The sequence below is a fragment of the Allobosea rubneri genome, assembly GCF_032464875.1.
GTDB classification, from domain to species: domain Bacteria; phylum Pseudomonadota; class Alphaproteobacteria; order Rhizobiales; family Beijerinckiaceae; genus Allobosea; species Allobosea rubneri.
In genome coordinates, this window is record NZ_JAWDID010000007.1 from 1 (window position 1) to 52,740 (window position 52,740).

Sequence of the window (52,740 nt, forward strand, 5' to 3'; positions counted from 1 at the left end):
CCTTCGAGCGCGGCGCGCAGTGCCGCTTCGAGCTTGCGCGCACCGTCCGCTTCCGCGAAGAGGTCGACGGCGACCTCGCCATCGAGGCGCGCCAGGGTCGTCGGCCAGGGCGTTGCGGCGCGCAGGCGCGCCAGCAGCGCGTCGTCGAGCAGGGCCTGACCGTGGGCGGAAACGAGCGTGGCGACGAGCGACATGGGATCCGGAGCTGAAGTGACGTTCAGGGCGGTGCTCATCGCAGGTCCGACGGCAAGCGGCAAGTCGGCACTGGCTGCCGCTCTGGCGCAGCGCTTCGGCGGCGTCGTGATCAATGCCGATTCGATGCAGGTCTATCGCGATCTCTCGGTGATCACCGCCCGGCCGACGCCGGAGGAGATGGGGGATGTCCCGCACCACCTCTACGGCCATGTCGACGGCGCCACCAACCATTCGGTCGCGGCTTATGCGGCCGAGGCGAGCGCGCTGCTCGACGTGTTGGCGAGGCAAGGGCAAATCCCGGTGCTGGTCGGCGGCACCGGCCTCTATTTCAAGGCGCTGACGGAAGGGCTCTCCGCCATTCCGCCGGTTCCCGAGGCGGTCCGCTCCAGCTTCCGCGCCCATGCGGCCGAGCGCACGACCGGCGAACTGCACGCCGAGCTCTCCGAGCAGGATCCGGAGATGGCAGCAAAGCTGCGCCCCAGCGATCGGCTGCGGGTGATGCGGGCGCTGGAAGTGCTGGCCGCGACCGGCCGTTCGCTCTCAAGCTTCCAGGGCGAGCGTCAGCCCGGGCCGCTCGCGGGGGAGAGGCTGCTGCAGATATTCCTCGCTCCGGAGCGCGAGTTGGTGCGCGAGCGGATCGACCGGCGTTTCGACGCGATGATGGCGGCTGGCGCGCTGGAAGAGGTCGCAGCGCTGCGGGAGAGGCGGCTCGATCCGCTGTTGCCGGTGATGCGGGCGCATGGCGTGCCCGGGCTGATCGCCCATCTCGACGGCGCGCTCTCGCTCGAAGAGGCCGTAGCGCGCGGCAAGGCCGATACGCGCGCCTATGCCAAGCGCCAGGTCACCTGGTTTCGCCACCAGATGGCGGGCTGGCATGCCGTCGCACCCGAGGCCGGGCTTGCCTTCGCCCTCGCCGAACTCGAACAGGTGGGCTGAGCGGAGCAGTCAGGCCGCGGCGGCGATCTCGTCCCCGGCGCTGCGGATGCAGTTCCGGCCCTCGTTCTTGGCCCGGTAGAGCTGCTTGTCGGCGCGGGCGACGAAGGCGTTGAAGTCCTCGTCGTGATGGCGCGTCGCGATGCCGATGCTGGCGGTGACCTGAAGGTCGAGCGTCTCCGAAACCGGTAGATGGGTCCGGCGCAGGGAGGCATGCAGTCTCTCGGCGATGCGGTGTGCCTCATCCGCGCCGGTGTGCGGCAGCAGCACGGCGAATTCCTCGCCGCCGAGACGGCCGACGAGGTCCTGGCCGGGGCGCATCTGGCCGAGCAGGAGATCGGCGAAGGCGCGGATCACGGCGTCGCCGGCAGCATGTCCATGGCTGTCGTTGACCTGCTTGAAGTGGTCGAGATCGATGATGAACAGTGAGGTTTCATCGCCGGAGGCAGCTGCGGATGCGATTTCGGCATTCGCCTTCTCGGTCAGCGAGCGGCGATTGAGCAGCGTCGTCAGCGGATCGGTCTCGGCAAGGCGGCGCAGCTCCTGCTCGCGCTCCTCGCGCTGGCCGAGTTCGTGCGAGAGGGCGCGCCGCGTCGCGCGCTCCTTGCCGATCTCGAGCGCCAGCGTCGCGGCCCGGCTCTGCAGGGTGAGGTTGGCGAGCTTCAGTTCGGAAATGTCGGTGAGGGTCATCACCAGCCCGTCGCCGAGCGGGGCGAGGGCGATCTGCAGCCAGATCTCGCGCCCTTCGATTGTATGGCAGGTCTCGAGCATGTCGCCGCGACGCAGCTCCATGACATAGAGGCAACGGCGCCAGACCGTGTCGTCGGCGAGGAAGGGCAGGGCCCGGCGTCCCTCGGAATCGACCAGCGTGTCTTCGGCATGTCCCGCCATCGCCGCCGCTCGGCGGTTGGCGGTGATGATCACCGTGCGGTCGATATTGCCTTCCTCGTCGCGCACGGCCCGCAGCGCGACGATGCCGGCCGGCGAGGTGTCGAGAACGGTCTTCAGCAGCTCCTCGTGGAAATGCATGGGCTTGCTGAAGACGATGAGGCGGCGCTCGCCGTCGGCGCTGGTCGTCGGCAGCACCAGGCGTTCCCAGAGACTGACACGGACCGTCTTGACGGCACGGTGGATGGAGTAGAGCGGCTTGCCGCTCGCCAGCACCTGATCATAGCAGGTGATGGTGAAGCGGGAGACGTTCGGCGACATGCCCGAGACGCGTGCGCCGGTCCGATCTCCGCCGACATTGCGGGCGATGTCGCGGCCGAAATGTTCGTAGACGTAGTCCCCTTCTGCCGGCGCCATGATCATGATGTCGCGACTGCAGAAGGAGAGCAGCTCGGTGCTGAAATCCTCGAAGGGCGCACCGCCGGGGTTTCCCCGTGCGCTGCGTTCGAAGCGGCGCAGCAGGTCGGCGACTTCGGGAGCGTAGGCTCTCTCGGCGATGTTGTGGGTGTGGACTTCCTGATACATCGCGCCCGAGTTCCGTCTCCCGGTTCGGTAGCAGGCGGGTCTTGAGAAAGTGTTCCTTTTCGGCAACAAAAGTGCCGGGAAATTACCCTCCGGCGCAAGATTAGGAGCCGCGACCCGCTTGACCGACTGGCAGCGCTCGGCTAGCGTCCGCCAAATTCGTTCACTGCAAGGGCGCGACATGCGCAAGCTCATTCTCGTAAAGGTGCGCTGGTAGGGGCCGGTTTAACAAACCGGGTGTCCCCGACGCCAGCGCACGCCCAGGCCCCTCCGAGGGCCTTTTTTATTGCCTTTTTCCAGCCGAACCCGACAAGACAGACCTCCGCAGGAGACCGTTATGAGCGAGATGATGACCGGCGCCGAAATGGTCGTTCGCGCCCTCCAGGATCAGGGCGTCGAACATCTCTTCGGCTATCCCGGCGGCGCCGTGCTGCCGATCTATGACGCGCTCTTCCAGCAGGAGAAGGTCAAGCACGTGCTCGTCCGGCACGAGCAGGGCGCGGTCCATGCCGCCGAGGGCTATGCCCGCTCCGCCGCCGGCAAGGTCGGCTGCGTCCTCGTCACCTCGGGGCCGGGCGCGACCAATGCCGTCACCGGCCTGACCGATGCGCTGCTCGACTCGATCCCGCTCGTCGTCATCACCGGCCAGGTCCCGACGCATCTGATCGGCTCCGACGCCTTCCAGGAATGCGACACGGTCGGCATCACGCGCTCCTGCACCAAGCACAACTACCTGGTGAAGAGCATCGCCGACCTGCCGCGCGTCCTGCATGAGGCCTTCTATGTCGCCGCCAACGGCCGGCCCGGCCCGGTCGTGATCGACATCCCGAAGGACATCCAGTTCGCGACCGGCGCCTATAGCCGCCCGCGCGACAACCAGCACAAGACCTACCGTCCGACGGTGAAGGGCGACCTCAACAAGATCAAGGCCGCTGTCGAGCTGATCGCCAAGGCCAGGAAGCCGGTGTTCTACACCGGCGGCGGCGTGATCAATTCCGGCCCGCACGCCTCGGCGCTGCTGCGCGAGCTGGCGCGGCTGACCGGCTATCCGGTGACCTCGACGCTGATGGGGCTGGGCGCCTTCCCGGCGGCCGATCGGCAATGGCTCGGCATGCTCGGCATGCACGGCACCTACGAGGCGAACCTCGCCATGCATGACTGCGACGTCATGATCAACATCGGCGCGCGCTTCGACGACCGCATCACCGGCCGGCTCGACGCGTTCTCGCCGCATTCGAAGAAGATCCACATCGACATCGATCCGTCCTCGATCAACAAGAACGTCAAGGTCGACATCGGCATCGTCGGCGATTGCGCGCATGTGCTCGAGGATATGGTCCGGATCTGGCGCGAGACCTCGCCGCAGATCGACAAGACCGCGCTCACCGCCTGGTGGACCCAGATCGACGGCTGGCGGGCGCGGAACAGCCTCGGCTACAAGCAGTCCGGCTCGGTGATCAAGCCGCAATACGCGATCGAGCGGCTCTACGAGCTGACCAAGGACCGCAACACCTACGTCACCACCGAGGTCGGCCAGCACCAGATGTGGGCCGCTCAGTATTTCCGCTTCCAGGAGCCGAACCGCTGGATGACCTCCGGCGGGCTCGGCACCATGGGCTACGGCCTGCCGGCGGCGATCGGCGTGCAGATGAAGAATCCGGGCGCGCTGGTGATCGACATCGCCGGCGAGGCCTCGATCCTGATGAACATGCAGGAGATGTCGACGGCGGTGCAGTACCGGCTGCCGGTCAAGATCTTCATCCTGAACAACGAGTACATGGGCATGGTGCGCCAGTGGCAGGAGCTGCTGCATGGCGGGCGCTATTCCGAGAGTTACTCGGCCTCGCTGCCGGACTTCGTCAAGCTGGCTGAGGCCTATGGCGGCAAGGGTATCCGCTGCTCCGACCCGGCCGAGCTCGACGCCGCGATCATGCAGATGATCGAGACGCCAGGCCCGGTGATCTTCGACTGCCTGGTGGCGAAGGAAGAGAACTGCTTCCCGATGATCCCGTCGGGCAAGGCGCATAACGAGATGATCCTGCCCGATTTCGAGGGCGATACCGGCGAGATCATCGACGCCAAGGGCAAGCAGCTCGTTTGATCGGGCGGCATCATGCCCGGGCCTGACCCGGGCATCCCAGGCAGAGCGAGGCGCCGGTCGGCACCTCCTCATCAGGAGTGTCTCGGACCTGCCAATCGCAGCGCCCGAGAATGACGGCCTCGGCACAGGGGGGAGCAGATGGCGACCATCGGCCTGATCGGCGGGATGAGCTGGGAATCGACGGCGGTCTATTACCGGCTGCTGAACGAGGGCGTGCGCATGCGCCAGGGCGGGCTGCACTCGGCCGATGTCCTGATGCATTCGGTCGATTTTTCGCCGATCGCCGAGATGCAGGCGGCTGGAGACTGGGCGGCTGCCGGCGCGGCGATGGCCAACAGTGCCCGGCGCCTGGAAAGCGGCGGTGCCTCCTGCCTCGTGCTGGCGACCAACACCATGCACAAGCTCGCCGACCATATCACCCAGGCGACGAACCTGCCCTTCCTGCATCTCGCCGACGTCACCGCCAAGGCGATCCGCAGGACGCAGAGCCGCCGGCCGCTGCTGCTGGCGACGCGCTTCACGATGGAACAGCGCTTCTATCGCGACCGGCTCGCCGCCTTCGGCGTCGAGGCCCTGGTGCCGGACGAGGCCGAGCGGACGGACGTCCATCGCATCATCTATGAGGAGCTCTGCCGCGGCCGGATCGAGCCCGCTTCCAAGGCGCGCTATCTCGAGATCGTCGGCCGGGCGATCCGTGAGGAGGGCGCCGACGGCGTCATCCTGGGCTGCACCGAGATCACGCTGCTTCTCTCGCAGTCCGATTTCGAGATCCCGGTCTTCGACACCACGGCGCTGCATGTCGAGGCCGCCCTCGACTTCGTTGGCGACATGGCCGAGCAGGTCGCGGCATGAAGCTGGTCATCGCCAACAAGACCTACTCGTCATGGTCGCTGCGGCCCTGGCTGCTGCTGACCGAGCTCGGCATCCCCTTCGAGGAGGTGCTGATCCCGTTCGGCCAGACCTTCGACGACCCCGAATGGAAGCGGGCGATCTCCGCCTTCACGCCGACCGGCAAGGTGCCGGCCCTGCTCGACGGCGAGATCCAGGTCTGGGAATCGCTGGCGATCATGGACCGCATCGCCGATCTCAGGCCGGACCTGCCGGTCTGGCCGCGCGAGCCGGCGGCGCGCGCCATGGCGCGCTCTATCGCGGCCGAGATGCATGCGGGCTTTTCCGCGCTACGCGGCGCCTGCCCGATGAATATCGCGCGCCAGTTCCATCCGCGCGATCGCGGCGCCAAGGTCGCCGCCGATGTTGCGCGCATCACGGCGATCTGGCGCGAGGCGCGGGCGCGGTTCGGCGAAAGCGGGCCGTTCCTGTTCGGCGCCTTCGGCGCGGCTGACGCGATGTTCGCGCCGGTCGGAGCGCGCTTCACCGGCTACGGCATCGCGCTCGACCCGGTCAGCGCCACCTATGTCGAGGCGGTACAGGCGACGCGGGGCTATCAATCCTGGCGCATGGCCGCGCTCGCCGAACCCTGGATCATCGACGAGGACGAGGTCGACGAGCCGGTCCTCGAGGAATTCCGCCCCCATCTCAGCCGCAGCAAGGCCTAACGATGAACACGACGCATTATCCGACCGCCCCGACCGCCCAGCCGATCGCGCGCCACACGCTGGCGGTGATCGTCGACAACGAACCTGGCGTTCTCGCCCGCATCGCCGGGCTATTCTCCGGCCGCGGCTACAACATCGAGAGCCTCACGGTTTCCGAGACCGAGCACGAGAAGCACATCTCGCGCATCACCGTGGTGACCTCCGGTACCGCCAATGTCATCGACCAGATCAAGGCGCACCTCGACCGGCTGGTGCCGGTGCACCGCGTCGTCGACCTGACCTTGCAGGGCGAGGCCATCGAGCGCGAGCTCTGCCTGCTCAAGGTGGTCGGCAAGGGCGACCATCGTGTCGAGGCGATGCGGCTCGCCGCCGCCTTCGGCGCGCGTACGCTCGATGCGACGCTGACCTCCTTCGTCTTCGAGCTCACCGGCTCGACCGAGGAGATCGAGCGCTTCATCAAGCTGATGACCGTGGTCGGCCTGACCGAGGTCTCGCGTACCGGCATCGCCGCGATGAGCCGCGGCCCGGACGCGATGTGAGGTCGGTCCGCGCGATGAAGGAGCCCTGCATGATTGATGGTCCCCCTGGCCTTCTGGCCTTCGCAGCCGGGAGGGCCGGCGCGTGATGCTCGGTCTGGAACAGTTCGCGCTCGGCCTCGGCATCCTCGGCCTCGCCTGCTTCACCTGGCCGATCCTGCAGCGGCTTTCGGGCCGGGCCCAGCCCGAGCCTCTCGGCAGCGGCAGGAGCCTGCGCTCGCCGCTGTGGTGGGCCGGTTTCGGCCTGACCGTCATCGCGATCTTCCTGCAGCGGATCGCGGCGCAGCAGGGCGGCGGCTGAGCCGCGGTCGCTTGCACTTGCTCGCGCGCGGCGATTGGCGGCAAATGCGCCGCATGATCCCTCGCATGTGAGCAGGCGATGTCGATCCATCTCGAAATCCGCAGCTATCGCGGCGCCGACCGCCATAGCCACGATTACAGCCAGATCCTGCTGCCGATGCAGGGCGCCATGCGGCTCGATGTCGAAGGGCATCGCAGCGTCGTCTCGCGCAACTGCGTCGCCGTCATTCCGCGCGACCATCAGCATGATTTCGAGCCGAGCGTCGATTGCAGCATGCTCATCCTCGATGTCGAGACGGACGCCTTCGTAGGCGAGGCGGCGCCGGCCGTGCTGCGCGATCCCGTGCCGTCGCTGACGCGGGTCGAGCCCTGGCTGTGGCGGATGTTCCGTCAGCTCGGCGCCGAGGTTGAGGCCGGTGCCTGCCGGGCGAGCGATGCCGCCGGCCTGGCGCTGGCGGGGCTGCAATTGATCGAGCCGCAGGCTCTGCCCCGCCCATTGTCGCGCGCGGAAGGCCGCGTGCTCGATGTCGCTGGCGCGTCGCGGCCTGGAAGCGTCTCCGAGATGGCGAGGGCGGCAGGCCTCGGCCAGAGCCGCTTCCACGAGCTCTTCCGGGCGACGACGGGGCAGTCGCCGAAGCAATCCCAGCTAAGCCGGCTGTTCGACGAGGCCGCCGATCGGTTGGTCACGACCTCGCTGCCGATCTGCGAGATCGCCTACGCGATCGGCTACCAGAATGCCTCGTCCTTCAACCGGCAGTTCAGGCGGCGCTTCGGACTGACGCCATCGGAGTTCAGGGCCGCGAGCCGGGGCTGACGAACTGTTTGCAACCTCAGCCCTCATCCTGAGGAGCAGGTTGGGCTGCGTCTCGAAGGATGTTCCAGCTGTTTCAGGAACCTCCTGGAGCATCCTTCGAGACGGCCGCTGCACGGCCTCCTCAGGATGAGGGCTCAGAGGCGGACGGCTTCGCTACGAGAAGCGCAGTTTCGGTCAAGCCGTTCGGAGCTTTGCCTCATCATGGCGGTTCGGGCCCTGGCTATGGTCGGCGCGACCCCGAGCCATGAGGACGACCCGCGATGAAACTCACCGATTTCAAGGTCCTGACCTTCGACTGCTACGGCACGCTGATCGACTGGGAGACCGGGATCTGGAACGCGCTGCAGCCACTGATCAGCGCTGGCCGGCTCGATCTCGACCGCGAGGAGGCGCTCGCCCGCTTCGGCCGGATCGAGAGTGAAATCGAGGAAGCCGCGCCGTCGCTGCGTTATTCGACGCTGCTCGCCGCCGTCCATGCCCGCCTGGCCAAAGACCTGGGCGTTCACATCCATGCCGACCTGAACGAGCGCTTCGGCGGTTCTGTGCCGGACTGGCCGGCCTTCCCGGATTCAGCCGAGGCGCTGGCCTATCTCAAGCGGCACTTCAGGCTGGTGATCCTCTCCAATGTCGATCGCGCGAGCTTTGCGGCGAGCAACCGCAAGCTCGGCGTCGCCTTCGATGCGATCTACACCGCCGAGGATATCGGCTCCTACAAGCCCGATCCGCGCAACTTCGTCCATCTGCTCAGGCATCTGGAAGCCGATCTCGGCCTCCAGGCCGGGGCGGTTCTGCACACTGCGCAGAGTCTCTTCCACGACCATGTCCCGGCGGAGCGGGCCGGGCTTGCGCGGGCCTGGATCGACCGGCGCTTCGGCATGGCGGGCAGCGGCGCGACGCAAGATCCCGCGACGCGGCCGCATGTCGATTTCCATTTCAAGAGCCTTGCCGAGCTGGCGCAGGCGCATCGCGCCTCGATGGGCGGCTGAGCTTTAGCCGCTGAAGCCGCCATCGTCGAGGAAGCGCCGCTCCTCGGCCGAGCTCTGCCGGCCGAGGACGGGATTACGGTGCGGGAAACGGCCGAAGTCGCGGATGATGTCGCGGTGAACCACGGCGTAATGCACGCCTTCCGGGTCGTCGGCCGCCTCGCAGAGCGCGACGCAGCGCTGCTGGTCGGCGAGATCCTCGGAATGCATCAACGGCATGTAGATGAAGCGCCGCTCCGGGTTCTCGAAAGCCTGGTCGAAACCGCGCGCAATGGCGCGCTCGGCGACGGCTAGCGCCAGCGGGTCGGTGGCAAAGGCCTGCGGCGAGCCGCGATAGAGATTGCGCGGGAACTGGTCGAGCAGGAGCAGCAGTGCATAGACGCCGTCCGGCGTCTCTTCCCAGTCGCTCAGCTCGCCGCGGGCGGCGGCTTCGACCGCGGCGAGGAAGCGCCGGCGGATATCCGCATCGAAAGCGTCGTCCTTGGCGAACCATTTCTCCGGCCCGGCCTCGCGCCAGAAATCGAGAATCGCGGTGGCTGCGGGCGGGGTCATGGGCAAGGCTCCGTCGGGTTTCGGCAATGCGTTCGGCTCAAGACTATATAGGCCCTGCGGCGCCGCGGGGGAGGCCGGGCGTCGCCGCAGCTTTCCGCTTGCACGGCCGCGGGCCCTGCGATAGATCACGGAACCGTAACGTACGGTACTGTTCCGATTCATGACCAATCCCGCCACCGAAAGCCAGGCAGAGGCGCTGACACCGCGACAGCTCGCGGTGCTCGATGCCGTGCTCGGACTGATGGTGGAGAAGGGCGATCAGCTGACCATGGCGGCCGTGGCGCGGCGGGCGAGCTGCTCCAAGGAGACGCTCTACAAGTGGTTCGGAGACCGGGACGGGCTCCTGACCGCGACCGTGCAGTGGCAGGCCTCGAAGGTCCGCGCGGGCAATTACGACCGCCAGAAGCTCGATGCGCTGTCCTTGCGCGACAGCCTGATCCGCTTCGCCGTGAACTGGCTCGAGGTGATCTCGAGCCCGACCTCGATCGCGCTCAACCGCCTCGCCATCAGCCATGCCGCCACCCATGAGAGCAATCTCGGCGGCATCGTGCTCGCCAATGGACGCTTCGCCATCGGCGAGCGGCTGCGGCCGCTGCTCGAGGACGGGCGCGAGGCCGGGCTGCTCGACTTCGACGATGCCGAGACGGCGTTCCGGACCTTTTTCGGCCTGGTCGGCCGCGACGTGCAGATCCGCCTACTGCTCGGCGATGCGCTGAAGCTCAGCGCTGCCGAGATCGAGCGCGACGCCGCCCGCGCCGCCGACCAGTTCCTCGCACTTCACGGGCGGGCGAAACCCGCACCGAAAGCCTGAAACCAAGAGATCAACCCAAGGAAGGACGCATCCAATGCGCGTTTATTACGATCGTGACGCCGACATCAACCTGATCAAGGGCAAGAAGGTCTGCATCGTCGGCTACGGCAGCCAGGGCCATGCGCACGCGCTCAACCTGCGCGATTCCGGCGTCAAGGAGATCATCATCGCGCTGAAGGCCGGCTCGGCCACCCGCAAGAAGGCCGAAGAGGCCGGCTTCAAGGTCATGACCCCGTCCGAGGCCGCCAAGGTCTCCGACATCATGATGATGCTGACCCCCGACGAACTGCAGGGCGACATCTATCGCGACGAGCTGCACGCCAACATGAAGGAGGGCGCTGCCCTTCTGTTCGCGCACGGCCTCAACGTCCACTTCAACCTGATCGAGCCGCGCAAGGACCTCGACGTGCTGATGGTCGCCCCGAAGGGCCCCGGCCACACCGTCCGTTCCGAGTATCAGCGCGGCGGCGGCGTGCCGACCCTGATCGCGATCCACCAGGACGCGACCGGCAACGCCCATGACCTCGGCCTCTCCTACGCCTCGGCCAATGGCGGCGGTCGCGCCGGCATCATCGAGACGACCTTCAAGGAAGAGTGCGAGACCGACCTGTTCGGCGAGCAGGTCGTGCTCTGCGGCGGCCTGGTCGAGCTGATCAAGGCCGGCTACGAGACCCTGACCGAGGCCGGCTATGCGCCCGAGATGGCCTATTTCGAGTGCCTGCACGAAGTGAAGCTGATCGTCGACCTCATCTACGAGGGCGGCATCGCCAACATGAACTACTCGATCTCGAACACCGCCGAGTACGGCGAGTACGTCACCGGCCCGCGGATCATCACCGCCGAGACCAAGGCCGAGATGAAGCGCGTGCTCGCCGACATCCAGTCGGGCAAGTTCACCCGCGACTGGATGCTGGAGAACAAGGTCAACCAGACCTCGTTCAAGGCGACCCGCGCCCGCTATGCCGCTCACCCGATTGAGGAAGTCGGCGCCAAGCTCCGCGACATGATGCCGTGGATCAAGGCCAAGGCCCTGGTCGACAAGACCAAGAACTGATCCGGTCCTGGGCTGCGGGCTCGCCGCGGCCGGGCTCCGGCTTATCGAAAGTCAGGAACGGGCGCCGCAAGGCGCCCGTTCCGCGTTTGCAAGAACAGCTGAGGTTGGCTGCCTGGAACCGGACCGCTTCATGGACGTTGATGCTGCAGTCACGAACAGCAGGAGCGTCCGATGAACGACCGGAAGACGCTGAACCAGCGGGGCGCCAGGCACGGCCACCGGCATCATCATGCGAGCAGGGGCACGTCCCACGCCGCCCACCCGATCTCACGCCAGGAGCGGATGTTCTTCGCTCTGCTTGGCGGCTGCCTCGGGCTCACCCTGATCGCCAGCGCGATGCTGCAGCTGGTGGCGGGCTGAGCACGTCAGAACCGGTCGCGACCTTCGGGCCGGCGACAAGGGAGATGGCTATGGAACAGGATGTGAGGGAGCGCGAAGCGCGGATTCCGACGGAAGGCGGCCAGCCGATTCCGCCGATGCGGGCGGACAAGCACACCGATGCCGACCCTGCGGTCGAAACGGCCGTCGAGGCGCGGCAGGGCTTTCTCGACAGGCCTGTGCTGATGGTGCTGATCGGCGGGCTGGTGCTGGCGGTCATCGCCTGGATCGGCGTCGAGATCATCGCCTACTGAGCAGCGACCGCGACGCGGCTCGCACAAGGGACAACGGGAATACAAGGAACGAGACGGCTTTTGAGCGGAGGGGAGGCAACCATGGAACCGGTTAGAACCCTGCATGAATCTCATCTCGATGAGGCGCATGGCGTTCAGTTTGGTCTTTCGCATCTGGCGCTGGGCGGCTCTTTCGCGCTGCTCCTGTTGATCGTGATCGGCTTGCTGTAGTCATCCGGGGCCTCGTTCCGCGCCGCGCCGGGGCGTTGCGTATCGCCGGCGCGACGTGGGAGACACTTCGCGCTTCTGAAGATCCACACAGCTCGGACGCAAATCGGCTTCCCCGGCCGTAGCCGCGGCACCTCGGCGCCGCCTTTCCGAAGGCCCGATCCACAAGGATAGGCTTCCGGCATTCGCGCAAACGCTGCTGACAACAGCTGTCATTGGGCGCTGGAGTTTCTGACAGCAGCTGACAGTGCGAGGGTGTCCTCTTCCGTCATCACTTCTGATGACGGAGAACGATCATGCTCAGCTTCATCATCGGACCGGCCCGGCACGTTCTCGCCACGGGCGGTTCGCTTGGCCGCGTCCCGGGCGGCATCTTTGGCGGTGTCGGTCGCTGGCTGCGGGCACGACGCGACTATCACCGGCTCTGCGATATGAGTGAGCGCGACCTGCGCGATCTCGGCCTGCGCGATTGCAGCGAGCGCGATAGGATCGCTGCTCCGTTCTTCGGTGATCCGACCGGGATCATCGCCATGCGTTGCGAGGAGCGGCGTGGCCTGGCGGGCGGAGAAAGCCTGGACGAGGCCCTGCGCAGCCAGAGTTCCGATGCGCCGGCGCAGCTCGAGGAGAGAACCGGCAACGTGACAAGCAGCCGGGTGGTCTTTCTCAGGGCGGTCGAATGAGCGCTGCCTAAGGAGCGACCGGTTGTAAGTGGCACTTCCGCGGCCTGCGGTCGAAAACTCGACGAGAAATCGTCGGAGATTCCGGCCCGCGCCCGGGAGAGATAGCCGCAGCAAAGAAAGGAAGCCGGCCGCAGGCGCGGCCGGCTTCCTGACGCGAGATCAGAAGGTGATCTTGTCCTTGATGTCGGCCTCGACATTGGCCGGCAGGACGTTGCGCTTCACCAGGTCGTCGAAGTTCTTGAACTTCGCCTTGGCGCGCTCCTCGATGATCTTCTTGGAGCGGGCCTCGCCGATGCCCTTGAGCGTGTCGAGCTCGGTGGCGCTGGCGGTGTTGATGTTGACCTTCTTGGCCTGGGCCTGCGTCGCGGCGGGGGCTGCGGGTTTTGCGGTGGGAGAGGCCGGCATGGCGGGCGTCGTCGCCGGTGCTGCCGGCTTGGCCGGGGTCGCAGTCTGCGCGAAGGCCGGGCCGGCTGCGAGGGCAAGCGCGGCGAGGCCGATGGCGAAACGGGACATGGTCATGGCGTGGACTCCTGTTAAGTCCTGCCCGGAGGAGCTGAGCTGCGCGGATGCCGGGCCGTCCGTGCCGCCGCGTCGGTTGCGGACCGGGCGGGCCGGTCTCGACGCGATGGCAGGACTTTCGGCCCGCGAGCCTGAACGCGATCTGAGACGTCCGTTCAGCTGGCGTTGTGTTTCGGAGCTGCCCCAAACCGGGAGCGCTGCGCCTATTTGCCGGTGAACTTCATCATCATTTCGGTCGCCTGGCCGGCGCCATAGATCAGACCGAAGCCCCAGGCGAAGGAGGCGCCGAAATTCGCGAGCTGGAAGGCCCAGAACGGCATCTTCACGATGCCGGCGACCAGTGCGATCACCGCCCTGATCGGCCCGAAGAAGTGGCCAACAATGATGCCGAGGAAGCCCCATTTCTCGAAGAAGTCGTGACCCCTGCGCAGCAGGTCGGGATTGTCGCGCAGCGGCCAGTAATCGTCGACGCGCGGGCCGAGCACGAGGCCGGCCCAATAGGACAGCCAGAAGCCGAACGCCGCGCCAAGCGAGGCAGCGATCGAGAGCGGGACGAGATTCAAGCCCGACGCGCCGGCAATCGCACCGAAGGCGGTGAAGAAGACCGTGGCCGGCACCAGCCAGGACAGGATCGCGACGCATTCGGCGAAAGCGACGAAGAAGACGATCGGCAGCGCCCATTGCTGGTTTGTCCGCATGAACTCGACGAGAGCCTGAATCCATAGGTCGAGTTGCGCGGTCACCGGCCGGTCTCCTTCAAGGGCGTGCAGCGATACAGCAGAAGCTTGGGCGTTCGGCTACCCGGCCTGCGTTAAAAAAAGGTCCGCAAGGCTCGCATATCGTACGGGTTGCCTTCGTCGGATGATCGCCTACTCTTCCGCGAACGGAAAAATCGACCGGGAATCCGGTGCTTGCGGAGCGCGGCGCCATGCCCGGCGGGGGAAACGAGACTGATGCAGCCTAAAGACGGCCCGCCGGAGACGGCGGGCGAGGGGAGCGCCGCTCCCGCACCGGCCGTCCGCCTGGCGGGGCTGGACATCACCTTCCACCTGCAGGGCGGCACGCGATACCAGGCGGTCAAGGCGATCGATCTCAGCGTCGCCACCGGCGAATTCGTCTCGGTGGTCGGGCCGACCGGCTGCGGCAAGTCGACCCTGCTCAACGCTGCCGCCGGCCTGCTCACGCCCTCGGCCGGCAAGGTCGACATCTTCGGCAAGCCGCTCTCCGGGCTCAACCGCCGCGCCGGCTATCTCTTCCAGCAGGACGCGCTGATGCCGTGGAAGACGGCGCTCGACAACGTCAAGGTGGCGCTGGAGCCGATGGGCGTCTCCGATGCCGAGGCCGACAAGCGGGCCCGCGACTGGCTGGCGCGCGTCGGCCTGCGCGCCTTCACCGAGCGCTATCCGCACATGCTGTCGGGCGGCCAGCGCAAGCGCGTCGCGCTGGCGCAGATGCTGATCCGCGATCCCGAGATTCTGCTGATGGACGAGCCCTTCGGGCCGCTCGACGCGCAGACCCGCCAGATCATGGGCAATCTCCTGCTCGATCTCTGGTCGAAGGATCGCAAGGCACTGATCTTCGTCACCCATGATCTGGAGGAGGCGATCGCGCTGTCCGACCGGGTGGTGGTGATGTCGGCCGGTCCGGCCGCCGGCATCGTCGCCGACTACAAGGTGCCGCTGCCGCGGCCGCGCGACATCGCCGAAATCAGGCTGGAGAAGGCCTTCCACGAAATCCATCGCGACATCTGGTCGTCGCTTCGGGTCGAGGTGCAGAAGGCCTACGCCATGGGCGAGGGCAAGGAACTGGTCGGGGAGGGGAGCCCGTGAACCGGCTCAAGCTGCTTTTGCTGCAAATCCTGGTGATGGTCGTCGCGTTGGCGATCTGGCACGTCATCAGCAACTATCCGATCTTCGGCGACGTCAAGACGATCCGCTTCTTCTTCTCGACGCCGATCGACGTGCTGGCGCGGACCTGGAAGCAGCTCACCGGCACCGAGATCTACTGGCATCTGGGGATAACCCTGACCGAGACGGTGCTCGCCTTCGTCATCGGCTCGGCGGCCGGCATCTTCTTCGGCTTCGCCTTCGCCCGGAACGCGCTGCTGGCGGCGGTGTTCGACCCGTACATCAAGGCGGCGAACGCCCTGCCGCGCGTCGTGCTGGCGCCGATCTTCGCGCTCTGGTTCGGGCTCGGCATCTGGTCGAAGGTGGCGCTCGGCTTCACACTGGTCTTCTTCATCGTCTTCTTCAACGTCTACCAGGGCGTGAAGGAGGTTTCGCCGACCGTGCTGGCCAATGCCCGCATGCTCGGGATGAACGAGCGCCAGCTCTTCCGCCATGTCTACTGGCCTTCGGCGCTGACCTGGATGTTCTCCTCCCTGCATACCTCGGTCGGCTTCGCGCTGGTCGGCGCGGTGGTCGGCGAGTATCTCGGTTCCTCGGCCGGGCTCGGCTACAAGATTCACGAGGCCGAGAGCGTCTTCGACGTCACCGGCGTATTCTCGGGCATGCTGATCCTGGCGCTGTTCGTGATCCTGATCGACTCGCTGGTGACCATGGTCGAGAACCGCCTCTTGGTCTGGCGGCCCGGGCAAAGTTCGACGACGACGTGAGCGGCGGACAGGTGACCGCGCGGACGGCCGCATGGGCGGTCCTGCTCGCTTTGGCCGGTCCGGGCGGGGCAGCAAGCGCTGCCGCCGAGACCAAGGCCGTGCTGCAGGTCGATGTCGAAGGCCGGGCCGGAATGAACCGGCATCGACTGGTTCTCACCAGTCGATCGGCCGATGGGCGCGATCTGATGCTGTTGTTCTCCTGCCGCGTCGCTGAGGCCGGGACCTTCGGCGTCGCCCTCGATCTCGGCGCGGGCGCGATCTGGAGCATCGAGGGCGAGAATGTCGCGATGTCCCGGGATCGCGCGGCCGACATCAGCCGACGGATGGATGCGAGCGGCGAATATCTCACGCTCGGTGGGCGGGCCGCGATCGCGGCCTTCGGGCCGCTGCTCCAATCGCCCTGGATCGGCTTCGTCGTCCGCGAACGCTACACCGCTTCCTTTGACCTTGCCGCCGTCGGCGCCCATGTCCGGCGCTTCCGCGAACTGTGCCCGACATGACGCGGAGCGCAGACCGCTTGCCGCAAGCCGTTGATACCGCCTATCGTTCAGCCCGAAGCCGCCTCAGAAGCGCTCAAAGACAACCCGGAGGAATCCCATGAGCTTTTCCCGCCGCACGGCGCTCGCCGCGCTCGCCTTCACCACCGCGCTCGGCTTTTCCGCCCATGCGCTCGCCCAGAACGCCGAGAAACCCAAGCTGACCCTCGGCGTCGGCGGCAAGCAGCTGCTCTACTATCTCCCGCTCACCGTCGCGGAGAAGAAGGGCTTCTTCAAGGATGAAGGCCTCGACGTCGAGATCAACGATTTCGGCGGCGGCGCGAAGTCGCTGCAGGCCTTGGTCGGCGGTTCGGTCGACGTCGTCACCGGTGCCTATGAGCACACCATCCGCATGCAGGCCAAGGGCCAGGACATCCGCGCGGTGATCGAGCTCGGGCGCTTCCCGGCGATCACCATCGCGGTGCGCAAGGACCTCGCCGACAAGGTCAAGACGGCGGCGGACTTCAAGGGGCTGAAGATCGGCGTCACCGCGCCGGGCTCGTCGACCGCGCTGACCGCGCAATACGCCATGGTCAAGGCCGGGCTGAAGGCGACGGATGCGCCGATCATCGGCGTCGGCGCCGGGGCGAGCGCCGTCGCGGCGATCAAGCAGAAGCAGGTCGACCTGATCTCGCATCTCGACCCGGTGACCTCGAAGCTCGAGGCCGATGGCGATGTCGTGGCGCTGATCGACACGCGCACCGAAGCCGGCACCAAGGCGCTGTTCGGCGGCGCGAACCCGGCGGCTGTACTCTATCTCAAGAACGATTTCGCCGAGAAGAACCCGGTGACCACGCAGAAGCTGGTCAACGCGCTGATGAAGTCGCTGAAATGGCTGGAGACGGCCAAGCCCGAGGATGTCGCCGATCTCGTTCCGGCGGAGTACCATCTCGGCGACAAGCCGCTCTATCTGCGCGCGGTGAAGAACTCGCAGGAGAGCTATTCGCGCACCGGTATTTCGACGCCGGACGCGATGAAGAGCATGTATGATTCGCTGAAGCTGCTCGATCCCGAGCTGGCGACCTCGAATGTCGACCTGAGCAAGACCTTCATCGATACCTTCGCCAAGAAGGCGGGCGCCGGCTCCTAGCCCGGACAGCATCACGACCGGCGGCGAGGGGAAAGCCGCTTGCCGCCGGTCGCGCGATGCTTTCAATAGGGAGCAATATCTCCCTTCGGCGACGATGGTCGCCATCCCAGGTGACATTTGAACAATAGCAGACGGTTTCTCGATGGCGGCGGCGCGATGGCGGCGGCCATCGCAGCTCATGACTGGGCGACGACACTTGGGCCGCCCGAGGATTGGCCCGCCGCATTGCGGGTCGCGGTCGGGATGATGGTCAATTCGCATTTTCCGAAATGCATCGTCTGGGGCCCCGAACTCATCACCATCCATAACGACGCCTTCAGACCGATCCTCGGCGACAAGCCACCGGCGCTCGGCAAGCCGTTCAGCGAGGTCTGGGCCGAGGTCTGGCAGGAGATCGGCCCGCTGGTCGAAAAGGCCTATGCGGGCGAAGCGACCTTCATCGAGGATTTTCCCCTCGTCATCGACCGCTATGGCTATCCCGAGCGCGCCTGGTTCACCTTCTGCTACAGTCCGATCCGCGACGAGAATGGCGCCGTCCTCGGGATGATCGACACCGTCGTCGAAACCACGGCCAAGATGCAGTCGGAGCGCAACTCCCGCCTGCTCAACGCCGAGCTGGCGCACCGGATGAAGAACGTTCTGGCGATGATCGGTGCGATCGCCAACCAGACCTTCCGCTCGGCCGGCTCGCTCGACGAGGCGCAGGTGACCTTCGGCGAGCGGGTGGCCGCGCTCGGCGAGGCGCATACGATCCTGACTCAATCGAGCTGGAGCGGGGCGCCGATCCGCGCGGTGATCGAAGGCGCCCTGGCCCCGCATCGCATCGCCGAAGGGCGCATCGTGATCAGCGGCCCGGCACTGGAACTCGGCGCGAAGCAGTCCTTGACGCTGGCGCTCGCGATCAACGAGCTCGCGACCAATGCGATAAAATACGGTGCGCTATCCTGCGAGGGCGGCCAGGTCGCCATCGGCTGGGGAATTGGTGCGCCGGACAGCGAGGAGCGCTTCGTCTTCGGCTGGGACGAAAGCGGCGGTCCGCCGGCGAGCGCGCCAACCCGAAAGGGGTTCGGCTCGCGCCTGCTCGAGCGGGTGGTGGCGCAAGACTTCCAGGGCAAGGTCACGCTGGACTATCGGAACGTCGGCCTGCGCTATGAGCTGGAAACGGCGATGGCTGCCATCGCCAATGCCGAGCCGGTTCATTCGAGCTGAGGGGCCGGGCCGGCGCCTGCCCGCGCAAATGGAATATGGACTCTCCCCGACAGTCCGGTCAAAGTGGCGCCCTGACGTAAGGGGAGCCGACATGATCGAGCGCGCCGCCGTCGCCGACCTCATCCGGAGTGCCTACGCCGCCCGCCATCGTGGCGATCTCGATGGGCTGATGAGCCATTTCCACGAAGAGTGCAGCTATCGCCTCGCGGGCGGCCCGGAAGCCTGCGAGGTCTTCGTGCAGCCCGACGGGCGCGCCGCGGTACGCGAGCAGATGGCCGGGCTGATCGCGACCTATGTCTTCAGCAATATCGAGGAACTGGCGCTGATGGTCGAGGGCGACAGGGCGACGTTGCACTGGCGCGCCGATGTCGTCTGCCTGCCGACAGGCCGGACCGGCTCCTTCGAGATCATGGACCTCATCACCGTCGCCGACGGCAAGGTGGCGAGCGTGACGCAGTTCACCGACACCGCCGGCGTCGCCCGCCTGTCGGTCTAGGAACGCGCCGGCTTGGGCTATCGTCGCTTTCGATTTGCCGAGCCGGGCCGTGAGCGGGTAGATCATGCCCTCCCGCCGCGAGCCCCGTGCCCATGAACATCCTCTCGATCCAGTCCCATGTCGCCTATGGCCATGTCGGCAATGCGTCGGCCGTGTTCCCGATGCAGCGCCTCGGCGTCGAGGTCTGGCCGATCCATACTGTGCAGTTCTCGAACCATACCGGCTATGGCGACTGGAAAGGCCGGGTCTTCGATGGCGGCATGATCGACGAGGTGATGGAGGGCATTGCCGAGCGCGGCGTGCTGCCGGCCTGCGACGGGGTGCTGTCGGGCTATATGGGCTCGGCCGATATCGGCCATGCGATCCTTTCGGCGGTAGATCGCGTGCGGGTTGCCAATCCCAAGGCGATGTACTGCTGTGATCCGGTGATCGGCGATGTCGGGCGCGGCATCTTCGTGCGTCCTGGTATTCCCGAATTCATGCGCGAGCAGGCGGTGCCCGCCGCCGACATCGTGACGCCGAACCAGTTCGAGCTGGAATTGCTGACCGATGTCGAGGTCAGGACCATCGGCGACGCCCATCGCGCCGTCGAGGCGCTGCGCGATGCCGGCCCGAAGGTCGTACTGGTCACCTCGCTGATCACCGACGAGACGCCGGACGACGCGATCGACCTGATGGCCGCCGACGGGCAGGGCACGTTCCGGGTGCGCACGCCGAAGATCGACATCAGCGTCAATGGCGCCGGCGATGCGATCGCCGCGCTGTTCTACGTGCACTATCTGCGCGACGGCTCGGCAGCGAGCGCGCTCGCCAAGGCTTCGTCCTCGATCTACGGGCTGCTCAAGCGCACCAAGGATGCCGGCTCACGCGAGATCCTGACCGTCGCGGCGCAGGACGAGTTCGTCACCCCCTCGCATCAGTTCGTGCCCGAGGCGGTCTGAAAGCATGCGGCTGCGCCTCGGCACCTTCAACGTCGAGAACCTGCTGACGCGCCATCGTTTCGAGCCGGGCGGGCGCACCGAGACGGCGGCGGCGATGTCGCTGTTCCACTTCCCACGCGCCGATGAGCGGGACGCGGTCGAGCGCTCGCTGGCGGTGGCGCTGGAGGATGACAAGCGCCAGATGACGGCTCTCGCCATTGCCGAGGCCAATGCCGACATCTGGATGCTGCAGGAGGTCGACTCGCTCGCCAGCCTGCAGGCCTTCTTCGCCAATTACGTCCACCGCATCGCCGATCATCGCTATGGCCATTTCACGCTGATCGACGGCAATGATCGCCGCAGCATCGATATCGGCTTCGCTGCCCGGCGCGACCTGGTGGCGCCGCAGCAGGTCACGGTGCGCTCGCATCGGGAAATGAGCTTCGCCGAGGCGGAGGCCTTCTCGCCGGAGGTCGCCGCCTTCGGCATCGGCCCGCGCGACAAGGTTTTTGCGCGCGACTGCCTTTCGGTGACGCTCACTTTCGGCGACCGGGAGCTGACGCTGTTCGGCTGCCATTTCAAGTCGATGAACAATGGCCGCGACGATGGCAGGCAGGCGACGCTGCCGATCCGGCGCGCCGAAGCATTGGCGGTGAGACGCATCATCGAGGCCCGGTTCGGCAGTGGCTGGCGCGAGGCGAACTGGGCGATCCTCGGCGATCTCAACGCCTATCGCATCGGGCTCGGCCCCCTGGCGGAGCCGACGGACGAGGGGGAAAGCGGGATCGAGCCCCTGCTCGACGATTTCGCCGTCGATCCGATGCTGGCACTGCCGCCGCACGAACGCTGGACACATTTCCGGCGCTACTGGTCGGAAACGCACCAGAAGCTGCTCGAAAGCCACATGCCGCTCGACCATATCCTGCTCTCGCCGGCACTGGCGGCGGCGAATCCCGAGCCGGCGATCCAGCTGATCCGGCGCGGTCTGCCCTACCGCGTGCCGCTCGATCCGCGTGAGGCGGACCGTTCGATGGGCAAGCTCGCCCTGACCAATGATCGCTATCCACGCGTCGGCTGGGACCGGCCGAAGGCCTCGGATCATTGCCCGCTGACTATCGAACTCACGATTCCGAAGCCGCAAGGAAGGTCATGATGCAGCGCCGCTTCGTCACGCTCGACGTCTTCGCCGCGCGTCCCCATGCCGGCAATCCGCTGGCAGTGGTGCTCGACAGCGAAGGGCTCGATGCAGCGGCGATGCAGGCGATCGCCCGCGAGTTCAACCTCTCCGAGACGGTCTTCGTCCTGCCGCCGACCGATCCCGCGCACCGGGCTGCCATCCGCATCTTCACGCCCGAAAGGGAGCTGCCCTTCGCCGGCCATCCCACTGTCGGGACCGCGGTGCTGCTCGCCTTGCGCGATGCGGCCGAGGGGCGGTCCGCGGAGCTGCTCGTGCTGGAGGAGGAGGTCGGCGTCGTGCCCTGCGCCGTCCGCCGTAATACGGCGCGGGCAGGCCACGCGACCTTCACCCTGCCGCGCCTGCCGAATGAGGTCGAGCCGGCGGCTTCCTGGCCCCTGCTCGCCGGGGCGCTCGGGCTCGACCGCCGCGACATCGGCTTCGACAGGCATGTGCCGAGCGTGTTCTCGGCCGGGCTCGGCTTCACGCTGGTGCCGGTGGCGTCGCGCAAGGCCCTTGCCGGCATCCGGCTCGACACCAGCCTCTGGTCGCAGGCGATGCGGCCGGCGGGACAAGAGAACGCCTTCGTCTACTGCCGCGAGACGGTCGAGGCGGGCCACCATTTCCATGCGCGGATGTTCGCGCCCGGCATGGGCGTCGTCGAGGATCCCGCCACCGGCTCGGCCGTTGCCGCCTTCGCCGGGGCGGTGATGCGCTTCGAGAAGCCAGGCGATGGCGAACATCGCCTGGTGATCGAGCAGGGCTACGAGATCGGTCGGCCCTCGCAGATCGAGCTTGGGTTGCGGATCGCTGATGGCGTGCTCGTCTCGGCCACGATTGGCGGGGCGGCAGTGATGATGAGCGAGGGACAACTGCTGTGAGGAGGTTCGGGCGGTGAATGGCGTCGAGGATGGCAGCATTGTCGCGCTCCGGCGCGTCGAAGCCCGGGTGGAACCCTATGACTGGAGCTTCGCGACCGAGCGCGCCGATGAGGTCGCCGAGTACTGGGCGAAGGTCAGCGCAGGCAAGCCGACCATGTTCAACGGCCGCATCCTGCTGCAGCACCGGGCGGCGATCGAGGATGGCGTCTTCCAGGCCGGCTACTTCGGCGCCGACTACGCGGCTTTCCTGGCCTGGCTCGGTCTCGGCCTGCCGGCGCCGGCTATCCGCAACGGATTCGCCATGGCGGCGCTGCGAGCAGCCGATGGCGCCTTCCTGCTTGGCAGGATGGGCGGGCACACTGCCAATGCCGGCAGGGTCTACTTCGCCGCGGGTACCCCGGACCATGAGGATGTCCTGCCCGATGGCAGCGTCGACCTCGCCGGCAGCGCTACCCGCGAGCTCTGCGAGGAGACCGGCCTCTCGCTCGATGAAGTCGTCGTGGAGCAGAGCTGGGACGCAGTGATCGTGCCCGGCCGCGTCGCCTTCATGCGCCCGGTCCGGATCGACCTGCCGGCCGAGGCGGCGCGCGCTCTGATGCTGGAGCGCATCGCGGCGCAGCAGGAGCCCGAGCTTTCCGATATCGTGATCGTCCGCAATCTTGCCGAGTGCGCCGGTTTCGACATGCCCCCCTTCATGATCGCCTACCTCGCCCATATCTTCGGGCGACAATCCTGATCCTTCCCAGGAAAATGTCGTTGGAACGGCGCCGCGTCTCCCATCGGGGCGAAAGGCACCCGTTCGACTGACGCAGCAACGCTGAAAGGCCAGTTCATGACCGCATCCGAAGCCCTGAACCTGCCTGCCGGCAATCCCTTCGGGCAGCTCTGGGAGACGCCGTTCGGCCTGCCGCCATTCGCCGCGATCCGCCCCGAGCATATCCACGAGGCCTATCCGGCGGCGCTGGACAAACACCGGGCCGAGATCGAGGCGATCAAGGCCGACAAGGCGGCGCCCGATTTCGCCAATACGATCGAGGCGCTGGAGCGTTCGGCCCGTGGCATGAGCCGCCTCGGCGGCGTCTTCTATAACCTCGCAGGGGCCGACACGAACGACGCCTTGCAGGCGATCGAGCGCGAGATCTCGCCGGTTATGTCGCGCCATTGGTCGGCGATCATGATGGATGAAGGCCTATTCGCGCGGGTCGACGCGGTCTTCCGTCAGCGTGAGAGCCTGCGCCTCGACGCCGAGCAGATGCGCCTGCTGGAGCGCACGCATCGCGGCTTCGTCCGCGCCGGCGCGGAGCTCGGGGCGGAGGACAAGGCGCGGCTCGCGGCGATCAACGAGCGGCTCGCCGGCCTCGGCACCAGCTTCGGCCAGAACCTGCTCAAGGACGAGGCGAGCTACGCGCTGGTGCTGGAGAACGAGGCCGATCTCGCCGGCCTGCCGCCCTTCGTCGTCGCCGCCATGGCGCGCGCGGCAGCCGATCGCGGCCAGGATGGCAAGCATGCGGTGACGTTGTCGCGCTCGATCATCGAGCCCTTCCTGACCTTCTCGACGCGGCGCGACCTGCGCGAGGAGAGCTTCCTGGCCTGGAGCAAGCGCGGCGAGAATGGCGGCGAGACCGACAACCGCGCCATCGTCGCCGAGATGGTCAAGCTGCGGGCCGAGAAGGCGAAACTGCTCGGCTTCCCGACCTTCGCGCATTTCAAACTCGACGATTCCATGGCGAAGACGCCGGCCAATGTCCGCGAACTTCTGGAACTGGTCTGGAAGCCGGCCAAGGCGCGCGCGGCGCAGGAAGCCGCCGATCTTGCCGCTTTGGCCCAGGCCGAGGGCGAGAACGGACCGATCCGTCCGTCCGACTGGCGCCATTATTCCGAGAAGGTCCGTCAGAAGACCTATGCGCTCGATGAAGCCGTGCTGAAGCCCTATCTCCAGCTCGACCGCGTTATCGCCGCCGCCTTCGACACGGCGGGCAAGCTGTTCGGGCTCGCCTTCGCTGAGAAGCCGGAACTCGCCGGCTATCACCCCGATGTCCGCATCTGGGAGGTGACGGAGGCTGCATCCGGCCGGCACATCGGCCTCTTCCTCGGCGACTATTTCGCCCGGCCCTCGAAGCGGTCCGGTGCCTGGATGAGCGCCTATCGCGGCCAGCGCAATCTCGATGGCGAGGTCCGGCCGGTCATCGTCAATGTCTGCAATTTCGCCAAGCCTGCCGAGGGCAAGCCGGCACTGCTGTCGATCGACGATGCGCGCACGCTGTTCCACGAATTCGGACACGCCCTTCACGGCCTGCTCTCGGACGTGAAGTACGGTTCGCTCGCCGGCACCTCGGTCTCGCGCGACTTCGTCGAGCTGCCCTCGCAGCTCTACGAGCACTGGTTCCTGACCAAGGAGGTGATGCAGCGCTTCTGCCTGCATGCCGAAACCGGTGAGCCGATTCCGGAGGCACTGATCGAGAAGATCAAGAAGGCGCAGACCTTCAACCAGGGCTTCGCCACGGTCGAATACACCTCATCGGCGCTGGTCGATCTCGCCTTCCATTCGCTGGAAGCAACGGCAGAGGTCGATCCGCTCGCCTTCGAGGCGGCCGAGCTCGCCCGGATCGGCATGCCCGCCGAGATCACCATGCGCCACCGCACCCCGCATTTCAGCCACGTCTTCTCGGGCGACGGCTATTCTGCGGGCTATTACAGCTATCTCTGGTCGGAGGTGATGGACGCCGACGCCTTCAACGCCTTCATCGAAGCGGGCGACGTCTTTGCGCCGGAGCTGGCGCAGAAGCTGCGGCGCTACATCTATTCGGCCGGCGATACGCGCGACCCGGCCGAGGCCTATACGCTGTTCAGGGGGCGCCTGCCGACGCCGGACGCGCTGCTCGAGAAGCGAGGGCTGGCGGCGTAGCGGGGCTCGGGTCGTAATGGTCGGGCTTGTCCCGACCATCCACGTCCTTCTTGATGCAATGCGACGGTCAAACGCGGATGCTCGCCACAAGGGCGAGCATGACGGTGGTGTCTTTCACGGATAGCCGAACTTCGACTTCGTCGCGCGCAGCTGGGACAGGGCGCCGGTCTCGTTGCCGCCGGAGCAGGTGGCGCGGGCCTTCTCGATCTCGGCGCTGACGCGGACATGGACGTTGCGGGTGGTGTGGCCGGTCTGGACGTCGTTGTCGACCACCGCCTGGAAGCGCTCGATCTCGCCGCCGCAACCGCTGCCGGTCGGCATGCGGAACGTGTTCGGGGTCACGCCGGTCGGCGCCTGCTCGGGCGAGGGGGCGGGCGGCGGCCCGGCGGTCTGGCAGGCGGCGAGCGCGAGGCAAAGGGCGGTTGCGAGAAGTCCAGCGCGCATGGTCGGCTCCGAAGCGGTATCGCGGAGAGCATGACCGATTCCGGCCCGGCAGCCAATCGCACGGCGCCCGCTGGACACAGTCTCGTCACCAGTTTGCCGGATGCTGCCGCCATGACCATCGAAGCTCAGCTCGAACTCGCCGTCTTCGCCGACTATTTCCAGTTCTACGTCGAGGACGAGGCGGCGAATGAGGATTTCGGCCCGCTCTGGACGGACGAGGCCGTCGAGCGCCTGATCGCCGTGGGCGATTGCAGCGTCGGCATCGGTACAGTCCGCAACATGGCGGTGCCCGTCGCCGTTTCGCTCCATGGCGAGGAGCCGGAGGACGATTTCCACGAATGGGATCTCGTCAATGAATGCTCCTTCACGGTCCGCTCGGGCCGGATCGCCATTCTCGGCTGCACGGACGCCCTGCCGGATGCGGCGCGGCTTTCGCTTCCGCCCGGCCCCTACAGGCTGCGGGTTTCCTATGTCGGCCTCGACAGCCCCTGCGAGGACGGTCTGGAGGGAGACGACTTCTACCGCCTGCAGCTCTGGCCCGCGCCGCTGGCCGGGCTGCGGACCTTGAAGGAAAAGGCTTCCGCGACCCGCTGATTGCGTCTGCACTCCTGCCTTGCGCAGGCGCAGCCAAATCGGTTACACAGCCTCATTCGAAGAGGAACGCCTGTGGCCGCATCTGCCACCCATGCCCTGACGCTGAACCGCGCGATCGCGCGGGCCGCCGGCATGCGCACTCCTCTCGCTCTTGGTCAGCTTCTTCTCCTTACCAGCCCCTGAGGGCCGACCGGGCATGCATGCCTGGGCGCTCAGGGGAGTGACGAGAACCGAAACCCAGACCCTCCGCGCCAGCGAAATCGAATAGCGGCGCGTTCCGAGCCAAGGAACAGCAGCATGACCGTCTCCAGCAAATCCGCCTCGTCCAAGGACCGGGTCCTGATCTTCGACACCACCCTGCGCGACGGCGAGCAATGCCCGGGCGCGACCATGACCTTCGAGGAGAAGCTCGAGATCGCCGATTTCCTCGACGCCATGGGCGTCGACATCATCGAGGCGGGCTTCCCGATCGCCTCGGACGGCGATTTCGAGGCGGTTTCCGAGATCGCGAGGCGGATCAAGCGCGCGACCGTGGCCGGGCTCGCCCGCGCCATCAGCGCCGACATCGCGCGTGCCGGCGAGGCGGTTCGCCATGCTGTGAAGCCGCGCATTCATACCTTCGTCTCGACCTCGCCGATCCATCTGCAGCACCAGATGCGCAAGACCGAGGACGAGGTGCTGGAGATCATCACCAAGACCGTCGCCCAAGCGCGCAACCTGGTCGAGGACGTCGAGTGGTCGGCGATGGACGCGACCCGCACACCGATCGACTATCTCTGCCGGACGGTCGAGACCGCGATCAAGGCCGGCGCGACCACGATCAACCTGCCCGACACGGTCGGCTATGCGACGCCGGACGAGTACCGCGCCATGTTCCGCCAGATCCGCGAGCGCGTACCGAACGCCGACAAGGCGATCTTCTCGGTGCATTGCCATAACGATCTCGGCCTGGCGGTGGCCAACTCGCTGGCCGGCATCGAGGGCGGGGCGCGGCAGGTGGAATGCACCATCAACGGCATCGGCGAGCGCGCCGGCAATGCTGCGCTGGAAGAGGTGGTGATGGCGCTGCGCGTGCGCGGCGACGTGCTGCCCTATGACAGTGGCATCGACGCCAGCATGCTGACCCGCGCCTCCAAGGCGGTCTCGACCGCCTGTTCCTTCCCGGTGCAGTACAACAAGGCGATCGTCGGCCGGAATGCCTTCGCCCATGAGAGCGGCATCCACCAGGACGGCATGCTGAAGCACCAGCAGACCTACGAGATCATGACGCCGGAATCGGTCGGCGTGACCAAGACCTCACTGGTGATGGGCAAGCATTCGGGTCGCGCCGCCTTCCGCTCCAAGCTGAAGGAGATGGGCTACGATCTCGGCGACAACCAGATGGAAGACGCCTTCACCCGGTTCAAGGCGCTGGCCGACCGCAAGAAGCACGTCTACGACGAGGATATCGAGGCGCTGGTCGACGAGAACATCGCTACCGCCCATGACCGGGTGAAGCTGGTCTCGCTGACGGTGATCGCCGGCACGCGCGGTCCGCAGCGGGCGATGATGAAGCTCGATGTGGAGGGGCGCATCGTGGCCGAGGAGGCGGAGGGCAACGGCCCGATCGACGCCGTCTTCAACGCGATCAAGGCGATCGTCCCGCATGAGGCGCGGCTGGAGCTCTATGACGTCCACGCCGTCACCGAAGGCACCGATGCACAGGCCGAGGTCTCGGTGCGCCTGTCGCAGAACGGCGCCTCCGTGACCGGTCGTGGCGCCGATCCGGACACGCTGGTCTCGTCCGCCAAGGCCTATCTGGTGGCGCTCAACAAGCTGATCGCGCGCGGCGCGCGGATGCACGCGCAGGCTGCGGCCGAGTAGGTCGGTCCGGCATATTGCTGCTTTCCAGGCCGGTGTGCCGCGCTGTGACCAGCGCGGCACACCGGCCTGTTTTTTGACGGCGGCGTGGAACAAAAACTGGATTCGCGAAACAGATGCCGCTCTCATGATGCGGGGGGCCATCGCGAGACCTAGTTTCATGAAGTCGCGTCGCCTTGTCGTTCTGGGCGCGCTGGTCGCTTTCCAGGCCACGCCCGCCTTGGCTCATACGTCACTGCCGCCGGTCTCGCCGGCCGAGCAGACGGAGGAGCTGGCGCAAATCTGCATGGGCGAGATCGAGACGCCGCGCGGCGAGCGCAAGGCGGCCTGTGACGAAGCCCTGCGTGTCGAGCTGAACCGCGGCGACCGTGCGGATCTGCTCGCCAGCCGTGGTTGGCTCGCGCAAGGCGCGGGCGCTTCCCATGCCGCGCTGCGCGATTTCGACACCGCCCTCAGGATAAACCAAGGCCATCTCGCGGCTCTGCGCGGGCGTGCCGCGGTGCTCTCCGAACTCGGCCGTCATCGCGAGGCGGAAGCGGTGCTCGCCGCCGGGCTTGCTGCCGGCAACGCGCCCGCGAGCCTGCTGGTCGACCGGGCCAGTCTGCGCGAGCGGCGCGGCGATCTCGCGGGGGCACGGGCGGACCTCGATCAAGGCCTGCGGCTGGATCCGTCGAGCGCCTGGGCGCGCGTGGCGCGGGCCAGGCTGCTGCAAGGCCTCGGCGAGCATGATCTCGCTTTGGCCGACTTCGACGTGGCGATCGAGCTGGAGCCCGCCATCGCCTCGCACCATTATCGGCGCGGCATGTCGCTGTCGGCGCTGAAGCGTCCCGCCGAGGCGGTCGGCGCTTTCGAGCGCGCCCTGCGTCTCGAGCCGGCAGTGCCGCAAAGCTGGGTGGAGCGCGGGCGGGCCTTCGAGGCTCTCGGGGAGCTGGAACCGGCGCTGGCGAACTATGAGCGTGCGCTGCGGCTCGATCCGCGCAACGAAGCCGCCCTGTCGCGGCGCGCTCTGGTGCTGCAACGGAGCAGCCGACCGCTCCAGGCGATCAAGGCCTATGACGTCCTGATCGCGACCCATCCGGATACCATCTTCGCCTTCAACAACCGCGCCTTGCTGCTGATCGAGCAGGGCCGGCAGGCGGAGGGCTTGCGGGACCTCGACCAGCTGCTGGCGCTGGCGCCGCACGATGGCAACGGCCTGCGCAACCGTGCTCATCTCCTGCTCTCCCTTGGCCGGAACGACGAGGCGCTGCGTGATCTCGACCGCGCCGGGCCTGGCCGGGACGCGCCGGCCTGGCACGGCATGCGCGGCGATGCCCTGCTCGCGCTCGGCCGGGCGGCGCCGGCCCGGAAGGCTTACGAGCTGGCGCTCCAGGAGCGCCCGGACGATCTGGCGACGCGCTTTGGCCTGGCGATGGCCGAGGAGATGCTCGGCGAGAAGCTGGCTGCGCTGGCGGCCTATGGCGACGTGCTCGACCGCGAACCCGCTCATGCCGGAGCTATCGAGCGGCGCGAGGCCCTGCTGCCGGTGCTCGGCCGCTCCATCGAGGCCTGGCCGATGCGGCTTACCGCCTTCGTCCATACGGCGAGGACTCAGCTGGGGCACGAGCGAGCGGCCTTCTGGCAGGCGTATCACGCGGCCCGCCCGCAGCCGGCTGCGCCGGCGCGCGACGAACTGGCCGAGCTCGACGCTGCGCTTGCGGTCGACGGCCTCGACGTGACGCGGCTGGTGCGGCGCGCGCATTTCGGCATCGGCTTGCCGCAGCGCAAGGTTCAGGCGCGGCAGGATATCGCGACGGCGCTGGCGATCGAGCCGGATCACCCGGCGGCTCTGGTGCTGCGGGCGCGGCTGCATTTCCGAGATGGCATCTTCTCGGAGGCGCTGGCCGATAGCGAGGCTGCGCTGCGGCGCGCGCCGCGCTTCGTCGAGGCGCTGTTCCAGCGTGCCCGCGCGCTGGAGGCGCGCGGACAGGCTAGCGCGGCGCTTGGCGCCTATGACGAGGTGCTCGCGGTTGCGCCGAGCAACCACGCCGCCCTGCTCAATCGCGGCCAGCTCCTGCAACGCTCCCGGCAGTACCAGCGCGCGCTCTCGGATTTCGATGCGGCGCTCGCGATCGATCGCGACGATGCCGATGGCTGGCTGTCGCGCGCGGCCGTCCGCCTTGCCTTGGGCGAGCCGGAGGCGGCGATCCCCGATTACCGGGCGGCCTTGACGCTGGCCCCGCACCGCATCGACGCGGCGCTCGGCTTGACCCAGGCGCTGGTCAGCGCGCAGCAGCCGAGCCTCGCAATCGACGAGCTCGGCCGGCTGATCAAGCGCTACCCCGAGCAGGCCGGCTTCTGGAACATGCGCTGCCTGATCCGCGCGGTCAGCGGGCAGGTGTCAGGGGCGCTGCCGGATTGCGAGGAGGCCCTGCGGCTCGCGCCGGATCAGAGCGGGGTGCTGCATACACGCGCGCTGGTCCAGCTCAAGCGCGGCGATCTCGATGGCGCGATCGCCGATTACGACCGGGCGCTCTCGCTCGATGCCCGGCTCGGGCAGGCCTGGTACGGCCGGGCGATCGCTCATCAGCGCCGCGGTGATGCGGCCGAGGCGGCGTCCGATTTCGCCCGGGCGCGCGATCTCGACGGCAGTGCCGGCGAGCGCTACCGCGCCTATGGCGTGACGCCCTGAGCGGTTGTTGCGGGCCTCAGACTGGCCAGCCCCGATCCGGCTTGATCGTCGCCAGCACGAAGGAGGAGCGCATGTCGGCGATGCCCGGCAGCGTCAGCAGGCGCTGCATGGCGAATTCGCCATAGGCCTCGATGTCGTCAGCGACGATGTGGACGAGCAGGTCGCATTCGCCGGTCATCGCCTGGCAGGAGATCACCTCGTCGAAGGCCTTGAGCTTCTCGATCAGGCGGGTGCGCCAGTCCGGATCGGACTGGGCGAGCTTGACGAAGGCATAGGCCTCGACGCCATGGCCGAGCTGCCGTCGGTCGATCAGCGCGCGATAGCCGGAAATGACGCCATCCTCCTCCAGTGCCTTGAGACGGCGAAGGCAGGGCGAAGGCGCCATGCCGATCTCCTCGGCAAGCGCGGCATTGGTCAGGCGGCCATTGCGTTGCAGAGCGCGCAGGATGCGCCGGTCGGTTTCGTCGAGGCGAGACGGTGCCTTGCTCGTTCCTGTCATGATCGGACCCGTTGCTGCGCTTCCCGGTCATATTGTTCTGCCGGCGTCGCCAGGGCGCAAGAGAAAGTCAGGACATGACCCGGTGCCGGGCGCAGCATGGTTCGAGCATTGGGAGGTGCGCCATGACAACCGACCCGCTCAGCCGTTCAGGCTTGAAGCCGGACGAGGTTCCGGCCGATTTCGTCGTCGACCAGAGATACCAGCACTACACCGCAGCCGACCATGACACCTGGTCGAGGCTGCATCGGCGCCAGTTCGAGCTGCTGCGCGGGCGCGTCTGCGACGAGTTCTTCGCCGGGCTCTCGGCGCTCGGCATCGCGGCCGACGGCATCCCCGACTTCCGGCAGATCAATCGCGTGCTGAAGGCGGCGACCGGCTGGGAGGTGGTGGCCGTGCCGGGGCTGGTGCCGGACCGGGTGTTCTTCACCCATCTCGCGCAGCGCCGTTTCCCGGCCGGTTTCTGGATCAGACGGCCGGAGGAGTTCGACTATATCGAGGAGCCCGATGTCTTCCATGACGTCTTCGGCCATGTGCCGCTGCTGATGAACCGGTCCTACGCCGATTTCGTCGCGGCCTATGGCGCGGCCGGGCTTCGCTATGCCGATCCGGAGGATCTTGCACGGCTGGCCCGGCTCTACTGGTACAGCGTCGAGTTCGGTCTGATCGAGACGGGGGCGGGCCTGCGCATCTTCGGTGCCGGCATCGCCTCCTCGCCCGGCGAGACGGTGTTTTCGCTGGAGAGCGCCGAGCCGAACCGTATCCGTCTAGACCCGGTCCGGGTGATGCGGACGCGCTACAAGATCGACGATTTCCAGCAGACCTATTTCGTGCTGCCGGGCTTCGAGGCGATGCCGGATCTCGCCGCCGGACCGCTGGAGGCGGCGATGGCGCAGGCGCGGGCGTTGCCGGAACTCGCCGCCGATGCCCGGATCGCCGAGGACAGGCCCGTTGCGGTCGGGGCTGCCGCTCACAGGCCCGCCGCCTGAGCGATTTGGCCGTTCCTTAACCATTATGCAAGCAGCGTGGGCCTCGGAAACGAGCCCGCGCAATGGCAGACGAGACGCAAAGAGATTCCCTGTTCGCCCCTGCTGCGCCGAGTTCGCGCCTGGCGATCTTCGGTATCGACGAAGCGACGCTGAAGCTGGCAAGGGAACTCGCCCCGACGCTCGCTGTGACGATCGATGCGGCGATGGTGCTGCACTTCGAGCGGCTTTCCGGACATCCGACCATGGGGGCGGCTTCGCGGACCTACGGGCCGAGCCTGTGCACTAAGATGGCGCAGCATGCCCGCTCCCTGTTCGAGGCGACGTTCGACGATGCCTATGCGGGATCGCTGCGGCGAGCCGTGCAGTCCGAGACGGCCTCGCCCTTCGGCGCGCGCACCCATGCCGTGCTGGCGATGACCGCGATGCGCTCGCTTTTTCCCGAGGTCGCCAGGCGGCATCGCTTCTCCTCCCGGCAGACGGCGCGCGACTGCATCAAGCTCGCGGAGTTCCTGATCGTCGACCTCGTCAATGCGCTCGGTGACATCCATGCGATGCGGGCCGAACAGACGACCCGCTATGTCACCGACATTGCGGCCCTCGCCGACGATTTCCGCCAGCAGGTCGAACAGGTCTCGAGCGAGACGGAGGAGGCTGCGGCCACGCTGAGCCGGGTTGCCGCCAGTTCGGCGGCAGCTTCGCGCCGTGCGGGCGAGACCACTGACGCCAGCCGGCAAAGCTGGTTCCAGGTGCGCGAGCGCGCCGCGCAGACGGTCGCCTCGATCGGGCAATTGCGCCAGTCGATCGGCGAGATCGACAGGCGGACGCAGGAGAGTGCCGAGATCGCGGCCGGCACGGTCATGGCGGCGGGAGAAGCGCGCGGGACGATCGAGAGCCTGGCCGCTCTCGTATCAGAAGTCGGCTCGGTCGTTGGTCTGATCTCGGAGATTGCGGCGCAGACCAATCTGCTCGCGCTCAACGCCACCATCGAGGCGGCGCGCGCCGGCGAGGCCGGCCGCGGCTTCGCCGTGGTGGCCAGCGAGGTGAAATCGCTCTCCGCCCAGACCAGCGGAGCGACGGAGGCGATCGGCAGCCGGATCGAGGCGATCCGGCAGGCGACAGCGCGCTGTGTCGATGCCATGGCGCGGATCGACCAGTCGGTCTCCGGCATGTCGGCGAACATGTCCGCGGTCGCCGGCGCGGTGACGGAGCAATTTGCGGTCAGCGATGGCATCGCCCGGGATGCGCAGGCCACCACGGATGAGATCGAGGCGGCCTTGGCGCTGGCGGCCGAGGCGCTCAGTGCCATGGAGCGCGTCGGCGCTTCCGTCGGCGAGATGAACACGCGCTCGGCCGCCGTCGGCACCGTTGCGGGAGGCCTCGCCGAGAACCTCAACCGCTTCGTGAAATCGGTTTCCGACCGGCTCACCGCCTGATCTACCGTTTTGCGGTGGACGGCGCGCCGCGCTCGCTTGGCGCAGGCCCGATTCTTGCCACTATTGCCTCCCGGTGCGCGCAGGCGCGATGGCTGGGAGCGGGCGAGATGGCTGGCTATTTTCCGAACTGGACTTTGAAGACCTCCGGCGACGTGATGCCGGACGAGCGGCTGCCGGCCGGGCAGACCGTGATCGCCGGCCTGCAGCACGTCGTCGCCATGTTCGGCTCGACCGTGCTGGCGCCGATCCTGATGGGGTTTGATCCGAACGTCGCGATCTTCTTCTCCGGCGTCGCGACCCTGCTGTTCTTCGTGATCACCGGCGGGCGGCTTCCGAGCTATCTCGGCTCGTCCTTCGCCTTCATCGGGGTCGTCATCGCCGCCACTGGCTATTCCGGCTCCGGCCCGAACCTCAACCTTCCCGTGGCGCTCGGCGGCATCATCGCCTGCGGCGCGGTCTATGCGCTGATCGGCCTGATCGTGCAGGGCGTCGGCACGCGCTGGATCGAGAAGCTGCTGCCGCCGGTCGTCACCGGCGCGGTGGTGGCCGCGATCGGTCTCAACCTGACCGCCGTCGCGATGAACATGATCTCGGCGAGTCCCTACACCAAATGGATCGCGCTGTTCACGGTCATCGCGGTGGCGCTGGTGGCGGTCTATGGCCGTGGGCTCGCGCAGCGCCTGCCGGTGCTGATCGGCGGCCTTGCGGCCTATGTCCTCTACGCCGCGACGGCGTCGAGCTTCGGCGCCCCGCCGGTCGATTTCGGCAAGGTTGCCGCAGCTGCCTGGTTCGGCCTGCCGAACTTCGTCGCCCCGGTCTTCGAGGCGAAGGCGATCGCGCTGATCGTCCCGGTCGCGATCATTCTGGTCGCGGAGAATCTCGGGCACATCAAGGGTATCTCGGTGATGACCGGGCGCAATCTCGACAACCTGATCGGCCGCGGCTTCTTCGCCGACGGCGTCGGCACCATGATCGCGGGCTCGGGCGGCGGCACCGGCGTCACCACCTATGCCGAGAACATGGGCGTGATGGCGGTGACGCGGGTCTATTCGACGCTGGTCTTCGTCGCCGCCGGCGTGATCGCCCTGCTGCTCGGCTTCTCGCCGAAATTCGGCGCGGTGATCGGTACGATCCCGGTCGCGGTGCTCGGCGGCCTTGCCGTCGTCGTGTTCGGCCTGATCGCCGCCACAGCCGGCCGGATCTGGGTCGAAAACAAGGTCAACTTCGCCGAGCCGAAGAATCTGCTGACCGTCGCGACCGCGCTGATTCTCGGTGCCGGCGATCTCAAGCTGCCGATCTTCGGCTATGAGCTCGGCGGCATCGGCACCGCGACCTTCGCCGCGATCGCACTTTATCATCTGCTCGATCGCCGGCAGGCGGCCTGAAAACCGGCCTAAAACAGGGCTCCGGCGCGTTTCGCGCCGGAGTTTTCCCCAGGCACTCAGAGACGCCTCAACAAGTTTGCATATTTCTGTCGCAGATGGGTGGACAGGGCAGGGGGTGTTTGCTACATCGCCGCCTGTCGGGACGCGGTCCACGCCTCGCCGACAACGTCTCCGTGGCGTATGGGTGATTAGCTCAGTTGGTAGAGCAGCTGACTCTTAATCAGCGGGTCGTAGGTTCGAGCCCTACATCACCCACCACGAATTCAAAGACTTAGAGCCTGGACGGCGACCGTTCTGACAAGCGGTCACCGGCTCTATTCTGACAAACCCCCTGCTTTCGTTCTCGCCTCCAGTCGTTTCCGCGCTCCAGCCTGTCGCTGTTTCGCGGTCGTCGGCACATACCGCAACAAGGCAGCAGTGGTCTTATGCCCGCTCAGGCCCCGAAGCTGCGCGTCCGTCAAATCGGCCTCTGCGCCTTCAACGTTTCCGCCGTGGCGCAGGCCCATGAACTTGGCATCCTCGGGGATACCGGCTGTCTTGCGAATCGCAGCGACCCGATGCCGGAAGTAGTCCTGTCCCCAAGGTAGGCGGACCTTCTTATGCCTGTCGGGCTGGTCGCGGGTGACGATCAGCGTTCCATGACGCGGTGCCGCGTCCAGTCGAGACATCAGCTCCGGCCAGAGCTCGGTGCCGTCCTCGTCGTAGAGCGGGATATCGACAACCTCACCGGTCTTGTGGTGCTTCACCCGAACGATCGACGGGTTATCAGCCGGGCGATAGTGCGACCACGAAAGGCGCGTCAGAATGTCTTCCTGACGCTGCAGCCAGTAGTAGGCGATCATGCAGGCTGTGCCGATCGAGGCCTCGCCGCCGGCGTCTGCGGCCTCAACGAATTTGCCGAGCAAGTCAGCCGAGACCGGCCGCGTCGCCTTGGCCTTGTGCGAAAGGCCCATCTTGGCGAACGGGTTGGCGTCGGGGACGATCGCCGGCTTGTCCCGACGGACGATGAACCATGCGCGCCGGGCAACCGTCATGCAGAGCACCGCAGTCCGCTGGCGCTCGCGCTCGACCATCACCGGCCCGCCATCCTCGCCGATAAGCGGCTTGCCGTCCTCCCCCTTGGCAGGCTCGGAAACCACGCGAAGCTTGGCGAAGAGCCGATCGGCGACGCCCGGCGTTATGCCTGAGATCGACAGCTCGCCGAAGCGGCGGCCGTCCTTGATCCTGTGGTTCGCGATCAATGCTGCGGCGCTGTCATAGCTCTTCTTCGTCTTCGCTGGGCGACCATTATAGGCGGGGTGCGATTTGAAAGAGGCGATCAGCCAATCGAACGTGCCCTGAGCCGGCCCGGCGGGACGCGCGACCGCACCATCGCGACCAAGGCGCCAAGCGTCGAACTGAGGGTTGAGAATGTCGTCGCACCGCTTCTTGGCGGCGGCGTAGTCCTTGCCAAGGGCTTCAGCCCGGACGGGGCAGCCTGCCTTGCGCGCCCATGACGGCGGATTCCAATAGTGTGCCACGCCGCCGCTGCGAAGTGGCTTCGCCTCCAGATAGTCGGGCCAGCCTAGCGGCTTGCGACGACGCGGTGGCATCAGATCAGATCCTCGAGAGATTCGACGAGCTGCGGGCCAGCGGATACGAGCCCGTGAAGGTGAGCGATCGCGTGTTCCAGCTTGCCGCGGTGCCACTTCGGAAGACAACCCGGCTGGCGGCGAGGCGAGGGGTACAGGCCCCGATCGACCTTCGCCAGGAAGGCATCGACCGAGGGCTCATCCGCAAAGGCGGCAGCGGTCTCGGCACGCATCTCAAGCGGCCAAGCACCGTGAGGGCAGGAGACCGGCCGCGCCATGCTCAGCCCGCCCGCGCCGCCTCGGCCTGGATAGACTGGAGGCCGCGCTGGAGCAGGTCATTCAAGGCGGCGGTGCGGCTCGGCACGCCGGCCGGGATCGCCCACTCGTCAACCTTCTTAATCGTCTCCGTCGGGATCTCCGCAACGACGCGAACAACGTCCCGAACTCCGCCTCGTTTCCTGGTGTACGCCGATCGCATCGCCCAACTCCGCTATGAAGTGTCTACCGGTTTACACTTGATAGCTAACATCAGATGCGCGATGCGTCTACCAGGAAGAAGCGAGAACGCATTGAGGCCGGCACATGGCGTACGACAAGAAGTTGCACCAGCGGCGCGTCTACCTGCTGCCGAACGAACTTGTTGAGCGCGTGGTGGCGTACCAGGAAATGACCGGGCTGAGCTCAGAAGCAGAGGCGGCGCGACGCCTCATAGACGAAGCCCTGAAGAGCAAAGATACTTACAAGACGATCCTGGAGCGCTTTCGCGCGAGACTGAAGGATATTCCGGTACTTTCAGAGGCCGCCAAGGATGTCATCGTTGGGCATCCGCTGGTCACAAAGATTGAATTTATGCCGGACTATATAGCCTTCACGCTCAAGGATGGATTCAATGGATCCATTCGAGCCAATGGATATTGGGCAGCGTTTGACGAATATAATACCCAGGTAGAGCAATACCCGCCCGCGCCGGAAGAACCGAAATCGGGCGGGACGTTCGGTCGTCAATCCAAGAAGTCCGGCCTGGACGACGATATCCCGTTTTAACGGGCGGTAAGGGCTACGTCAGCCGTACCTATCGCCGCCCTGCGGGCGCCTCGTAAGACGGCACGCCCTTGCTTAGGGCCGCTTCTTTCCTTTGGCCTTAGCGACCATGGCGGGCTCATCGGTGAGTTCGCCACGCCGCCCGGCCTTTTCGCCAGCGCTGCCACCCATCTCGCTCATCATCGTATCGGCGGCGTCAGCGGCCTTCGACCGCGCATCGCCAGCGTTGGCGATCTGCTCCGATTCCGAATAGGCAGGTCGAGCCTTTCGTAGCCGTACCCCGGCGCCCTCACCATTCTCTGGCACGAAGAGCACGCCCGCGAACTTCAAGGCATCAACCACGGCGTTAAGCGTGTCGGTCCGGCCGCCGACCGGTTTGAGACCGGCCCCTTCCATATTGCGAATTGTGCCGATTGCGACGCCCGCCTTATCGGCGAGGTCTTTTTGCTCCATCCCGATAAGGGCGCGAGCGGCTCGGATTTGATTGCCTGAGATAGCCATTTGTAGCTCGTAATCAAATTCATGGTTGACAGCAATATGCGTCCGCTCAATATGGTTACCAGCATCAAATCGCTGATGCCCAGCATCAAACGAGGTCACCATGAAGACGCATCAAGCGGCGGCCGCTACCGGCTTGCCTGCAACCGCCACGGCCCTCATCGGGAAGCTGGGCTCTCCCATTCTTAACCTGCAGAACACGGCACGGGCGCTGGACATCGTCGCCAGGGCGACAATCCACGAGCGCGGCGGGTTCATGGTCGACAAGATCAAGAAGCGCTGCCCCGAGTTCGCCGGCTACACCGTGATCGTGATGACGGAGGACGAAGCCGAGGCGGCGAGCTTCCTTACCACCGAGCTCATCGAGCGAGCTCATGACGTGGCCAAGCTCTTCGAGACGGCCGCCGACGGCGAGGCGCAGACATGAGCGCCCTGCAGGATGTCGCAAACCGGATTCTCGACGTCGAATGCCACGTCAGCACGACGCATGAACTGGTCGATGCCGCCGCGATGGCCGCCAAGGCCATCCCCGACTTGAAGCAGCGCAGAGCCATCTCCGCGCTGCTCTGGACGGTCAACAATCGGCTGGACGAACTGGCCCTGGATCTCGAACAGCTCCGAGAGGCGCATGCGACGGACGCGGGCCATGCTTGACCCCGTTCGTCACTGCCAGTTCGAGTTTGCGGCCGTGATGGGCGCGGCTGAGATCGGCGACGATGACCCGCAGGCGCAGGCGGCCTATGACGCAGCCTTCGCGGTGCTGTGCGGGACGAAGCCGCTGAGCCTCGATGAAGCCGCCGAGCGCCTGCGCTTCCTCTCCTATGTCGGCCGGGAGTTCATCGGCGACGCCGGCGCGCAGGAGGGCATCCACGCTGCTATGCTGCAGGTCGCGGCGTGGCTTACGCTGTCCGCCACGGCTTGGAGGATGGCGGCATGATCGAGCACGCGCTGGTCCTAGGCGACTTCGAGATGCGGCGGCAGCGCTGCAGCGACCAATTATTGCGGGCGAAGCTCTGGTGCTGGCGCGCCTAAGCGCGCGGGATGCTCCGCCGGTACTCCGCGAAAAGCTTCGCACAGGTGAGGTCTTCTATCTCGATCGAAAGGTGCTCATTTTCCCGCTTCAACCACTTCTGAATGTCGTCGCGGGTCGCGCGAATGTCTGGCTTGGACATTCCGTATGCCGACGCAAAAACGCGCTTCGCCCTGCCGGGCTTCGTCGGCGCGATCAATTCGAGGTTTTGCGGGTGAAAGGCGAAGCCGAGGAACACAATGGTTTCAGCCGACTGAACTGCCTGCTGCATCCGTTCGACTAGGGCCATGTCGTCCTGTCTCTCAGTGAAGGTTTTGATCTGAGAGGCCAATCGAACGAGCTCAGAGCCTCCCGCCTGATCAGATCCGAACGGGGTTGGCGTCCGGAAGTTTTGCCACGGCAAGTGGCCCACCTGCCCGTAAGGGTGGTGTATTTTCAGCCGTGCCATAGCTCTGGCTGTTTCGGTATTGTCGATGCTATAGTAACTTTGCAGCGCCCGTTCGAAGAAATGCTCGATGCATCGATCGTAGTTGAAACTGATAATTTCGATACTGTCGAAAAATTTATCTACGCCATCACGCGAAATCCCTTCATTCATTATCTTAAATAATTCGGCATACCATTTATTAGAAACTCGTAAAACGTCACATTTATTTTGAGCTCCGATCGATAATTGGCTACTTTTCTCCGATTTTAGAATAGACATTACAATTCCCATCTTTCCGAGAACCTGAAGATGATAGTCGGATTGGTGGGCATCAAGGTAGTTGTCGATTGAAATTGAAAGCTTTAAGCCTTCGGTCATTTTTAGATACGCGCGAGAATAATGTTGAATTTCGTGCGATAGTGCACTGCTGCGAGCCTGTTCTTGGCAGTGTAGCGCGCGTTGTAAGTCCTCTCCAATCCTCGGCGGCGCGAAATCTCTTGGCTCGATCCGAACGGACGAAAGGATCGCTGGCATCAACTCTACGCCGATCGGAAGATTGGCTTCCTTGCTTGCGCCAGCGCCGAGCACCAAAAGCGTCTTAGACTTGAGCATTCCCGCCCCTCACACCAAAGCGGCAAATCGTGCCGCGCCGATGACGTGCGGAGCAAGTGGCCCGCCTAACAATGCACAGCAGGTTGCCGACAGAGCTCGCCTCCGCTCGCCATGTCTGCGCCTTCATCGAGCGCGAGCGGCTGCGCTGGACGATCAGCGCGCTGCGGGTGAAGCTGGCGCTGGTCAGGGCACAGCATTGGTGGATGGGGAAGCAGCGTGAAGAAACCTGAAGCCGAGAAGGCGATTCGATACCTCTGCACCGAGTGGGTCCGCGAGATGAGTATCGATATCGCTTACCCGACGATGCCCAGCTTCAGTAGCTTCGAGACATGGCTGCAGAACAAGGGGCGCGGTGATTATCTGACTTTCCGATCCGTTCGAGGCCCGCGCGCCGATGCCGAGGACTGGTTCGACGAGGAGCTGAAGCAGTCCTGGCGAAACTGACCAACAACCACAGCTCAGGGCACTGAGGAAACGCGCCTGCCTAAACGATGTGCATCATTCACATGTCGCGATTGACTTGCGGCGGCCGGACGTTGCGGAATGCGCCTCTGGGTTGAGGGGACGCTATGACCAGAGTGCTAAAGCTCGGGGTGCTGAACATTGTCGCATCACCGCATCCGGAAGGCATATACCGGGAGTTGCTTGCCGTCGCGGCAAGTGGTGAGGCCCAAGCTAGAGGTTCAGACTACGCAAGGATCACGAGGCCCCGAGACGAGGGCGACGGAATCTTGTCCGGGCGCATACTCATTTATGCCAACATCGATAAAGATTCTCCGTGGCTTGATATCGAAACCGGCGAGGAACTTACAGAAGAAGATTTAGACGAGATCTCGATACCGGATAAAGCTAGGCCAAATTTTAAGTCTTTTATTTATGTTTTTGATGAAAAAAATCACCTTTTATATTTCGAAACCGTAAACGAATTCGGGAAAGGTCTTGGGATATCGACGGCCTATCGAGCGATTGCTCGCCTTCTCGGTGAAGATCGGACATCTCAGTTGGAAACTGCGGTCGAAGTGACCGTTGTTCCCGAGGAAGATGCAGTTGATCGCATTCTGAATATGCCGGGTCTGAAGCGGCTTTTCATTCGGATCAACGCACCGAACCCCGAGGACTTTGAGGACAAGAAGCTTGAGGTGCTGAGAGATCTTGAGGCAAACCACGCCAAACGTGTCGATCTCAATTACGTTAAGGCGGCGGGCGCGGAGAGCCTCACGCCCACGGAGGAAGTCCGACAGTTGGCACAAATCGGCGCCGAGAATGGCTATGTGAAGGGCGAGTCAAACGGAGATGGGCAGCCCGATGAGCTCTCGACCAAAGCGCTGCCTAAGACGATTGCACTGCCTATGGAAAAAGATGCCGGCGTTCTGGCGAGAATGCTGGGGTACGTCCGAAATCAAGGGCGACGCCGCCAGGCTCAGCGCCCTTAGACATTACTGGCACGCCTATGGCGGGCTGCGAGTCATCGTTTGCTCGCCATACACGTGGGCATCTGTGTTTGGCGCGGCTGCTCTCTTTCGCCTCTGGGGGCGGAAGAGCAGCGCTGCAGCTATTCCGCAGATCGCATTTGACGTTGTGCCCAGTCTCCTGGGGTTATCCATCGGTGCAATGGCAATTTTGTCAGCGTTCTCCGAAAGCAAATTCCTTTCTGCGCTAACCCAAGGAGGAAAGAACAAATCTGCATACATTGACTTAAGCTCGAAGCTTGTACATTTTATATTTGCGCAGATACTTTGCATATTATGCGCGCTGGTAGCGAAGGCGACAGGAAGTGTTACAATATACTTTGTAACGACCTTTCTGATGATCTATGCAATTCTTTCTGCTGTTGCTACAGCGTTGGCGCTTTTCGGCACGGCTCAGCTCTTTAACCACACGCATAAGCCAAAGGCCGAGTCGGCACGCGGGGACAACGATCCCTAGAGGCTACCGCTAGCCCCTTCACACCCACAGTCGACCGAGACGCTGATCCTGTAGGTGCTGCCCTCTTCGTCGCCGGCATCGCCGAGCGCCCGCTGTTGGGCTTCTAGCAATGTGGTTGAAGGCAATTCGAGAGTTTGCGATCAATGCGTCAGGGAAAGAAAGGCGCCCCGGAGGGTGAGGAATATGATGAAGCAGCCGACTGAGCCGCGCAAATCTCCGGACCTGATCCGGCTTCAAGTGCATGTTCCCTCAGAATCGCTCAGCCTGATTGAGGCCTTCAGAAAGAGGGCCGGGTCTTCCTCGCGCGCGCGGGCGGTCAAAACCCTGATCATGAAGGGGCTGACGCAGGAGGCCGGTTCCTGATCTGGAAAAGCAATTTCTGCAGAAAGCGTGAATGACGCGATTCCAATAGGTTTATGCTGCAAATACCATGAAATATTGGCTGATATAGGTAGTCCAGAATTCTGGAGCGCAGCGCATTTCGTCTTTCTTTTGGCGAGTTCGATTGACATGTCGCCTGAGCTCGCGTAGACAACATCTATCGATATTTGCTTGGACGGCCGTTTTCTGGTTTCCGCGCTTCGGCGCGCTTCTGACGAACTCCCCCCTTTCGAAAATCGTTCTGGATCCGTTGGCATTCGCCGGCGGGCGACAGAGTTTGCCGACAAGGAGGGTTCTTCATGACCACCGGCATCGTTAAATGGTTCAATTCCACCAAGGGTTTCGGCTTCATTCAGCCTGACGACGGCAGCCAGGATGTGTTCGTACACATCTCCGCAGTCGAGCGCGCTGGCATGCGTGACCTGCAGGAAGGCCAGAAGCTCGGCTTCGAGGTCGCCCGCGACAGCAGGTCCGGCAAGATGGCTGCCGAGCAGCTTCAGGCTGCCTGATTAAACCCTGTCCTCGTCGGCGACCACGGATGTACTGGCGTTGACGATCAAAGGTTATGAAGAGGCCGGGCGCACGCTCGGCCTTTTTGCGTTTTGTCGCTGGTCCTGATGCGCAAAAGCAATAGAAGACGCGCGCAAGCCGTGTAACTGTCTCGGATCAAACCCGCGATTGAGGTTCGCCTTGCCCTTTAACCGCTGGACACCGGATAGTCTGCGCCGAGCCATACAAGCCGCCGGCGTCGCGCTTTGGTCGTGGAATGTCGAGGCAGACAAGTTCCTTATGGACGAGCAGGGCTTCGCCATGTGGGCCGTCGAGCATACCGACGATCTGCTGTTCGAGGACCTTTCTGCTCGCATCCATCCCGCCGATCGCGACCGGGTGCGCGCCGCCTTCAACGCGACGCGGGGGGTGGAAGGCGCCTACGAAATCGACTTTCGCATCATGATCGGCGACGAAATCCGCTGGATCTCGGCCCGCGGCCTCGGCAAGGATGCCGGCATGCACGAAGGCTTCATGTACGGGATCTTCCTGGACGTGACCGGACGCAAACAGGCCGAGGAAGGCCACGAGCTTCTCGCCGGCGAGATGAGCCATCGGGTCAAGAACCTCCTGGCGATCGCCGCCGGGTTGACGCAGATCTCCTCACGCTCGTCGACGACCGCCGCCGAGATGGCAAAGGACCTGACGAGCAGGCTGACGTCGCTCGGCAGAGCCCACGATCTGGTGCGCCCGCTTCCCGGCCATCAGGGGAAGGCGGCCTTGCTCGGCGACCTGGTGTCGATTCTGCTATCGCCTTACGAGGACATGGGCGCCTTTAGCGGCCGTATTCGCGTCGCGGTCCCTCGCATGGGCGTTGGCGAGGGCGCGGCGACCACGATCGCCTTGGTCATCCACGAGCTTGCCACGAACTCGCTGAAGTACGGGGCTCTATCATCCAACGAGGGGACGCTCGACATTTCCGGATCGGTGGAGGGCGAAGACGTCAAGCTCGTCTGGCTGGAGCGGGGCGGCCCCGCCGTCGAGCCCTCAACGGCTAATGGGTATGGCAGTCGCCTCGTCGAGCGCAGCGTGAAGGGGCAGTTGGGCGGCTCGATAGAATACGCATGGGAGCCGGCTGGCCTGATCGTGACGTTGATGCTGAAGGCTTCGAAGCTCTCCCGCTAGGCTGCAGCGGCTTGGACGGCTTGCACGACGTCTTGCTCACTAAAGGGTTTCCTTAGAAACGCGGCCTTGTCGGGGATCTCATCGGGATGGGGTCTGATCCGGCCGCTCGCGACGATGATGGCCACTGGCGGCCAACGGTCCCGCACGGCGAAGGCGAGCCTTAATCCGTTCATGGAGCCGGGCATTTCGATATCAGTGAACACGACGCTGATGTCGGAACGGGCCTCCAGGATCAGGATCGCGTCATCAGCGTTCGTCGCCTCGATGGCTTCGAAACCCGCTTCCTCGATTATTGATAAGACGTCCATCCGGACGATCGGGTCATCTTCGACTACCAACACGACCGCCATGCGCTGCGCCCCAACTCAAGATGTGTATCCCCGTGCATCAAATGCTTGGCGCCGTAAATGGTTCGGTCTCGAGGTGAAGAAATGGCGAGGTCTGCAAAGCCATTGACGTCCTCGATCGCATGGCCGCCTCGGATTTCAGCAGAGCCCCCGCCTAGGACCGGAGCATCGCTTGTTCTCTGATCAGATCAACAGCAGCCCCTCGGCACGCTCTTCTGACTCGTAAATGCTACCGCCGCTACCAGTTGCCGCGCGAGCCACCGCCATCGCCGCCGCCACCGCGCCGTCGATCCGGTCTCGGCTTTTGCCCTTGTGGAACGACATGTTCCCGGCCTTGTCGCGCTCAACGACGATGTTCTCGAAGTTCCAGCGGAGGACGGGATTGCCGCCGTGGCGGAAGCTCCGGCCTATGATCGCGCGCTCGAGCTCCTTGATGGCGGGTGCCATCGTCAGCCAGCCCTGGCGCATCGTGACGACCGGAAAGCCGTCCTCGCTGAGCGGGCCCATGACGGCCTGTGCATAGGCGGGATCGAAGGCGATCTCACGCACGTCAAAGCGGTCGCAGAGCCCTCGGATATGCTGCTCTACCGCTCTGTAATCGGTGACATTGCCCGGCGTCGGGATAATGAAGCCTTCTTCCGCCCAACGGGGGTAAGGCACCTTGTCGCGATCGGCGCGCGCCCGGAGGTTGTCGCCAGGCACGAAGAACCAGGCCGCAACGTCAAAGCCCGTCTCGTCATCGCCCCAGCAGGCGACAACCGCCGTAAGGTCTGTGTTGAGCCCCATGTCGACGGCGATCCAGCAGGGTTCACCCTCCAGCGCCGCCAGGTCGACCGGCTCGGCGCCTTCGTCATAGACGGCCATGTCGACAAACGGCGCGACGGAGTGATCAAGCCAGACGTTGAGATGATACTGGCGGAAGTCCTCGCGATCGCCCGGCCGCTCCCGCGCTTCGCGGGCGAGCTGGCGCAGGCCATCGAGATCCGGGAAGCCTTCGGCAAGGCCGGGGTTCACGGCGTGCCAGAGCGCTTCATCCTGCCAGTCGCAATCTCCCGGCGCCTGGAACAGGACCGGCAGAAAGCCCGGATCGATCTCCGGCCGGGCAGCCACCTTCAGCGCGTACTCATAAATGCCGTGCGCGAGGTTCTCCTTCCCGCGCCCGGCGGTGGTGATGATGATCAGCAAGGAGCCCGCCTGCTTGGCGAGGCCGGTGCGCATCGCTGTCCAGAGCTTGCGGTTTGGCCATGCGTGCAGCTCGTCAGCGAGCACCAGGGCCGGCGTGCGACCATGCTGCAGATCGCCTTGTGCCGGGATCGTGCGGAACAGAGTGCCGCTCTTCCGGTGCTCGATCGTGTCCTCGGATTCTTTGACCTTGGCGACCTTCTCCAGCCAGGGCGTTGCCCGCACGATCATGCGCGCCTCGTCAGCGGCAAGCGCGGCCTGATCCTCGGCAGCGGCGGCCGCGATGATCTGCCCGCCCTGGACGCGCTCATGCCCGAAGGTGTGGAGCAGTCCTAGCCCGGCTCCGATCGTCGTCTTGCGGGCGCCGCGCGGCACCATGGCAAAGACGGTCTTCACCTGGCGCCGGCCGGCCGCATTCGACGGGCCATAGATCCGGCGAACGACCCGCTCCCAGAACGGCGGCAGATCGAAGGCCCCGCTATCCGACTTCGGATGACGCAGCGCGCGCAGGAACTCCACCGCCCGTTCCCCGCGGCCGTGCGGGTCCGGGATCGGCGAGCCATCAAAGATCCAGTCCGGCCGGAGCGCCATCATTGGCTTCCCCTCCTTCTGCTGGACCGGCGAGGCCGCGCCGCGATCGCGCCGCCGGCGTCAGCCCGAGCTCGGCGGCAAGCCGCGCCACGATCTCGTTGGCCTTGTTCATGACGCCGTGCGCCGGGTGCGGCTTCGGCTCGCCCTGTTTCGTCCTCACGAAGGCGCCATCCTGCTGGATCGCCTTCACGCATTCCGCGACCTGCCAGCGCGCGATCAGATAGGCAGCGACCGTGCCGAGCGTCGCCGGTGTCAGCAGCTTCCTCGAGGCCAGGTCCGAGACGATGCGATCCCATTCCGAGCGCATCACCTTCGGCACGTCAGCCGGCAGCGCAGCGCGGCCCGACAAGCCGCCCTCGATCGCCTTCAATTCGGTCGGTCGACGCCCCCTCATCGGTCGGATTTCCCGCGGACCGAATTCGACACACCCTTGCGCGATGGACCCCAAGCGGTCTCCGTCCCCTTAGGCAAAGTCCCGACCCGCCCCCCGGCTTCGACCATTGCACTCGCCGCGTGCGATGGCCTGATCGGTCTCCCGAAGCCGCCTTCGGTCGCTATGGCCTTCCGCGTATTGCAGGCGACGTTGAAGGGCTGCCAGTTGCTCCGGTTCCAGAACAGCGCCCGATCGCCTTTGGGTGCTATGCGGTGGTCCACCATGTTGGCGACGCGACCGCAGCCGCAGGCGCAGCGCCCATTGCCTGGCAAGGCGAGGAAGGCGGCAGAGGCCTTGCGCCATGAGCCGCCGTAACCACGGGAGGCGGCGCTGCCGCGGCTGGCGTCGTAGGCCTTGGCCTTGGCCACCTGGCAGGCGCAGCGCTCGCCAGAAGGCACGACGCGGCCGCAGGAGCAAATCCGGGGAGCACGGACGGGCATCAGAATATGGCCTCGCAGGTGATGGTGGCGCGATTGGCGCGGCGGCTGCCGGTCCTCAGGAGCTGCCTGCAGGGCTCAGAGCAGGTGCGCCTTGGGAGGCAGCCCGCCTTGGGGCGATACTCCGCCGAGCAGATGACACAGGAGAGCAAGCCCGGTGTCGCCGCACGGGCGCGCCTTTCCGCCATGTTGCAGGAAAGCGAGCAAAGGACCGGCGTGGGGTCGGTGCGGCGGGGCACGAACATCGCGGCACACCAGCGGCAGGCTACGGGTTCACGGCGCGGCGCCTCGCCAGGAGCACGCTCACGACTGCGCTGGCGCCATGCGGCGTTGAGCACCCGACGCTTGCACGACGCGGAGCAGTAAATCGCCTCGGCACGGCGGGACGCAGGGATTGGCTCGTTGCAGCGAGCGCAGAAGCGCTTGACCTTCGCCTTGTCGTCGAGCCTACCGAGCTTCTCGCGCTCGTTGCTGTCATCTCTGGCGCAGATCGCGGAGCAGTAAATCGTCCCGGCCTTCAGCGATATCGCAAGCGGCTGGCTGCAGCGCTCGCAATGCCGGTTCTGCCTGGCCTCGATGCGGGCAATCCTGACGAGGTCATGCCCGTGCCTGATGCGGCAATCATCGCTGCAGTAGACGCGTTTGATCGCATGCGGGCGCTCGAGCTCGATCTCGCCACCGCACCAGCGACAGCCATCGTCTCGCAGATCATCAAGGCGCATCGTCATGAAGCGCCTCCAATTGCTCTGCCTTGAAGCGGTGATGGAGATCCCAGTGATAGGCGCTCGCGCAGCGGCTGGAGCAGAACTTCCGGTGATACTCTGACAGCTGCCAGCCGCAGCGGGCGCAACGCTCGCGCTCGATCAGGATCACGCCGTCCTGCGCCCATTCGGGCTGGCCCTGTGCGATCGTTGGGCGCTTGGCGCCGATCTGGTTTAGGGCTGCGCGGACGATATCGGCTGCCAGGTCGTCCGCGTCGTGCCAGGACCAGCCGCGCAGGCAGAGACCGGCGCGCAGCCCGTGGCGCATGAAGCCCTCGAAGGCGAACACGCTTGGCTCGCCCCGCCGCATAATCGCTGCCGTCTGGTCGATCAGCCGGCGACGGTAGGCCTGATTGGCCTTGCGCTTCTTCCGCTCCGCCCGGAACTGCGGGAGCGTGACCGGAACCGATCGCCTTCCCTCGGAGACCGCCAAGGCGTGGCTGAGCTTCTTCCGGAACTCCGGCGTCATCATCAGCATGGCCGCTCACCCGCTGATCCGGCCTTCGATCCGCACCAGCGCGTCGCCGATCCGGACATTGTCGACCTGCGCCACCGAGCGTTGCCGGCCTTCCACGAACAGCCAATCGCCGATCTTGATGTCCGTGCCGCCCCCTGCCGCCCCGGGCCAGGCTGCACCAGCCTCGACGATCGGCGTCGGGCTGGTGATGAACTTGCTGTCGGTGACCTTGATGCCCGCGACGACGTCCGTCGTGGCGTAGCCTTGAAGCCTGACGCGGATTGGAAGCTCGACGAAGGTGCTGCCGGTACCGATACGGCGGCGCAGGGTCGCGCTCTGCCCGCGGGCGCAGAGATGGCGATCGAGGGTGACAATAAGCTGGTGCATCACGCCACCGCCGGGATCTGGTAGGGCGAGAGCAGCGCTTGCGCTTCGAGAGGGACAGCGGCGGCGCCCGCGGCGAAGTAGCTGAAGGAGGCGACGCCGTTCGTCTCCTCGCTGCGGAGCAGAGGATCGCGGCCACCGGCCATGTGCGACTGCCGCAGCATCAGGATGGCAGCGCGCTGGATATCCGCGGGGAGACCGTCGGGGAGCTCGTAGCCGGCCGCGTACACGGTCACGGTTTCACCGGCAGGCCAGAACGGGCCGCAGCGCGTCGGTGAGCGGCGGTGGACGATGCCCGTGGCGAGGTCGACCCGATAGCCGTCCGCGTCGATCGCGGCGCCGCCTATGCCGACAGACACGATGGATGCGACCGGGAAGCGGGAGAGCATCAGGCTATCGGAGGCGGCGCGCGACCACAGCGTTTCGCGGTACGTCTGCCGGGCCAGCGGCTGGCCGATGAAGCAGACGATGGCGGCGCTGGCCTGATCGATCAGGGCCTCCAGCGCGGCGTCCTGGCTCGCATCGCCATCAGCGAGGCCAATGGCAGCGCGCGCCGCCTCGATCGAGATCAGGCGCGTGCTCTCTGCGGGCGTGATGATCTCGAGCATTCGAGGCTCCGGCGTTTAGGGAAGGGCTCCGGGAGCGCGGCGGCCAAGGAGAAACCGCCGCGCTCCCATCAGCGCCGGCCGGGGCCGGTGCTGGCTTCGCGCTCAGGGAATGGGGCGTTCGGCAGCGTGGCCGAGGATGGCGACGGCGCCGGCCGCAATGCTGGTGCCCGCGGCCTTGGTCAGCACCAGGCGGACGAAGCGCTTGTGGCCGACGTAAGAGACCTTCTCCGTCGCATCGGCGAAGGCGTCCTCTTCGAAGGCTCCGACGAGTTCGGCGGGATCGACATCGGTGTAGCCGGAGCCGCTGGCGTCCGATTCCTGAAGCTTGGCGCCGAACTCGCCGCTGCCGGCGATGGCCCCGGTGGTGAGGACGAAGGCGCAGGATCCGAAGCCCTTGGTATCGATCGCCACGCCGTTGACGGTAGCGGCCTGAACCGCCGGGGAGAGCGCCGTGATGACGGCGATGTTGCTCGCGAGATCGCGCATGTCGGTTTCTCCTGTTGAGGGAAGCCGAGGCCGTCGACCGGCCCCGGATGGAGCGGTCAGACGCTGGTGGCCATCTTCAGCTTGCGCAGCGCCGCGGGCCGGATCACCGCGCCGCCGGTGCGCCGGGTCGCGTGGAACCGGGTCACGCCGTTGGTCGCGAGCAGGTACGGGTTCACCAGGATCGACATTTCCTGCCGATCGATGATCCGGTACCCGGCGCTGAAGTCTCCGACCGCGATCGGGAACTCGCCGGAGGTGGCGCCGGGCATGTCGGCAGCGTCGACCACCGGGCGGCCAAGGATCGTCTCCGGCTGGCCGGCCTGAAGACCGGGCTGCCAGAGATAGTTGCCCTGGCTGTCCTTCAGCTTGCGGATGGTGGCGATCGTCGCGCCGTTCATGACCCAGGTGGCGTTCCGGCGATATGCAGCCGGCAGGGCGTACAGGATCGAGATCAGCGCATCGGAGCTGAGATTGCTGGCGTGGCCGTTGGGGATCTGCGGAACGCGGGCATCCTGCATGAAGCCGTCGGGCTGCAGGCCACCGGTCCCGTTCACGAAGGCCGTGCCCTCCTTCAAGGCGAAGTCTTCGGCCAGCGACTCGCGCACCTCGCGTTCGGCCGCGCCGGCGCTATCGGCCAGGAGCTGGTTCGAGATGTCGACGAAGGTGTTGAGCTCCTTCACCGCGATCTCGGCCTCGCCGAAGCTCGGCTCGCTGCCTTCCTGCGGCTGGTTCTCGCCCTTCCACTTCGCGTTGGTCCGGCCGATGCGCGCCGGATAGATCACGCTCGGCGCGCTGGTCTGGCGGACGCTCGAGATGGCGCGAATGGGCGAGTACTCGACCAGCTCCTTCAGGAACTCGGTCGAGAACTCCGCCGGAGCCAGATAGCCGCCCTGCGGATCACTCGACACGCGCAGGGTCTTCAGCACGTCCGCGCCGGCCTCCTTGCCCTGGCGGATGTAGAAGCCGAAGCTCTTGGTCTCCTCGGCAGCATCGGCGTCGCCGTCGTCGTCACCGCCGTTCGGGCGGTTCTGCTTGGCCTCGATGGCATCGAGGCGGGCGATGAGGGCCGGATCGGTGCCCTTCGTCTCGACCGCCTTGAGCCGCGTGTCGACGGTGGCGCTGAGGGTTTCGAGCGCCTTCGTGACCGACGCGACCGGATCGTCGTCATCGCCCTTCAGCTCGATGGCGCCGGTGATCAGGGCGCGATGGGAGACGTGCTTCATCGGGGCGGGCTCCTTATGCTCGCAGGCGCGCCGTGGCGCGGTTGATGGCCTCTGCGAGCGCGATTGCTTGCGCGGCCGATTTGGCGCCGGTGACCCGGGCGCCGGGATGAGCGGGGACGGAAACGAGCGAGATCTCGACCAGGTCGACGGCGCGGATGGTTCTGCCGCCGCCCTTCCGGTTCTCAGCCTTGAGGGTCATGAAGCCGATCGAGAGGCCGGTGACGGCGCCGGACTGGACGAGTGCCCGAACCTCCTTGGCGCGAGCCAGATCGTCGATCAGCAGCCGGCCCTTCACCGTGAGGCCCTTGGCCGTCTCGGCAATCTCGGTCCACACACCGACCGGATCGTCAGGCCGGTGAAAGGCCAGCATCGGCAGCGGGCCCTTGGCCTTGGCGAAGGCGCCTTTCTCAATCACGTCGCCCATGCGATCGGGCGAGCCGAACGGCCAGGCCGTGCCGGTGATGGTGCCGGCATCGTCGACTGAGACGGAGGCTTTCAGCTCGAGCGCGATCACGCGGCGTCCTCCTGCTGCTGCGCAGAATTTTCTGCCGAGCCGCTGGTCGTGTTCGGGTTTTCGAACTTGTCGCCGCCGGCGTAGGGCGGGCGGTTCTCCATCTGCCTGACTTCGTTCGGACAGAAGACCCGGCTGGAGATGGCGGAGGCGTAGGCGGCGAAGCGCTTTTCGATATCCGCCATGACGATGCCGTCGACGACGAATTCCGGAACCAGGGTCTTCTGCTCTTCCGCGGTGAGCAGCCGGGAGACCGCGCCGCACCACAGCCGGAGCCGGGCCAGCAGCGTGAAGGTGAGGAAGGCCTGCGCCATCTCCGCGGCGTTCGCCCAGGTGGCGCGGCCAAGGTCGAAGATCAGCGTGGGAGGCACGCCCAGCGCGCGGGCGATCTCGACAACCTGAAAGCCGCGCAGCTCATGAAACTGGAGGTCGACGCTGTTGAAGGTGAGCGCCGAGAAATCCATGCCCTCTTCGAGGATCGCCGTTCCGCCGCTGGCCTCGCCGGTGTGCGCCTTGTTCCACGACTCCTTCAGGCGAGCGATGACCGGCTCGCTGATCTTCTTCGGCGATTTCAGGATGCCGGACGGACGGCCGCCGTTGGCGAAGATCCGCGCCGCATGGCCCTGCATCGCCATGCACAGCCCGATCGCCTCGCGAGCCTGCTTGATGGCGCAGACGCCGCCAATGTTCGGAATGTGCAGAATGTCCCGCCAGGGATAAGTCCGTTGGCCGCCGCCCTTCTGGCTGACGAGATATCGGGGCTCCCCGCTGAAATCGGTCTCGACCGTCACCGTGTCGGGCTTCAGCCGGATCAGCTCATGGACGCGTCCGCCGTCGACCCGATTCGCCACCGCGAACGCGCCGGCGTCGTTCATGAGGGTGTCCCGCTCCAGCTCCATCAGGAACTGCGGGGCAGAGGTCCAGCCGTTCGGGCGGTTGCTCATCAGATCAGCGAGGGGATGATCGGCCCGTTCCTTCCCGCCATCCTCGAGGCGGCTGTAAAGGTGAAGCGGCAGCACACCCAACGTCTCGGAGCGCACCGCCACCGCGCGGGCAACCGGCGCACATTCCAGCGCCTTCGACGGCGAGACAGCGATCTTGCTGGCCGTGCCGTTCGCCG

General features: G+C 65.8%; 62 protein-coding genes, 1 tRNA gene and 1 pseudogene (1 of these 64 only partly in view). 42 read left to right on the forward strand and 22 right to left on the reverse strand.

The window, feature by feature from the left end:
* Positions 1 to 194 (reverse strand): annotated as a pseudogene (locus tag RKE40_RS06480) (phosphoserine phosphatase SerB); the annotation flags it as partial.
* Here RKE40_RS06480 and miaA point away from each other — a divergent pair.
* On the forward strand, positions 193 to 1,131 hold the full coding sequence (gene miaA, locus RKE40_RS06485; RefSeq protein ID WP_390893267.1) for a tRNA (adenosine(37)-N6)-dimethylallyltransferase MiaA: 939 nt from the start codon (positions 193 to 195) through the stop codon (positions 1,129 to 1,131). The pseudogene RKE40_RS06480 and the gene miaA sit on opposite strands and share 2 nt — an antisense overlap.
* Positions 1,132 to 1,140: 9 nt before the next feature.
* Here miaA and RKE40_RS06490 read toward each other — a convergent pair whose 3' ends face one another.
* Positions 1,141 to 2,601: a GGDEF domain-containing protein gene (locus RKE40_RS06490; RefSeq protein WP_316017422.1), complete on the reverse strand. Its 1,461-nt coding sequence runs from the start codon at positions 2,599 to 2,601 to the stop codon at positions 1,141 to 1,143.
* 334 nt (positions 2,602 to 2,935) lie between these two features.
* On the opposite strand from RKE40_RS06490, the gene RKE40_RS06495 reads away from it, so the two are divergent.
* The 7 genes from RKE40_RS06495 to RKE40_RS06525 all read left to right on the forward strand — a co-directional run bounded on the left by RKE40_RS06495 (position 2,936) and on the right by RKE40_RS06525 (position 8,891).
* A complete protein-coding gene (locus tag RKE40_RS06495; RefSeq protein ID WP_316017423.1) occupies positions 2,936 to 4,699 on the forward strand; it encodes an acetolactate synthase 3 large subunit in 1,764 nt (587 codons plus the stop codon).
* A 138-nt stretch (positions 4,700 to 4,837) separates the two neighbouring features.
* On the forward strand, positions 4,838 to 5,551 hold the full coding sequence (locus RKE40_RS06500) for an aspartate/glutamate racemase family protein (RefSeq protein ID WP_316017424.1): 714 nt from the start codon (positions 4,838 to 4,840) through the stop codon (positions 5,549 to 5,551).
* The gene (locus RKE40_RS06505; protein ID WP_316017425.1) at positions 5,548 to 6,255 is read left to right on the forward strand and encodes a glutathione S-transferase family protein; all 708 of its coding nucleotides are present in this window, start codon (positions 5,548 to 5,550) and stop codon (positions 6,253 to 6,255) included. Before RKE40_RS06500 ends, RKE40_RS06505 begins: the two co-directional genes overlap by 4 nt.
* Before the next feature lie 2 nt (positions 6,256 to 6,257).
* Positions 6,258 to 6,794: an acetolactate synthase small subunit gene (gene ilvN, locus RKE40_RS06510; RefSeq protein ID WP_316017426.1), complete on the forward strand. Its 537-nt coding sequence runs from the start codon at positions 6,258 to 6,260 to the stop codon at positions 6,792 to 6,794.
* Between the two features lie 82 nt (positions 6,795 to 6,876).
* Positions 6,877 to 7,092, forward strand: coding sequence for a hypothetical protein (locus RKE40_RS06515; protein ID WP_316017427.1), 216 nt, complete (start codon positions 6,877 to 6,879; stop codon positions 7,090 to 7,092).
* 78 nt (positions 7,093 to 7,170) lie between these two features.
* Complete coding sequence (locus tag RKE40_RS06520; protein ID WP_316017428.1) at positions 7,171 to 7,905, forward strand: helix-turn-helix domain-containing protein; 735 nt, start codon at positions 7,171 to 7,173, stop codon at positions 7,903 to 7,905.
* A 260-nt stretch (positions 7,906 to 8,165) separates the two neighbouring features.
* Positions 8,166 to 8,891: a haloacid dehalogenase type II gene (locus RKE40_RS06525; RefSeq protein WP_316017429.1), complete on the forward strand. Its 726-nt coding sequence runs from the start codon at positions 8,166 to 8,168 to the stop codon at positions 8,889 to 8,891.
* A 3-nt stretch (positions 8,892 to 8,894) separates the two neighbouring features.
* On the opposite strand, the gene RKE40_RS06530 is transcribed toward RKE40_RS06525, so the two are convergent.
* Positions 8,895 to 9,440 carry a DUF924 family protein gene (locus tag RKE40_RS06530; RefSeq protein ID WP_316017430.1) on the reverse strand — a complete coding sequence of 182 codons (546 nt, stop codon included), beginning with the start codon at positions 9,438 to 9,440 and terminating at the stop codon, positions 8,895 to 8,897.
* 160 nt (positions 9,441 to 9,600) lie between these two features.
* Between RKE40_RS06530 and RKE40_RS06535 the strand changes: the two genes are divergently transcribed.
* The 6 genes from RKE40_RS06535 to RKE40_RS06560 all read left to right on the forward strand — a co-directional run bounded on the left by RKE40_RS06535 (position 9,601) and on the right by RKE40_RS06560 (position 12,824).
* Entirely contained in the window at positions 9,601 to 10,251 is a 651-nt protein-coding gene (locus RKE40_RS06535; RefSeq protein ID WP_316017431.1) for a TetR/AcrR family transcriptional regulator C-terminal domain-containing protein, read from the forward strand.
* 34 nt (positions 10,252 to 10,285) lie between these two features.
* On the forward strand, positions 10,286 to 11,305 hold the full coding sequence (gene ilvC / locus RKE40_RS06540; protein WP_316017432.1) for a ketol-acid reductoisomerase: 1,020 nt from the start codon (positions 10,286 to 10,288) through the stop codon (positions 11,303 to 11,305).
* 171 nt (positions 11,306 to 11,476) lie between these two features.
* On the forward strand, positions 11,477 to 11,665 hold the full coding sequence (locus RKE40_RS06545; protein WP_316017433.1) for a hypothetical protein: 189 nt from the start codon (positions 11,477 to 11,479) through the stop codon (positions 11,663 to 11,665).
* A gap of 50 nt (positions 11,666 to 11,715) precedes the next feature.
* The gene (locus RKE40_RS06550; RefSeq protein ID WP_316017434.1) at positions 11,716 to 11,937 is read left to right on the forward strand and encodes a hypothetical protein; all 222 of its coding nucleotides are present in this window, start codon (positions 11,716 to 11,718) and stop codon (positions 11,935 to 11,937) included.
* Positions 11,938 to 12,018: 81 nt separating this feature from the next.
* Positions 12,019 to 12,147: a hypothetical protein gene (locus RKE40_RS06555; RefSeq protein WP_316017435.1), complete on the forward strand. Its 129-nt coding sequence runs from the start codon at positions 12,019 to 12,021 to the stop codon at positions 12,145 to 12,147.
* 293 nt (positions 12,148 to 12,440) lie between these two features.
* Positions 12,441 to 12,824, forward strand: coding sequence for a DUF1127 domain-containing protein (locus RKE40_RS06560; RefSeq protein ID WP_316017436.1), 384 nt, complete (start codon positions 12,441 to 12,443; stop codon positions 12,822 to 12,824).
* Positions 12,825 to 12,983: 159 nt separating this feature from the next.
* Here the strand turns inward: RKE40_RS06560 and RKE40_RS06565 are convergent, their stop codons facing one another.
* Together RKE40_RS06565 and RKE40_RS06570 are read right to left on the reverse strand one after the other, a co-directional pair.
* The gene (locus RKE40_RS06565) at positions 12,984 to 13,343 is read right to left on the reverse strand and encodes a ComEA family DNA-binding protein (RefSeq protein ID WP_316017437.1); all 360 of its coding nucleotides are present in this window, start codon (positions 13,341 to 13,343) and stop codon (positions 12,984 to 12,986) included.
* Positions 13,344 to 13,546: 203 nt separating this feature from the next.
* Positions 13,547 to 14,086: a DedA family protein gene (locus RKE40_RS06570; RefSeq protein WP_316017438.1), complete on the reverse strand. Its 540-nt coding sequence runs from the start codon at positions 14,084 to 14,086 to the stop codon at positions 13,547 to 13,549.
* A 210-nt stretch (positions 14,087 to 14,296) separates the two neighbouring features.
* Here RKE40_RS06570 and RKE40_RS06575 point away from each other — a divergent pair, with 210 nt between their 5' ends.
* From RKE40_RS06575 to RKE40_RS06625, 11 genes are all read left to right on the forward strand, one after another.
* Positions 14,297 to 15,172, forward strand: coding sequence for an ABC transporter ATP-binding protein (locus RKE40_RS06575; RefSeq protein WP_316017439.1), 876 nt, complete (start codon positions 14,297 to 14,299; stop codon positions 15,170 to 15,172).
* Positions 15,169 to 15,957, forward strand: coding sequence for an ABC transporter permease (locus RKE40_RS06580; protein WP_316017440.1), 789 nt, complete (start codon positions 15,169 to 15,171; stop codon positions 15,955 to 15,957). The genes RKE40_RS06575 and RKE40_RS06580 overlap by 4 nt, the downstream gene beginning before the upstream one ends.
* Positions 15,958 to 15,968: 11 nt before the next feature.
* Entirely contained in the window at positions 15,969 to 16,457 is a 489-nt protein-coding gene (locus RKE40_RS06585) for a hypothetical protein (RefSeq protein ID WP_316017441.1), read from the forward strand.
* 97 nt (positions 16,458 to 16,554) lie between these two features.
* A complete protein-coding gene (locus RKE40_RS06590) occupies positions 16,555 to 17,583 on the forward strand; it encodes an ABC transporter substrate-binding protein (protein WP_316017442.1) in 1,029 nt (342 codons plus the stop codon).
* A 117-nt stretch (positions 17,584 to 17,700) separates the two neighbouring features.
* Entirely contained in the window at positions 17,701 to 18,792 is a 1,092-nt protein-coding gene (locus RKE40_RS06595; protein ID WP_316017443.1) for a sensor histidine kinase, read from the forward strand.
* A gap of 91 nt (positions 18,793 to 18,883) precedes the next feature.
* On the forward strand, positions 18,884 to 19,288 hold the full coding sequence (locus tag RKE40_RS06600; RefSeq protein ID WP_316017444.1) for a nuclear transport factor 2 family protein: 405 nt from the start codon (positions 18,884 to 18,886) through the stop codon (positions 19,286 to 19,288).
* A 92-nt stretch (positions 19,289 to 19,380) separates the two neighbouring features.
* On the forward strand, positions 19,381 to 20,229 hold the full coding sequence (pdxY, locus tag RKE40_RS06605) for a pyridoxal kinase PdxY (protein WP_316017445.1): 849 nt from the start codon (positions 19,381 to 19,383) through the stop codon (positions 20,227 to 20,229).
* 4 nt (positions 20,230 to 20,233) lie between these two features.
* Positions 20,234 to 21,361, forward strand: a complete 1,128-nt coding sequence (locus tag RKE40_RS06610) for an endonuclease/exonuclease/phosphatase family protein (RefSeq protein ID WP_316017446.1) — start codon at positions 20,234 to 20,236, stop codon at positions 21,359 to 21,361.
* Complete coding sequence (locus RKE40_RS06615; RefSeq protein ID WP_316017447.1) at positions 21,358 to 22,263, forward strand: PhzF family phenazine biosynthesis protein; 906 nt, start codon at positions 21,358 to 21,360, stop codon at positions 22,261 to 22,263. Before RKE40_RS06610 ends, RKE40_RS06615 begins: the two co-directional genes overlap by 4 nt.
* Positions 22,264 to 22,276: 13 nt before the next feature.
* On the forward strand, positions 22,277 to 22,999 hold the full coding sequence (locus tag RKE40_RS06620; RefSeq protein ID WP_316017448.1) for an NUDIX hydrolase: 723 nt from the start codon (positions 22,277 to 22,279) through the stop codon (positions 22,997 to 22,999).
* Between the two features lie 96 nt (positions 23,000 to 23,095).
* Entirely contained in the window at positions 23,096 to 25,168 is a 2,073-nt protein-coding gene (locus RKE40_RS06625) for a M3 family metallopeptidase (protein WP_316017449.1), read from the forward strand.
* Between the two features lie 114 nt (positions 25,169 to 25,282).
* On the opposite strand, the gene RKE40_RS06630 is transcribed toward RKE40_RS06625, so the two are convergent.
* Complete coding sequence (locus RKE40_RS06630) at positions 25,283 to 25,612, reverse strand: hypothetical protein (RefSeq protein ID WP_316017450.1); 330 nt, start codon at positions 25,610 to 25,612, stop codon at positions 25,283 to 25,285.
* Positions 25,613 to 25,723: 111 nt separating this feature from the next.
* Between RKE40_RS06630 and RKE40_RS06635 the strand changes: the two genes are divergently transcribed.
* From RKE40_RS06635 to RKE40_RS06645, 3 genes are all read left to right on the forward strand, one after another.
* A complete protein-coding gene (locus tag RKE40_RS06635; protein ID WP_316017451.1) occupies positions 25,724 to 26,206 on the forward strand; it encodes a hypothetical protein in 483 nt (160 codons plus the stop codon).
* A 297-nt stretch (positions 26,207 to 26,503) separates the two neighbouring features.
* Entirely contained in the window at positions 26,504 to 28,069 is a 1,566-nt protein-coding gene (locus RKE40_RS06640; protein WP_316017452.1) for a 2-isopropylmalate synthase, read from the forward strand.
* Between the two features lie 157 nt (positions 28,070 to 28,226).
* Complete coding sequence (locus RKE40_RS06645) at positions 28,227 to 30,737, forward strand: tetratricopeptide repeat protein (protein ID WP_316017453.1); 2,511 nt, start codon at positions 28,227 to 28,229, stop codon at positions 30,735 to 30,737.
* Positions 30,738 to 30,753: 16 nt separating this feature from the next.
* Here the strand turns inward: RKE40_RS06645 and RKE40_RS06650 are convergent, their stop codons facing one another.
* Positions 30,754 to 31,236 carry an Lrp/AsnC family transcriptional regulator gene (locus RKE40_RS06650; RefSeq protein ID WP_316017454.1) on the reverse strand — a complete coding sequence of 161 codons (483 nt, stop codon included), beginning with the start codon at positions 31,234 to 31,236 and terminating at the stop codon, positions 30,754 to 30,756.
* A 122-nt stretch (positions 31,237 to 31,358) separates the two neighbouring features.
* Between RKE40_RS06650 and phhA the strand changes: the two genes are divergently transcribed.
* The 4 genes from phhA (at position 31,359) to RKE40_RS06670 (ending at position 35,298) form a co-directional block, all read left to right on the forward strand.
* Positions 31,359 to 32,222, forward strand: coding sequence for a phenylalanine 4-monooxygenase (gene phhA / locus RKE40_RS06655; RefSeq protein WP_316017455.1), 864 nt, complete (start codon positions 31,359 to 31,361; stop codon positions 32,220 to 32,222).
* A gap of 62 nt (positions 32,223 to 32,284) precedes the next feature.
* Positions 32,285 to 33,655: a methyl-accepting chemotaxis protein gene (locus RKE40_RS06660; RefSeq protein WP_316017456.1), complete on the forward strand. Its 1,371-nt coding sequence runs from the start codon at positions 32,285 to 32,287 to the stop codon at positions 33,653 to 33,655.
* A 107-nt stretch (positions 33,656 to 33,762) separates the two neighbouring features.
* Positions 33,763 to 35,040, forward strand: a complete 1,278-nt coding sequence (locus RKE40_RS06665; RefSeq protein ID WP_316017457.1) for a solute carrier family 23 protein — start codon at positions 33,763 to 33,765, stop codon at positions 35,038 to 35,040.
* A gap of 182 nt (positions 35,041 to 35,222) precedes the next feature.
* Positions 35,223 to 35,298 (forward strand) — tRNA-Lys (locus tag RKE40_RS06670).
* 56 nt (positions 35,299 to 35,354) lie between these two features.
* Here RKE40_RS06670 and RKE40_RS06675 read toward each other — a convergent pair.
* Positions 35,355 to 36,632, reverse strand: a complete 1,278-nt coding sequence (locus tag RKE40_RS06675) for a site-specific integrase (protein ID WP_316017458.1) — start codon at positions 36,630 to 36,632, stop codon at positions 35,355 to 35,357.
* Positions 36,632 to 36,844 carry a hypothetical protein gene (locus tag RKE40_RS06680; RefSeq protein ID WP_316017459.1) on the reverse strand — a complete coding sequence of 71 codons (213 nt, stop codon included), beginning with the start codon at positions 36,842 to 36,844 and terminating at the stop codon, positions 36,632 to 36,634. The genes RKE40_RS06675 and RKE40_RS06680 overlap by 1 nt, the downstream gene beginning before the upstream one ends.
* Positions 36,845 to 37,193: 349 nt before the next feature.
* On the opposite strand from RKE40_RS06680, the gene RKE40_RS06685 reads away from it, so the two are divergent.
* A complete protein-coding gene (locus RKE40_RS06685) occupies positions 37,194 to 37,655 on the forward strand; it encodes a hypothetical protein (protein WP_316017460.1) in 462 nt (153 codons plus the stop codon).
* Between the two features lie 72 nt (positions 37,656 to 37,727).
* Here the strand turns inward: RKE40_RS06685 and RKE40_RS06690 are convergent, their stop codons facing one another.
* Positions 37,728 to 38,255: a helix-turn-helix domain-containing protein gene (locus RKE40_RS06690; RefSeq protein ID WP_316017461.1), complete on the reverse strand. Its 528-nt coding sequence runs from the start codon at positions 38,253 to 38,255 to the stop codon at positions 37,728 to 37,730.
* On the opposite strand from RKE40_RS06690, the gene RKE40_RS06695 reads away from it, so the two are divergent.
* From RKE40_RS06695 to RKE40_RS06705, 3 genes are read left to right on the forward strand one after another with little or no spacing between them, the layout of a single operon-like run.
* Positions 38,254 to 38,577 carry a hypothetical protein gene (locus tag RKE40_RS06695; protein WP_316017462.1) on the forward strand — a complete coding sequence of 108 codons (324 nt, stop codon included), beginning with the start codon at positions 38,254 to 38,256 and terminating at the stop codon, positions 38,575 to 38,577. The two genes, RKE40_RS06690 and RKE40_RS06695, sit on opposite strands and share 2 nt — an antisense overlap.
* Positions 38,574 to 38,804 carry a hypothetical protein gene (locus RKE40_RS06700; protein WP_316017463.1) on the forward strand — a complete coding sequence of 77 codons (231 nt, stop codon included), beginning with the start codon at positions 38,574 to 38,576 and terminating at the stop codon, positions 38,802 to 38,804. Before RKE40_RS06695 ends, RKE40_RS06700 begins: the two co-directional genes overlap by 4 nt.
* Positions 38,797 to 39,087, forward strand: coding sequence for a hypothetical protein (locus RKE40_RS06705; protein WP_316017464.1), 291 nt, complete (start codon positions 38,797 to 38,799; stop codon positions 39,085 to 39,087). Before RKE40_RS06700 ends, RKE40_RS06705 begins: the two co-directional genes overlap by 8 nt.
* Before the next feature lie 91 nt (positions 39,088 to 39,178).
* Here RKE40_RS06705 and RKE40_RS06710 read toward each other — a convergent pair whose 3' ends face one another.
* Positions 39,179 to 40,219, reverse strand: coding sequence for a hypothetical protein (locus tag RKE40_RS06710; protein ID WP_316017465.1), 1,041 nt, complete (start codon positions 40,217 to 40,219; stop codon positions 39,179 to 39,181).
* Between the two features lie 56 nt (positions 40,220 to 40,275).
* Between RKE40_RS06710 and RKE40_RS06715 the strand changes: the two genes are divergently transcribed.
* From RKE40_RS06715 to RKE40_RS06740, 6 genes are all read left to right on the forward strand, one after another.
* A complete protein-coding gene (locus RKE40_RS06715; protein WP_316017466.1) occupies positions 40,276 to 40,449 on the forward strand; it encodes a hypothetical protein in 174 nt (57 codons plus the stop codon).
* Positions 40,436 to 40,663: a hypothetical protein gene (locus RKE40_RS06720; RefSeq protein WP_316017467.1), complete on the forward strand. Its 228-nt coding sequence runs from the start codon at positions 40,436 to 40,438 to the stop codon at positions 40,661 to 40,663. The genes RKE40_RS06715 and RKE40_RS06720 overlap by 14 nt, the downstream gene beginning before the upstream one ends.
* Positions 40,664 to 40,788: 125 nt before the next feature.
* Positions 40,789 to 41,652, forward strand: a complete 864-nt coding sequence (locus RKE40_RS06725; RefSeq protein ID WP_316017468.1) for a DUF4747 family protein — start codon at positions 40,789 to 40,791, stop codon at positions 41,650 to 41,652.
* A gap of 676 nt (positions 41,653 to 42,328) precedes the next feature.
* Positions 42,329 to 42,508 (forward strand): hypothetical protein, encoded by a 180-nt coding sequence (locus RKE40_RS06730; protein WP_316017469.1) that lies wholly within the window; start codon positions 42,329 to 42,331, stop codon positions 42,506 to 42,508.
* A gap of 317 nt (positions 42,509 to 42,825) precedes the next feature.
* Positions 42,826 to 43,035: a cold-shock protein gene (locus RKE40_RS06735; RefSeq protein ID WP_056804777.1), complete on the forward strand. Its 210-nt coding sequence runs from the start codon at positions 42,826 to 42,828 to the stop codon at positions 43,033 to 43,035.
* Positions 43,036 to 43,315: 280 nt separating this feature from the next.
* Positions 43,316 to 44,200: a sensor histidine kinase gene (locus tag RKE40_RS06740; RefSeq protein WP_316017470.1), complete on the forward strand. Its 885-nt coding sequence runs from the start codon at positions 43,316 to 43,318 to the stop codon at positions 44,198 to 44,200.
* Here RKE40_RS06740 and RKE40_RS06745 read toward each other — a convergent pair.
* From RKE40_RS06745 to RKE40_RS06795, 11 genes are all read right to left on the reverse strand, one after another.
* A complete protein-coding gene (locus tag RKE40_RS06745; RefSeq protein WP_316017471.1) occupies positions 44,197 to 44,550 on the reverse strand; it encodes a response regulator in 354 nt (117 codons plus the stop codon). The two genes, RKE40_RS06740 and RKE40_RS06745, sit on opposite strands and share 4 nt — an antisense overlap.
* 180 nt (positions 44,551 to 44,730) lie before the next feature.
* Positions 44,731 to 46,323: a terminase large subunit gene (locus tag RKE40_RS06750; RefSeq protein ID WP_316017472.1), complete on the reverse strand. Its 1,593-nt coding sequence runs from the start codon at positions 46,321 to 46,323 to the stop codon at positions 44,731 to 44,733.
* On the reverse strand, positions 46,292 to 46,714 hold the full coding sequence (locus RKE40_RS06755; protein WP_316017473.1) for a phage terminase small subunit P27 family: 423 nt from the start codon (positions 46,712 to 46,714) through the stop codon (positions 46,292 to 46,294). Before RKE40_RS06755 ends, RKE40_RS06750 begins: the two co-directional genes overlap by 32 nt.
* 478 nt (positions 46,715 to 47,192) lie before the next feature.
* Positions 47,193 to 47,918, reverse strand: a complete 726-nt coding sequence (locus tag RKE40_RS06760) for a hypothetical protein (protein WP_316017474.1) — start codon at positions 47,916 to 47,918, stop codon at positions 47,193 to 47,195.
* A complete protein-coding gene (locus RKE40_RS06765; protein ID WP_316017475.1) occupies positions 47,902 to 48,429 on the reverse strand; it encodes a hypothetical protein in 528 nt (175 codons plus the stop codon). Before RKE40_RS06765 ends, RKE40_RS06760 begins: the two co-directional genes overlap by 17 nt.
* 6 nt (positions 48,430 to 48,435) lie before the next feature.
* On the reverse strand, positions 48,436 to 48,795 hold the full coding sequence (locus RKE40_RS06770; RefSeq protein ID WP_316017476.1) for a hypothetical protein: 360 nt from the start codon (positions 48,793 to 48,795) through the stop codon (positions 48,436 to 48,438).
* Entirely contained in the window at positions 48,795 to 49,400 is a 606-nt protein-coding gene (locus RKE40_RS06775; protein ID WP_316017477.1) for a head-tail connector protein, read from the reverse strand. The genes RKE40_RS06770 and RKE40_RS06775 overlap by 1 nt, the downstream gene beginning before the upstream one ends.
* A gap of 102 nt (positions 49,401 to 49,502) precedes the next feature.
* Positions 49,503 to 49,886 carry a hypothetical protein gene (locus RKE40_RS06780; protein WP_316017478.1) on the reverse strand — a complete coding sequence of 128 codons (384 nt, stop codon included), beginning with the start codon at positions 49,884 to 49,886 and terminating at the stop codon, positions 49,503 to 49,505.
* Between the two features lie 56 nt (positions 49,887 to 49,942).
* Entirely contained in the window at positions 49,943 to 51,109 is a 1,167-nt protein-coding gene (locus RKE40_RS06785) for a phage major capsid protein (RefSeq protein WP_316017479.1), read from the reverse strand.
* Between the two features lie 13 nt (positions 51,110 to 51,122).
* Positions 51,123 to 51,623 carry an HK97 family phage prohead protease gene (locus RKE40_RS06790; protein WP_316017480.1) on the reverse strand — a complete coding sequence of 167 codons (501 nt, stop codon included), beginning with the start codon at positions 51,621 to 51,623 and terminating at the stop codon, positions 51,123 to 51,125.
* Positions 51,620 to 52,740, reverse strand: the 3' portion of a protein-coding gene (locus tag RKE40_RS06795; RefSeq protein WP_316017481.1) for a phage portal protein. It continues 79 nt past the right edge of the window; only the last 1,121 of its 1,200 coding nucleotides appear in the window; its start codon lies off the right edge, out of view; the stop codon is at positions 51,620 to 51,622. The genes RKE40_RS06790 and RKE40_RS06795 overlap by 4 nt, the downstream gene beginning before the upstream one ends.

What these genes read in the sequence shown, in the direction of transcription:
- RKE40_RS06660 (WP_316017456.1), top strand. Translation starts at nt 32,285, where the DNA reads ATGGCAGACGAGACGCAAAGAGATTCCCTGTTCGCCCCTGCTGCGCCG.
- RKE40_RS06500 (WP_316017424.1), top strand. Translation starts at nt 4,838, where the DNA reads ATGGCGACCATCGGCCTGATCGGCGGGATGAGCTGGGAATCGACGGCG.
- RKE40_RS06555 (WP_316017435.1), top strand. Translation starts at nt 12,019, where the DNA reads ATGGAACCGGTTAGAACCCTGCATGAATCTCATCTCGATGAGGCGCAT.
- ilvN (WP_316017426.1), top strand. Translation starts at nt 6,258, where the DNA reads ATGAACACGACGCATTATCCGACCGCCCCGACCGCCCAGCCGATCGCG.
- RKE40_RS06710 (WP_316017465.1), bottom strand. Translation starts at nt 40,219, where the DNA reads ATGCTCAAGTCTAAGACGCTTTTGGTGCTCGGCGCTGGCGCAAGCAAG.
- RKE40_RS06525 (WP_316017429.1), top strand. Translation starts at nt 8,166, where the DNA reads ATGAAACTCACCGATTTCAAGGTCCTGACCTTCGACTGCTACGGCACG.
- RKE40_RS06750 (WP_316017472.1), bottom strand. Translation starts at nt 46,323, where the DNA reads ATGATGGCGCTCCGGCCGGACTGGATCTTTGATGGCTCGCCGATCCCG.
- RKE40_RS06610 (WP_316017446.1), top strand. Translation starts at nt 20,234, where the DNA reads ATGCGGCTGCGCCTCGGCACCTTCAACGTCGAGAACCTGCTGACGCGC.
- RKE40_RS06590 (WP_316017442.1), top strand. Translation starts at nt 16,555, where the DNA reads ATGAGCTTTTCCCGCCGCACGGCGCTCGCCGCGCTCGCCTTCACCACC.
- RKE40_RS06545 (WP_316017433.1), top strand. Translation starts at nt 11,477, where the DNA reads ATGAACGACCGGAAGACGCTGAACCAGCGGGGCGCCAGGCACGGCCAC.
- RKE40_RS06550 (WP_316017434.1), top strand. Translation starts at nt 11,716, where the DNA reads ATGGAACAGGATGTGAGGGAGCGCGAAGCGCGGATTCCGACGGAAGGC.
- RKE40_RS06530 (WP_316017430.1), bottom strand. Translation starts at nt 9,440, where the DNA reads ATGACCCCGCCCGCAGCCACCGCGATTCTCGATTTCTGGCGCGAGGCC.
- RKE40_RS06755 (WP_316017473.1), bottom strand. Translation starts at nt 46,714, where the DNA reads ATGAGGGGGCGTCGACCGACCGAATTGAAGGCGATCGAGGGCGGCTTG.
- RKE40_RS06695 (WP_316017462.1), top strand. Translation starts at nt 38,254, where the DNA reads ATGAAGACGCATCAAGCGGCGGCCGCTACCGGCTTGCCTGCAACCGCC.
- RKE40_RS06760 (WP_316017474.1), bottom strand. Translation starts at nt 47,918, where the DNA reads ATGACGATGCGCCTTGATGATCTGCGAGACGATGGCTGTCGCTGGTGC.
- RKE40_RS06615 (WP_316017447.1), top strand. Translation starts at nt 21,358, where the DNA reads ATGATGCAGCGCCGCTTCGTCACGCTCGACGTCTTCGCCGCGCGTCCC.
- RKE40_RS06600 (WP_316017444.1), top strand. Translation starts at nt 18,884, where the DNA reads ATGATCGAGCGCGCCGCCGTCGCCGACCTCATCCGGAGTGCCTACGCC.
- RKE40_RS06765 (WP_316017475.1), bottom strand. Translation starts at nt 48,429, where the DNA reads ATGCTGATGATGACGCCGGAGTTCCGGAAGAAGCTCAGCCACGCCTTG.
- RKE40_RS06665 (WP_316017457.1), top strand. Translation starts at nt 33,763, where the DNA reads ATGGCTGGCTATTTTCCGAACTGGACTTTGAAGACCTCCGGCGACGTG.
- RKE40_RS06770 (WP_316017476.1), bottom strand. Translation starts at nt 48,795, where the DNA reads ATGCACCAGCTTATTGTCACCCTCGATCGCCATCTCTGCGCCCGCGGG.
- RKE40_RS06505 (WP_316017425.1), top strand. Translation starts at nt 5,548, where the DNA reads ATGAAGCTGGTCATCGCCAACAAGACCTACTCGTCATGGTCGCTGCGG.
- RKE40_RS06785 (WP_316017479.1), bottom strand. Translation starts at nt 51,109, where the DNA reads ATGAAGCACGTCTCCCATCGCGCCCTGATCACCGGCGCCATCGAGCTG.
- pdxY (WP_316017445.1), top strand. Translation starts at nt 19,381, where the DNA reads ATGAACATCCTCTCGATCCAGTCCCATGTCGCCTATGGCCATGTCGGC.
- RKE40_RS06775 (WP_316017477.1), bottom strand. Translation starts at nt 49,400, where the DNA reads ATGCTCGAGATCATCACGCCCGCAGAGAGCACGCGCCTGATCTCGATC.
- RKE40_RS06705 (WP_316017464.1), top strand. Translation starts at nt 38,797, where the DNA reads ATGCTTGACCCCGTTCGTCACTGCCAGTTCGAGTTTGCGGCCGTGATG.
- RKE40_RS06650 (WP_316017454.1), bottom strand. Translation starts at nt 31,236, where the DNA reads ATGACAGGAACGAGCAAGGCACCGTCTCGCCTCGACGAAACCGACCGG.
- RKE40_RS06635 (WP_316017451.1), top strand. Translation starts at nt 25,724, where the DNA reads ATGACCATCGAAGCTCAGCTCGAACTCGCCGTCTTCGCCGACTATTTC.
- RKE40_RS06520 (WP_316017428.1), top strand. Translation starts at nt 7,171, where the DNA reads ATGTCGATCCATCTCGAAATCCGCAGCTATCGCGGCGCCGACCGCCAT.
- RKE40_RS06685 (WP_316017460.1), top strand. Translation starts at nt 37,194, where the DNA reads ATGGCGTACGACAAGAAGTTGCACCAGCGGCGCGTCTACCTGCTGCCG.
- RKE40_RS06690 (WP_316017461.1), bottom strand. Translation starts at nt 38,255, where the DNA reads ATGGTGACCTCGTTTGATGCTGGGCATCAGCGATTTGATGCTGGTAAC.
- RKE40_RS06565 (WP_316017437.1), bottom strand. Translation starts at nt 13,343, where the DNA reads ATGACCATGTCCCGTTTCGCCATCGGCCTCGCCGCGCTTGCCCTCGCA.
- phhA (WP_316017455.1), top strand. Translation starts at nt 31,359, where the DNA reads ATGACAACCGACCCGCTCAGCCGTTCAGGCTTGAAGCCGGACGAGGTT.
- RKE40_RS06630 (WP_316017450.1), bottom strand. Translation starts at nt 25,612, where the DNA reads ATGCGCGCTGGACTTCTCGCAACCGCCCTTTGCCTCGCGCTCGCCGCC.
- RKE40_RS06645 (WP_316017453.1), top strand. Translation starts at nt 28,227, where the DNA reads ATGAAGTCGCGTCGCCTTGTCGTTCTGGGCGCGCTGGTCGCTTTCCAG.
- RKE40_RS06625 (WP_316017449.1), top strand. Translation starts at nt 23,096, where the DNA reads ATGACCGCATCCGAAGCCCTGAACCTGCCTGCCGGCAATCCCTTCGGG.
- RKE40_RS06680 (WP_316017459.1), bottom strand. Translation starts at nt 36,844, where the DNA reads ATGCGTGCCGAGACCGCTGCCGCCTTTGCGGATGAGCCCTCGGTCGAT.
- RKE40_RS06745 (WP_316017471.1), bottom strand. Translation starts at nt 44,550, where the DNA reads ATGGCGGTCGTGTTGGTAGTCGAAGATGACCCGATCGTCCGGATGGAC.
- RKE40_RS06575 (WP_316017439.1), top strand. Translation starts at nt 14,297, where the DNA reads ATGCAGCCTAAAGACGGCCCGCCGGAGACGGCGGGCGAGGGGAGCGCC.
- miaA (WP_390893267.1), top strand. Translation starts at nt 193, where the DNA reads ATGGGATCCGGAGCTGAAGTGACGTTCAGGGCGGTGCTCATCGCAGGT.
- RKE40_RS06730 (WP_316017469.1), top strand. Translation starts at nt 42,329, where the DNA reads ATGATGAAGCAGCCGACTGAGCCGCGCAAATCTCCGGACCTGATCCGG.
- RKE40_RS06675 (WP_316017458.1), bottom strand. Translation starts at nt 36,632, where the DNA reads ATGCCACCGCGTCGTCGCAAGCCGCTAGGCTGGCCCGACTATCTGGAG.
- RKE40_RS06535 (WP_316017431.1), top strand. Translation starts at nt 9,601, where the DNA reads ATGACCAATCCCGCCACCGAAAGCCAGGCAGAGGCGCTGACACCGCGA.
- RKE40_RS06490 (WP_316017422.1), bottom strand. Translation starts at nt 2,601, where the DNA reads ATGTATCAGGAAGTCCACACCCACAACATCGCCGAGAGAGCCTACGCT.
- ilvC (WP_316017432.1), top strand. Translation starts at nt 10,286, where the DNA reads ATGCGCGTTTATTACGATCGTGACGCCGACATCAACCTGATCAAGGGC.
- RKE40_RS06725 (WP_316017468.1), top strand. Translation starts at nt 40,789, where the DNA reads ATGACCAGAGTGCTAAAGCTCGGGGTGCTGAACATTGTCGCATCACCG.
- RKE40_RS06740 (WP_316017470.1), top strand. Translation starts at nt 43,316, where the DNA reads ATGGACGAGCAGGGCTTCGCCATGTGGGCCGTCGAGCATACCGACGAT.
- RKE40_RS06560 (WP_316017436.1), top strand. Translation starts at nt 12,441, where the DNA reads ATGCTCAGCTTCATCATCGGACCGGCCCGGCACGTTCTCGCCACGGGC.
- RKE40_RS06700 (WP_316017463.1), top strand. Translation starts at nt 38,574, where the DNA reads ATGAGCGCCCTGCAGGATGTCGCAAACCGGATTCTCGACGTCGAATGC.
- RKE40_RS06495 (WP_316017423.1), top strand. Translation starts at nt 2,936, where the DNA reads ATGAGCGAGATGATGACCGGCGCCGAAATGGTCGTTCGCGCCCTCCAG.
- RKE40_RS06780 (WP_316017478.1), bottom strand. Translation starts at nt 49,886, where the DNA reads ATGCGCGATCTCGCGAGCAACATCGCCGTCATCACGGCGCTCTCCCCG.
- RKE40_RS06735 (WP_056804777.1), top strand. Translation starts at nt 42,826, where the DNA reads ATGACCACCGGCATCGTTAAATGGTTCAATTCCACCAAGGGTTTCGGC.
- RKE40_RS06640 (WP_316017452.1), top strand. Translation starts at nt 26,504, where the DNA reads ATGACCGTCTCCAGCAAATCCGCCTCGTCCAAGGACCGGGTCCTGATC.